This is a genomic window from Rhodopseudomonas infernalis, from assembly GCF_022271405.1.
GTDB classification, from domain to species: domain Bacteria; phylum Pseudomonadota; class Alphaproteobacteria; order Rhizobiales; family Xanthobacteraceae; genus Rhodopseudomonas; species Rhodopseudomonas infernalis.
Genome location: NZ_JAJNAL010000016.1, coordinates 1 through 56709, shown reverse-complemented (window position 1 = coordinate 56709; position 56709 = coordinate 1). Strand labels below are relative to the sequence as shown.

The 56709-nt window shown below is 65.1% G+C and carries 52 protein-coding genes, 1 tRNA gene and 1 pseudogene (1 of these 54 only partly in view); 32 read left to right on the top strand and 22 right to left on the bottom strand.

Annotated features, from left to right (window positions below; all coding sequences use genetic code 11):
- From LPW26_RS12925 to LPW26_RS12895, 7 genes are all read left to right on the top strand, one after another.
- Window positions 1-105 carry the end of an amino acid synthesis family protein gene (locus LPW26_RS12925; protein WP_238735743.1) on the top strand. 480 nt of this gene lie to the left of the window's left edge, so 105 of the gene's 585 nt are visible here — the last part of the coding sequence; the start codon falls outside the window, past its left edge; the stop codon is at window positions 103-105.
- Window positions 102-686: an amino acid synthesis family protein gene (locus tag LPW26_RS12920; protein ID WP_238735742.1), complete on the top strand. Its 585-nt coding sequence runs from the start codon at window positions 102-104 to the stop codon at window positions 684-686. Before LPW26_RS12925 ends, LPW26_RS12920 begins: the two co-directional genes overlap by 4 nt.
- A 94-nt stretch (window positions 687-780) precedes the next feature.
- Window positions 781-1977, top strand: a complete 1197-nt coding sequence (locus LPW26_RS12915; RefSeq protein WP_238735741.1) for an ABC transporter substrate-binding protein — start codon at window positions 781-783, stop codon at window positions 1975-1977.
- A 92-nt stretch (window positions 1978-2069) separates the two neighbouring features.
- Entirely contained in the window at window positions 2070-3962 is a 1893-nt protein-coding gene (locus LPW26_RS12910; RefSeq protein ID WP_238735740.1) for an ABC transporter permease, read from the top strand.
- Window positions 3959-4741 (top strand): ABC transporter ATP-binding protein, encoded by a 783-nt coding sequence (locus LPW26_RS12905; protein WP_238735739.1) that lies wholly within the window; start codon window positions 3959-3961, stop codon window positions 4739-4741. The genes LPW26_RS12910 and LPW26_RS12905 overlap by 4 nt, the downstream gene beginning before the upstream one ends.
- Window positions 4738-5442 (top strand): ABC transporter ATP-binding protein, encoded by a 705-nt coding sequence (locus LPW26_RS12900; RefSeq protein ID WP_238735738.1) that lies wholly within the window; start codon window positions 4738-4740, stop codon window positions 5440-5442. The genes LPW26_RS12905 and LPW26_RS12900 overlap by 4 nt, the downstream gene beginning before the upstream one ends.
- A 36-nt stretch (window positions 5443-5478) precedes the next feature.
- Complete coding sequence (locus LPW26_RS12895) at window positions 5479-5922, top strand: MarR family winged helix-turn-helix transcriptional regulator (RefSeq protein ID WP_238735737.1); 444 nt, start codon at window positions 5479-5481, stop codon at window positions 5920-5922.
- Between the two features lie 17 nt (window positions 5923-5939).
- Here LPW26_RS12895 and LPW26_RS12890 read toward each other — a convergent pair whose 3' ends face one another.
- From LPW26_RS12890 to LPW26_RS12865, 6 genes are all read right to left on the bottom strand, one after another.
- Window positions 5940-6743, bottom strand: coding sequence for an ABC transporter ATP-binding protein (locus LPW26_RS12890; protein WP_238735816.1), 804 nt, complete (start codon window positions 6741-6743; stop codon window positions 5940-5942).
- On the bottom strand, window positions 6731-7786 hold the full coding sequence (locus LPW26_RS12885) for a dihydrodipicolinate synthase family protein (RefSeq protein ID WP_238735736.1): 1056 nt from the start codon (window positions 7784-7786) through the stop codon (window positions 6731-6733). The genes LPW26_RS12890 and LPW26_RS12885 overlap by 13 nt, the downstream gene beginning before the upstream one ends.
- 9 nt (window positions 7787-7795) lie before the next feature.
- Window positions 7796-8620, bottom strand: coding sequence for a GNAT family N-acetyltransferase (locus tag LPW26_RS12880; protein WP_238735735.1), 825 nt, complete (start codon window positions 8618-8620; stop codon window positions 7796-7798).
- The gene (locus tag LPW26_RS12875; RefSeq protein WP_238735734.1) at window positions 8607-9644 is read right to left on the bottom strand and encodes an NAD-dependent epimerase/dehydratase family protein; all 1038 of its coding nucleotides are present in this window, start codon (window positions 9642-9644) and stop codon (window positions 8607-8609) included. Before LPW26_RS12875 ends, LPW26_RS12880 begins: the two co-directional genes overlap by 14 nt.
- 17 nt (window positions 9645-9661) lie before the next feature.
- A complete protein-coding gene (locus LPW26_RS12870; RefSeq protein ID WP_238735733.1) occupies window positions 9662-10432 on the bottom strand; it encodes an ABC transporter permease in 771 nt (256 codons plus the stop codon).
- Window positions 10433-10515: 83 nt separating this feature from the next.
- Window positions 10516-11160: a TetR/AcrR family transcriptional regulator gene (locus LPW26_RS12865; RefSeq protein ID WP_238735731.1), complete on the bottom strand. Its 645-nt coding sequence runs from the start codon at window positions 11158-11160 to the stop codon at window positions 10516-10518.
- Window positions 11161-11267: 107 nt separating this feature from the next.
- Here LPW26_RS12865 and LPW26_RS12860 point away from each other — a divergent pair, with 107 nt between their 5' ends.
- Complete coding sequence (locus LPW26_RS12860; protein ID WP_238735729.1) at window positions 11268-12284, top strand: ABC transporter substrate-binding protein; 1017 nt, start codon at window positions 11268-11270, stop codon at window positions 12282-12284.
- 212 nt (window positions 12285-12496) lie between these two features.
- Here LPW26_RS12860 and LPW26_RS12855 read toward each other — a convergent pair.
- Together LPW26_RS12855 and LPW26_RS12850 are read right to left on the bottom strand one after the other, a co-directional pair.
- Window positions 12497-12661, bottom strand: a pseudogene (locus LPW26_RS12855) (sugar phosphate isomerase/epimerase); the annotation flags it as partial.
- Between the two features lie 120 nt (window positions 12662-12781).
- Window positions 12782-13570 carry an IclR family transcriptional regulator gene (locus tag LPW26_RS12850; RefSeq protein ID WP_238735727.1) on the bottom strand — a complete coding sequence of 263 codons (789 nt, stop codon included), beginning with the start codon at window positions 13568-13570 and terminating at the stop codon, window positions 12782-12784.
- Window positions 13571-13668: 98 nt separating this feature from the next.
- Here LPW26_RS12850 and LPW26_RS12845 point away from each other — a divergent pair, with 98 nt between their 5' ends.
- The 9 genes from LPW26_RS12845 (at window position 13669) to LPW26_RS12805 (ending at window position 21638) form a co-directional block, all read left to right on the top strand.
- On the top strand, window positions 13669-14898 hold the full coding sequence (locus tag LPW26_RS12845) for an ABC transporter substrate-binding protein (RefSeq protein WP_238735726.1): 1230 nt from the start codon (window positions 13669-13671) through the stop codon (window positions 14896-14898).
- Complete coding sequence (locus LPW26_RS12840) at window positions 14895-15383, top strand: MaoC family dehydratase (protein WP_238735725.1); 489 nt, start codon at window positions 14895-14897, stop codon at window positions 15381-15383. Before LPW26_RS12845 ends, LPW26_RS12840 begins: the two co-directional genes overlap by 4 nt.
- A complete protein-coding gene (locus LPW26_RS12835) occupies window positions 15373-16995 on the top strand; it encodes an acyl-CoA synthetase (RefSeq protein WP_238735723.1) in 1623 nt (540 codons plus the stop codon). Before LPW26_RS12840 ends, LPW26_RS12835 begins: the two co-directional genes overlap by 11 nt.
- A gap of 14 nt (window positions 16996-17009) precedes the next feature.
- Window positions 17010-17399, top strand: coding sequence for a RidA family protein (locus LPW26_RS12830; protein ID WP_238735721.1), 390 nt, complete (start codon window positions 17010-17012; stop codon window positions 17397-17399).
- A gap of 4 nt (window positions 17400-17403) precedes the next feature.
- Window positions 17404-18270 (top strand): branched-chain amino acid ABC transporter permease, encoded by an 867-nt coding sequence (locus LPW26_RS12825; RefSeq protein WP_238735720.1) that lies wholly within the window; start codon window positions 17404-17406, stop codon window positions 18268-18270.
- 1 nt (window position 18271) lies between these two features.
- Window positions 18272-19225, top strand: coding sequence for a branched-chain amino acid ABC transporter permease (locus LPW26_RS12820; protein WP_238735718.1), 954 nt, complete (start codon window positions 18272-18274; stop codon window positions 19223-19225).
- Window positions 19222-20007, top strand: coding sequence for an ABC transporter ATP-binding protein (locus LPW26_RS12815; RefSeq protein WP_238735716.1), 786 nt, complete (start codon window positions 19222-19224; stop codon window positions 20005-20007). Before LPW26_RS12820 ends, LPW26_RS12815 begins: the two co-directional genes overlap by 4 nt.
- A complete protein-coding gene (locus tag LPW26_RS12810; protein ID WP_238735714.1) occupies window positions 19991-20689 on the top strand; it encodes an ABC transporter ATP-binding protein in 699 nt (232 codons plus the stop codon). Before LPW26_RS12815 ends, LPW26_RS12810 begins: the two co-directional genes overlap by 17 nt.
- Window positions 20690-21077: 388 nt before the next feature.
- On the top strand, window positions 21078-21638 hold the full coding sequence (locus tag LPW26_RS12805) for a hypothetical protein (RefSeq protein ID WP_238735712.1): 561 nt from the start codon (window positions 21078-21080) through the stop codon (window positions 21636-21638).
- Window positions 21639-21790: 152 nt separating this feature from the next.
- On the opposite strand, the gene LPW26_RS12800 is transcribed toward LPW26_RS12805, so the two are convergent.
- The 5 genes from LPW26_RS12800 to LPW26_RS12780 form a co-directional block, all read right to left on the bottom strand.
- Window positions 21791-22786 carry a hypothetical protein gene (locus LPW26_RS12800; protein ID WP_238735710.1) on the bottom strand — a complete coding sequence of 332 codons (996 nt, stop codon included), beginning with the start codon at window positions 22784-22786 and terminating at the stop codon, window positions 21791-21793.
- 113 nt (window positions 22787-22899) lie between these two features.
- Complete coding sequence (locus tag LPW26_RS12795; RefSeq protein ID WP_238735709.1) at window positions 22900-23865, bottom strand: glycosyltransferase family 2 protein; 966 nt, start codon at window positions 23863-23865, stop codon at window positions 22900-22902.
- 336 nt (window positions 23866-24201) lie between these two features.
- Entirely contained in the window at window positions 24202-24396 is a 195-nt protein-coding gene (locus LPW26_RS12790; RefSeq protein ID WP_238735708.1) for a hypothetical protein, read from the bottom strand.
- 159 nt (window positions 24397-24555) lie between these two features.
- The gene (locus LPW26_RS12785; protein WP_238735706.1) at window positions 24556-28467 is read right to left on the bottom strand and encodes a glycoside hydrolase family 99-like domain-containing protein; all 3912 of its coding nucleotides are present in this window, start codon (window positions 28465-28467) and stop codon (window positions 24556-24558) included.
- 1488 nt (window positions 28468-29955) lie between these two features.
- Window positions 29956-30032: transfer RNA gene (locus LPW26_RS12780), tRNA-Pro, on the bottom strand.
- A 68-nt stretch (window positions 30033-30100) separates the two neighbouring features.
- On the opposite strand from LPW26_RS12780, the gene LPW26_RS12775 reads away from it, so the two are divergent.
- Together LPW26_RS12775 and LPW26_RS12770 are read left to right on the top strand one after the other, a co-directional pair.
- Window positions 30101-31084, top strand: a complete 984-nt coding sequence (locus LPW26_RS12775; RefSeq protein ID WP_238735704.1) for an L-threonylcarbamoyladenylate synthase — start codon at window positions 30101-30103, stop codon at window positions 31082-31084.
- Between the two features lie 115 nt (window positions 31085-31199).
- Window positions 31200-32624, top strand: a complete 1425-nt coding sequence (locus LPW26_RS12770) for an FAD-binding oxidoreductase (RefSeq protein ID WP_238735702.1) — start codon at window positions 31200-31202, stop codon at window positions 32622-32624.
- 112 nt (window positions 32625-32736) lie between these two features.
- Here LPW26_RS12770 and LPW26_RS12765 read toward each other — a convergent pair whose 3' ends face one another.
- Complete coding sequence (locus LPW26_RS12765; protein ID WP_238735700.1) at window positions 32737-33504, bottom strand: SOS response-associated peptidase; 768 nt, start codon at window positions 33502-33504, stop codon at window positions 32737-32739.
- A 64-nt stretch (window positions 33505-33568) separates the two neighbouring features.
- Between LPW26_RS12765 and LPW26_RS12760 the strand changes: the two genes are divergently transcribed.
- From LPW26_RS12760 to LPW26_RS12745, 4 genes are all read left to right on the top strand, one after another.
- Window positions 33569-34075 carry a hypothetical protein gene (locus LPW26_RS12760; RefSeq protein WP_238735698.1) on the top strand — a complete coding sequence of 169 codons (507 nt, stop codon included), beginning with the start codon at window positions 33569-33571 and terminating at the stop codon, window positions 34073-34075.
- 6 nt (window positions 34076-34081) lie between these two features.
- Window positions 34082-34504: an NUDIX hydrolase gene (locus LPW26_RS12755; RefSeq protein WP_238735696.1), complete on the top strand. Its 423-nt coding sequence runs from the start codon at window positions 34082-34084 to the stop codon at window positions 34502-34504.
- A 59-nt stretch (window positions 34505-34563) separates the two neighbouring features.
- On the top strand, window positions 34564-34941 hold the full coding sequence (locus LPW26_RS12750; RefSeq protein ID WP_238735695.1) for a TIGR02301 family protein: 378 nt from the start codon (window positions 34564-34566) through the stop codon (window positions 34939-34941).
- A 129-nt stretch (window positions 34942-35070) separates the two neighbouring features.
- Window positions 35071-35334: a hypothetical protein gene (locus LPW26_RS12745; protein WP_238735694.1), complete on the top strand. Its 264-nt coding sequence runs from the start codon at window positions 35071-35073 to the stop codon at window positions 35332-35334.
- Between the two features lie 49 nt (window positions 35335-35383).
- Here the strand turns inward: LPW26_RS12745 and LPW26_RS12740 are convergent, their stop codons facing one another.
- Window positions 35384-35539, bottom strand: a complete 156-nt coding sequence (locus LPW26_RS12740) for a hypothetical protein (protein WP_238735693.1) — start codon at window positions 35537-35539, stop codon at window positions 35384-35386.
- Window positions 35540-35817: 278 nt separating this feature from the next.
- Window positions 35818-37152: a dihydroorotase gene (locus tag LPW26_RS12735; protein ID WP_238735692.1), complete on the bottom strand. Its 1335-nt coding sequence runs from the start codon at window positions 37150-37152 to the stop codon at window positions 35818-35820.
- 161 nt (window positions 37153-37313) lie between these two features.
- On the opposite strand from LPW26_RS12735, the gene ygfZ reads away from it, so the two are divergent.
- A complete protein-coding gene (gene ygfZ, locus LPW26_RS12730) occupies window positions 37314-38195 on the top strand; it encodes a CAF17-like 4Fe-4S cluster assembly/insertion protein YgfZ (protein ID WP_238735691.1) in 882 nt (293 codons plus the stop codon).
- Window positions 38192-38863, top strand: coding sequence for a DNA-3-methyladenine glycosylase I (locus LPW26_RS12725; RefSeq protein WP_238735690.1), 672 nt, complete (start codon window positions 38192-38194; stop codon window positions 38861-38863). The genes ygfZ and LPW26_RS12725 overlap by 4 nt, the downstream gene beginning before the upstream one ends.
- Here the strand turns inward: LPW26_RS12725 and LPW26_RS12720 are convergent.
- On the bottom strand, window positions 38838-39038 hold the full coding sequence (locus tag LPW26_RS12720) for a hypothetical protein (RefSeq protein WP_238735689.1): 201 nt from the start codon (window positions 39036-39038) through the stop codon (window positions 38838-38840). The two genes, LPW26_RS12725 and LPW26_RS12720, sit on opposite strands and share 26 nt — an antisense overlap.
- 178 nt (window positions 39039-39216) lie before the next feature.
- On the opposite strand from LPW26_RS12720, the gene LPW26_RS12715 reads away from it, so the two are divergent.
- From LPW26_RS12715 to LPW26_RS12700, 4 genes are all read left to right on the top strand, one after another.
- Window positions 39217-39843 (top strand): HD family hydrolase, encoded by a 627-nt coding sequence (locus LPW26_RS12715; RefSeq protein WP_238735688.1) that lies wholly within the window; start codon window positions 39217-39219, stop codon window positions 39841-39843.
- Window positions 39844-39971: 128 nt separating this feature from the next.
- Complete coding sequence (locus tag LPW26_RS12710; RefSeq protein WP_238735687.1) at window positions 39972-40478, top strand: tyrosine phosphatase family protein; 507 nt, start codon at window positions 39972-39974, stop codon at window positions 40476-40478.
- A 7-nt stretch (window positions 40479-40485) separates the two neighbouring features.
- The gene (locus tag LPW26_RS12705; RefSeq protein WP_238735685.1) at window positions 40486-41490 is read left to right on the top strand and encodes an NUDIX hydrolase; all 1005 of its coding nucleotides are present in this window, start codon (window positions 40486-40488) and stop codon (window positions 41488-41490) included.
- Window positions 41491-41544: 54 nt separating this feature from the next.
- Window positions 41545-44271 (top strand): DUF2339 domain-containing protein, encoded by a 2727-nt coding sequence (locus LPW26_RS12700; protein WP_238735683.1) that lies wholly within the window; start codon window positions 41545-41547, stop codon window positions 44269-44271.
- Window positions 44272-44458: 187 nt separating this feature from the next.
- Here LPW26_RS12700 and LPW26_RS12695 read toward each other — a convergent pair whose 3' ends face one another.
- Together LPW26_RS12695 and acuI are read right to left on the bottom strand one after the other, a co-directional pair.
- The gene (locus LPW26_RS12695; protein WP_238735682.1) at window positions 44459-45037 is read right to left on the bottom strand and encodes a hypothetical protein; all 579 of its coding nucleotides are present in this window, start codon (window positions 45035-45037) and stop codon (window positions 44459-44461) included.
- Window positions 45038-45135: 98 nt separating this feature from the next.
- Window positions 45136-46122 (bottom strand): acrylyl-CoA reductase (NADPH), encoded by a 987-nt coding sequence (acuI, locus tag LPW26_RS12690; protein WP_238735681.1) that lies wholly within the window; start codon window positions 46120-46122, stop codon window positions 45136-45138.
- 315 nt (window positions 46123-46437) lie between these two features.
- Between acuI and nadA the strand changes: the two genes are divergently transcribed.
- The 3 genes from nadA (at window position 46438) to nadC (ending at window position 50183) form a co-directional block, all read left to right on the top strand.
- Window positions 46438-47550, top strand: coding sequence for a quinolinate synthase NadA (nadA, locus tag LPW26_RS12685; RefSeq protein WP_238735679.1), 1113 nt, complete (start codon window positions 46438-46440; stop codon window positions 47548-47550).
- Window positions 47551-47641: 91 nt separating this feature from the next.
- The gene (locus LPW26_RS12680) at window positions 47642-49270 is read left to right on the top strand and encodes an L-aspartate oxidase (protein ID WP_238735677.1); all 1629 of its coding nucleotides are present in this window, start codon (window positions 47642-47644) and stop codon (window positions 49268-49270) included.
- 37 nt (window positions 49271-49307) lie between these two features.
- Entirely contained in the window at window positions 49308-50183 is an 876-nt protein-coding gene (nadC, locus tag LPW26_RS12675; protein ID WP_238735675.1) for a carboxylating nicotinate-nucleotide diphosphorylase, read from the top strand.
- A gap of 196 nt (window positions 50184-50379) precedes the next feature.
- Here the strand turns inward: nadC and LPW26_RS12670 are convergent, their stop codons facing one another.
- The 3 genes from LPW26_RS12670 to LPW26_RS12660 all read right to left on the bottom strand — a co-directional run bounded on the left by LPW26_RS12670 (window position 50380) and on the right by LPW26_RS12660 (window position 56586).
- On the bottom strand, window positions 50380-51759 hold the full coding sequence (locus LPW26_RS12670) for a cell wall hydrolase (RefSeq protein ID WP_238735674.1): 1380 nt from the start codon (window positions 51757-51759) through the stop codon (window positions 50380-50382).
- 352 nt (window positions 51760-52111) lie between these two features.
- Window positions 52112-55255 (bottom strand): efflux RND transporter permease subunit, encoded by a 3144-nt coding sequence (locus LPW26_RS12665; RefSeq protein ID WP_238735673.1) that lies wholly within the window; start codon window positions 55253-55255, stop codon window positions 52112-52114.
- Window positions 55252-56586: an efflux RND transporter periplasmic adaptor subunit gene (locus tag LPW26_RS12660; RefSeq protein ID WP_238735672.1), complete on the bottom strand. Its 1335-nt coding sequence runs from the start codon at window positions 56584-56586 to the stop codon at window positions 55252-55254. The genes LPW26_RS12665 and LPW26_RS12660 overlap by 4 nt, the downstream gene beginning before the upstream one ends.
- Between the last annotated feature and the right edge of the window lie 123 nt (window positions 56587-56709).

Sequence of the window (56709 nt, the reverse complement as noted above, 5' to 3'; positions counted from 1 at the left end):
AATGAAATCGCACTGGTGCTGGTGATGAGCAGCGGCCCGCGCGTGCACGCCCGCGTCGGCGGACTCGCAGCGGCGGACATCAAGGGCGAGGACGGTCTGCGATGAGCGCAAAAATCCGCAAGATCGTTGTCGTCGTCGAAGAAACGCTGACCGAGATGGGCCGGCCGGTCGCCCCGGCCACCCGCCGCGCCGCGGCGATCGCGGTGATCGAAAATCCGTTCGCCGGTCGCTATGTCGAGGATCTGTCCGAGCTGATCGCGATCGGCGAGGAGCTCGGCGGGCTGCTGACCGAGAAGGCCGTGGCGGCGCTCGGCATCGAGGGCAGCAAGGCCGAGAGCTACGGCAAGGCCGCGCTGGTCGGTGAGAACGGCGAACTCGAACACGCCGCCGCGCTGCTGCATCCCAAGATGGGCGCGCCGGTGCGCAAGGTGCTGGGCAAGGGCGCGGCGCTGATCCCGTCGTCGAAACGTCGCGGCGGCCTCGGCGCCGAACTCGACATTCCGCTCGGCCACAAGGACGCCGCCTTCGTGCGCAGCCATTTCGACGGCATGCAGGTGAGCGTCGGCGATGCGCCGCGCGCGGGCGAAATCGTGGTGGCGGTGGCGGTGACCGATTCCGGCCGCCCGCTGCCACGGGTCGGCGGTTTGACCACCGCCGAAATCAAGGGTGAGGATGGGCTACGCTGAAAGACGGCGTTTTCGAACGAACTGACAATCGGCTCGCTCGAAGACGTTGGAGAAGAAAACTGGCTGAGTTTCTTTCACAAGAGGGCAAGAGCGTATGAAGCAGGTAGCACGACTGGCACTGGCCGCATTGTTGTTGGCGTCCGGAGCGGCGCACGCCCAGCAGGGCGAAATCAAGGTGGGCGAGATCAACTCCTACTCCGCTTTGCCCGGCTTCACCGAGCCGTATCGCAAGGGCATGGAGCTGGCGCTCAAGCAGATCAACGATGCCGGCGGCATCAAGGGCAAGAAGCTGGTCGTCATCACCAAGGACGACGGCGGCAAGCCGGGCGACGCGCTGACCGCCGCCAACGAACTCGTGTCGCGCGACGGCGTAGTGATGATCGCCGGCGGCTTCCTCTCCAATATCGGCCTGGCGCTGTCGGATTTTGCCAAGCAGAAGAAGGTGCTGTACATCGCCGCCGAGCCGCTGACCGACGCGATCGTCTGGTCGAAGGGCAACGACTACACCTACCGGCTGCGCACCTCGAACTACATGCAGGCCTCGATGCTGGCGGAGGAAGCCGCCAAGCTGCCGGCCAAGAAGTGGGCGACGATCGCGCCGAACTATGAATTCGGCCAGTCCTTCGTCGCCGCCTTCAAGGAAATCCTCAGCAAGAAGCGGCCCGACGTCGAATTCGTCGCCGAGCAGTGGCCGCCGCTGAACAAGATCGACGCCGGCCCGGTGCTGCAGGCGATCGACGCTGCCAAGCCCGACGCGATCCTCAACGCCACCTTCGCCGGCGACCTGGTGAAGCTGGTGCGTGAGGGCAATACCCGCGGCGTGTTCAAAGACCGCGTCGTGGTGTCCTACCTCACGGGCGAGCCGGAATATCTCGATCCGCTGAAGACCGAGACGCCGGAAGGCTGGATCGTCACCGGCTATCCCTGGTACGCGATCGACACCCCGGAGCACAAAGCCTTCCTCGATGCCTATCAGGCGGCGAACAAGGACTATCCGCGGCTCGGCTCGGTGGTCGGCTATTCGACCGTCAAAAGCATCGCCGCGGTGCTGACCGCCGCCGACGATACGTCGACCGAGAGCCTGATGAAGGCAATGAAGAACCTCAAGGTCGACACCCCGTTCGGTCCTGTCGTGTACCGCGCCGGTGATCATCAGTCGACGATGGGCGCCTTCGTCGGCAAGACCACCCAGAAGGACGGCAAAGGCATCATGACCGACATCAAGTTCAAGAAGGGCGCGGACTATCTGCCGCCCGAGGCCGAAGCCGCCAAGCTTCGTCCGGCGAACTGAGCCGACTTTCTTTCGACCATCGCCGCCGCTGATCTCAGCGGCGGCTTCTTCCCAAAGCTCCGACGACCCCAACCCGAACGAAAGGCGCCGCCGTGGAACTGATCTTGGTCCAGGCTCTCAGTGGTCTCGCCAGCGCGGCGTCGCTGTTCCTGGTGGCGTCGGGGCTGTCGATCATCTTCGGCGTCACCCGTATCGTGAACTTCGCGCACGGCGCGTTCTACATGCTGGGCGCCTATATGGCGTTCACCCTGACCGACCGCTTCAGCGGCCCACTCGGGTTCTGGGGCGGCCTGCTGGTGGCGAGCCTGATCGTCGCGGTGCTCGGCGCGCTGATGGAGATGGTGCTGCTGCGCCGGATCTATCAGGCGCCGGAGCTATTCCAGCTGCTCGCCACCTTCGGCGTGACGCTGATGGTGCAGGATCTCGTGGTGCTGATCTGGGGCGCCGACGATCTGATGGGCCCGCGCGCCCCCGGCTTCACCGGCGCCTTCAGCCTGTTCGGCCGGCTGGTGCCGACCTACGATCTGCTGCTGATCTTGCTCGGCCCGGCGGTGCTCGGCGCTTTGTGGCTGCTATTCCACCGCACCCGCTGGGGCGTGCTGGTGCGCGCCGCGACGCAGGACCGCGACATGGTCGCCTGCCTCGGCGTCAATCAGAAATGGCTGTTTACCAGCGTGTTCGCGCTCGGCGTGTTCCTCGCCGCACTCGGCGGCGCGCTGCAGATCCCGCGCACCACGGTGACGCACTACATGGACCTGTCGATCATCGTCGAGGTGTTCGTCGTGGTGGTGATCGGCGGGCTCGGCTCGGTCACCGGCGCGTTCATCGCGGCGGTGCTGGTGTCCGAGCTCAACGCGCTCGGCATTTTGGTGCTGCCGAAAATCTCGCTGATCGCGGTGTTCCTGGTGATGGCGGTGGTGCTCGTAGTGCGGCCCTATGGGTTGCTCGGCAAGGCGGAGCGCGGCGTCCGCTCCAGCACCGGCATCTCGTTCCGGCCGTGGAAGCCGATGTCGATGCTGGAGCGCGCCGGCGTCGCGGCGGTGATCGTGATCGCGGCGCTGCTGCCGCTGTTCGCCGGCAACTATCTGCTCAGCGTCGGCGCCGAGATCCTGGTGTTCGTGCTGTTCGCCGCCAGCCTGCATTTCATGATGACGGTCGGCGGTCTCGCCTCGTTCGGCCACGCCGCCTATTTCGGCCTCGGCGCTTATGGTGCGGCGTTCGCGGTGAAATTCCTCGGCGCACCGATGGAGCTGGCATTGTTGGTCGGGCCGGTGTTCGGGCTGCTCGGCGCGGTCGTGGCCGGCTGGTTCTGCGTGCGGCTGTCGGGCGTGTACTTCGCGATGCTGACGCTGGCGTTCGCGCAGATCATCTGGTCGGTGGCGTTCCAGTGGGTCGAAGTCACCGGCGGCGACAACGGCATCCTCGGCATCTGGCCGTCGGCCTGGGCGTCGAGCCCGCAAGGCTTCTTCTGGCTGACGCTCGGCGTCGCGGTCGTCGGCGTTGCGCTGCTGCGCATGCTGGTGTTCTCGCCTTACGGCTTCGGCCTGCGCGCCACGCGCGACAACACGCTGCGTGCCGACGCGATCGGCATCGACCGCAAGTCCACGCAGTGGGTCGCGCTGATCGTCGCCGGCACCTTCGCGGGCGTCGCCGGCGCGCTGTTCGCTTTCCTCAAGGGCTCGGTGTTTCCGGAATCGCTGGCCATCCCCATCTCGGTCGACGGCCTGGTGATGGTGCTACTCGGCGGCATCGAGACGGTGTCGGGCGCGGTGATCGGCGCCATCGTCTACAAGGCGCTGGCGATCTGGCTGATGAGCCAGACCGACTGGTCCAAGCTGGTGCTCGGCGCGATCATCGTGCTGCTCGTCGTCGCTGCGCCGAAGGGCATCGTCGGCTTCATCGACGATTGGCGCCACCGCGGGCCGAGGCCGAAGAACGGCAAGCCCGATGCGCTGGCCGTCGCCAAGATGGAGGCTGCGGAATGACCGTGCTGCTCGATGTCAAAGGGCTGGTGAAGTCCTATGCGGGCGTCCACGCGGTGCGCGACGTCAGTTTTACTGTCAACGCCGGCGAGATCCTGGCGCTGATCGGCCCGAACGGCGCAGGCAAGAGCACGTGCTTCAACATGCTCAATGGCCAGATCCCTCCCGATGCCGGCTCGATCAGGCTTGCGGGTGAGGAAGTGGTCGGGCTGCCGCCGCGCACGGTGTGGCGACGCGGCGTCGGCCGTACCTTCCAGATCACCGCGACCTTCGCGTCGATGACGGTGCGCGAGAACGTGCAGGTGGCGCTGCTGTCGTTTCATCACCGGCTGTGGTCCATGATCGGCTACGCCGGCGCGCGGCACCGGGCCGAGGCCGATGAATTGCTGGCGCTGGTCGGCATGAGCGAACAGGTCGAGCGGCCGTGCGGCGAGCTGGCTTATGGCGACCTCAAGCGGCTCGAACTGGCGATCGCGCTCGCCAACCAGCCGCGGCTGCTGCTGATGGACGAGCCGACCGCCGGCATGGCGCCGAAGGAGCGCGTCGAGCTGATGCGGCTCACCGCCGGCATTGCGCGGGCCAAGAACATCGGCGTGCTGTTCACCGAGCACGACATGGACGTGGTGTTTGAACACGCCGACGAGGTGATGGTGCTGAACCGCGGACAGCTGATCGCGCGCGGCACTCCGCAGCAGGTCCGCCAGGACCGGCAGGTGCAGGCGATCTATCTCGGCGACGGCCTGCTCTACGATGCCAAGCACCGCGCGGAGGCGCTGTCATGAAGCTCGAAGTCTCCGACCTCAACAGTCACTACGGCCCGGCGCATATCCTGTTCGACGTCGGCTTCGCGGTCGGCGAAGGTGAAGTCGTTGCGATGCTGGGCCGCAACGGCGCCGGCAAAAGCACCAGCTTCCGCTCGGTGGTCGGGCTGGTGCAGCGGCGCAGCGGCAAGGTGACGTTCGAAGGCGAGGACATCTCGCGGCTGCCGTCCTACGAAATCGTGCGCCGCGGCCTCGGCTACGTGCCGGAAGACCGGCGCATCTTCACCGAGCTGACGGTCGAGGAGAACTTCGAGGTCGGCAAGCAGAAGCCACGCCCCGGCGTCGCCGAATGGACGCCTGAGCGGATCTACAAGCTGTTTCCCAATCTCGGCGAGATGCGCAAGCGGCTCGGCGGCGACATGAGCGGCGGCGAGCAGCAGATGCTCAGCATCGGCCGCACGCTGATGGGCAACCCGTCGCTGGTGCTGCTCGACGAGCCGTCCGAAGGGCTCGCGCCGAAGATCGTCGAGCAGATGGCCGACGCCATTTTGGCGATGAAGCGCGAGGGGCTGGGCATCATCATCTCGGAGCAGAATCTGCATTTCGCCAAGCTGATCTGCGACCGCGCCTATATCATCGAGAAGGGGCGGATTCGTTTTTCCGGCACCATCGACGAACTCGAGGCGCATCCGGAAATTCGCGACGCTTATTTGGCGGTGTGACGCAAATTGGCTTCAGGTTCGGGTAAGAGCAAAGTGTTGGACAAGCCGCGCCGCAAGGCCAAAAGCGCAACGTCCTATCTGCTGGACGCACAGGTCGGCTTCACGCTGCGCCAGGTGCTGCAGCGTCATGCGACGATTTTCGTCAGCCGCATGGGCGAAGATCTGACGATGACCCAATGGGCGGCGCTGGCGAAGCTGTTCGAGAAAGGCCCGTGCTCGCAAAATCTGCTCGGCCGCGCCACCGCGATGGACGCAGCGACCATCAAGGGCGTGGTGGAGCGACTGGTGAAGCGCGGGCTGGTCGAGACCGGCTCCGATCCGGAAGACGGCCGCCGCCTGGTCGTATCGTTGACGCCGGAAGGCAAGGCCCTGACCGAGCGATCGATCCCGATCGCCCACGAGGTCACCAAAGAAACTCTGTCGCCGCTGGCGAAAGACGAACGGGCGCAATTTCTGGCGCTGCTCGAGCGGCTGAAGTAAGCGCCGGCGCAGCCCTGCTATTCCCGCGCCGCGGCGCCCGGCCCGGCCATGCCGAGGCCGGCATAGATCCGCCGCACATAGGCGCCGAACGCATCGTCGGTCTTGATCGCCAGATCGCGCGGCATCGGCAGGTCGATCGGGAAGTACTCGGCCATCCGGGCGGGACGCGCCGTCAGCACCGCGCAATGCGAGCCGAGGAACACGGCTTCCTGGATGCTGTGGGTGACGAACAGGATGGTCTTGGCGCTCTCGCGCCAGATCCGCAGCATTTCCAGGTTCATCTGCTCTCGCGTCAGCGCGTCGAGCGCGCCGAACGGCTCGTCCATCAGGATCAGCTTGGGATCATGCACGAAGGCGCGTGCGATCGCGGCGCGCTGCTGCATGCCGCCGGAGAGCTGCTGCGGATACTTGTCCTCGTAGCCGGCAAGGCCGACCAGCGCCAGCAGATCGCGCGCGCGCGACCGCGCCGCCTTCATCGGCAGGCCGACGATCTCCGCCGGCAGCAAGACGTTCTCCAGGATGTTGCGCCATTTCAGCAGCAGCGCCTGCTGGAACACCATGCCGACGTCGCGCGCCGGATCGAACGGCGTCGTCGCATTGCCGATGCTGACTGTGCCGCCATCGGCGCCGTGCAGGCCGGCGAGGATCTTCAGCACGGTGGTCTTGCCGCAGCCGGACGGGCCGACCAGCGCCACCAGTTCACCTTCCTGCACGTCCATCGTGACGTCCGACACGGCAAGAAACTCGTTGCCGCCGCTGCGATACACCTTGCGGACATTGCGCAGGCTGATGAACGGCGCCGCGTCGGTCATGCCAGCCAGCGCTCCAGATTGGCGGCCACGAAAGCGTCGTCGCTGAGGTCGACATGCTCGCGGCAGACGCGGTCGATCTGCGCGGCTTGGCCTTCGCTGAGCCCTTCGTTCGGATCGAGGCACCAGATGCCCTGCAGCAGCCCCTGCCGCCGCAGCACTTCGTGGCAGCCGGCGATACAGCCGTGGAAATCGTTGGCGACGTCGAAGAACGCGCTGTTGCAATCGGTGACCCGGGCATCGAGCGCGAGCAGATCCGCCGGCAGGCTGTCCTTGCCGCGCGCGGCCTTGCAGGCCTCGAACTGCTTGATCGCCGCCTGCGTCCACACCGACCAGTGGCCCAGCAAGCCGCCCTTGAAGTAAGCGCGGGTGGTGACGCCCTGGTCGCGCAGATCGAACGGCAGCATCAGGTCGAGCAGGATGTGGTCGTCGTTGCCGGTGTAGAGCGCGACCCGATCGAGCGCGCCTGCGGCGGCGACGCCGCGCAGCACGTCGAGCGTCCGATAGCGATTGAACGGCGCGACCTTGATGGCGACGACATTCTCGATCGACGCGAACTCGCGCCAAAAGTTCGAGCTGAGCGCCAGACCGCCGACCGCCGGCTGCAGATAGAAGCCGACCAGCGGGATCTCCTGCGCGACGGCGCGGCAGTGGTCCAGGATCTCCGCCTCGGACGATGACTTCATCGCCGCGAGGCTGAGCAGCCCGGCGTGGTAGCCGATCGCCCGCGCGGTCTGCGCCTCCTGCACGGCCTGCTGCGTGGGCCCGGCCAGACCCGCGACCAGGACGAGCGGACGCTTCGTCCACGCCGCGGCGGTCTCGGCCGCCGATTCCAGCACCGGTCTGTACAGTCCGGTTTCGCGGATTGCGAACTGCGTGGTGTGGACGCCGACCGCGAGGCCACCGGCGCCGGCGTCGATGTAGTAGCGGGTCAGTGCGCGCTGATGACGCCGGTCGAGCTTGCGCCCGGCATCGAGCGCCAGCGGATGCGCCGGAATGACGGTGCCGTCCGCGATCAGGCGGCGGACGTCGGAGTTCATGTCGCTGTGGTGCATGGCGTGGTCCTAACCGTATTCCGGGCCGGCAACGGCGAATGGCAGTTCGCCGGGCGCCGTCGTCCCGGCGCCGTGGCGCATCCGCAGAAACGGCCGTTCGACCGCCCAGCCGCGCTGCTGCAGCGCGTCGACAAAGCCCGAGGATCCGGCGACGGCATCGAGCAAGACCGGCCCCGTCTCGCTGGCGACGATGACATCGATCAGCGTCAGCGCGGACGACAGGTCCGGCGCGTACAGCGGCCCGATGTGCCGCGCGACGCGGCCGTCCCGGACCAGTGAGATGGCGCCGTTCAGTTCGAGCAGCCGCGAACCGTCGCGTGCGCTGAGTTCGGTGAGCAACGCGGTGCGATCGAAGCCCAGCGCTCCGCGATCATGTGCGATCATGTCGGACAGCTTGCCCGCGCCGAGCGCTGCGGCTTCCGCGAGCGGCGGGCGTTGAGTCAGCCGCAGCCGGCGCAGCTCCAGCACGCCCGAAAATCCAAGCGGCTCGTACACCGTCGCGCCGGCCGGCGTCGCGTCGAGCCATGTCGTCAGCTTCAGCCTGTCCGCCTCGGCGACGCAGCGGTCGACCAGCCGCGTCGCCAGCCCGCGCCGGCGGCAGCGCTGCGTCACCAGCACCATGCTGATCCACGCGTCGGTCGCATTGTGCGGCAGAAGCGCCGCGGTCGCCACGAGCTCGCCGTCCTCGCGCACGCCGAAGGTCAGCCCGCGGCGGACGAAGAACCGCCAGTCGGCCTCGGTCTGGTTCCAATGCGTTTCGGTGGACAACACCAGGCCGGCGGCGGCATCGCTATCGCCGAGCCGGACGACGGTGTCGGCCTCAGTAACGGCCATCGCGCACCTCGTATTTGGTCGGCTTGCCGATATTCGGCATTTCACGCGCGACCCAATCGGCGGTCCAGGCCACCAGCTGATCGGTATCGACCACGGCGTGGCCGAACAGCTTCACGGCCAGCGAGGTGTCGGTCAACCATGCGGTCGGCTGCTCCTCGCCGACGATCACCGGATCGCGGCCGAACAGCTTGCCGAACTTGGCGGCGAGATCGCGCACCAGCAGCGTCTCGTGACCGCTGACATTGATCGGCGTGGTCGGCGTCGTGCAATGCGCCAGGCAGCGCAGCGCCTGCGCCGAGGCATCGCCCTGCCAGAGGAAATTGACGTGACCGATGCCGACGTCGATCGGCTTGCCCTGCCAGACCTTGCTGGCGATATCGTAGAGCACGCCGTAGCGCATATCGATGGCGTAGTTGAGCCGGAACAGCCGGCCGGGCGTCTGGTACTTGTCCGAGAAATACTCGAACATCCGCTCGCGGCCGACGCAGGACTGGGCGTATTCGCCGGGCGGGTTCGGCGGCATCGACTCCGTCGAGCCGCCGCTGTCCACCGGCACGAACGGATAGACACAGCCGGTCGAGAACGCCACGATCCGCGACTGCCGGAACGCCTGCGCGATCAGCGCCGGGACATGGGAATTCATCGCCCAGGTCAGCGCCAGATCGCCCTCGGCGCCGAACTTGCGGCCTGCCATGAACACCACGTTGGGCGACTTCGGCAGCTTGGCGATCTCCGCCTCGTCGAGCAGATCACAGGCGATCGTCTCGACCCCGCGGGCTTCCAGCGCGGCCTTGGAGTCCGGATCGCTGAACCGCGCGACGCCGATGACGCGCCGGTTCGGCGACGCGGCCTTCGCGAGCCCGGCCAGCGTCGGCCCCATCTTGCCGGCAACGCCGAGCACCATCAGATCGCCGTCGACCTTGGCGAGATCGTCGATCAGCGCCTGGGTCGGCCGGCACAACAGGTCGTCGAGCGCGGCAATGTCGGGGATCGTCTTGGGCAGAGTGTCGCGGCTGAGCAGCATCATGGATCCTTGATTGATTAGTGCAGCCTGACGTCGCGCACCACGACGAGGCGTTCGAGCAGCAGCACGAGGCCGTACAGCACCACGCCGAGCAGCGTGAGCAGCACCACCGCCATCAGCATCGCTGGCGTATCCAGCGCGGATTGCACCTGGATCATCAGATAGCCGAGCCCCCGCTCCGAGGCGATGAATTCGCCGACGATCGCGCCGGCCACGGCCAGAATGGCGCCGACCTTCATGCCGGAGAAAACGTAAGGCAGCGAACCCGGCAGCTGGATCTTGCGGAACAGCGTCCAGCGCGAGCCGCGCAGCGATTTGACGAGATCGAGCAGATCCGGTTCGACTTCGCGCAGACCGCGCGCCGTCGTCAGCAGGATCGGGAAGAAGCAGATGCTGAAGGCGATCAGGATGTTCGGCACGATGCCGTAGGAAAACCAGACGATGATCAGCGGCCCGAGCGCCACCTTGGGGATCATGTTGAGCGTGACGAACAGCGGCAGCAGGATCGCGCTGACCAGCGGCGACCAGGTGAACACCACCGCCATCGCGACACCGACGATCGAGCCCAGCGCGAAGCCGCCGAGGATCTCCGCGGAGGTGACCAGCGAGTTGGAGAACCAGGCATATTGCGACGATCCCAGCGTCCTGATGGTGTCGAGCGGCGACGGCAGCACGAATTTCGGCACCTGGAACACGTCGACCAGCACCTGCCACAGCACGATCACGGCGGCGTGCACCAGCACGATGATCGCGGCCGACCGCACAGATTGGCGTCCTGCTTCAGTCACGAAATTTCCTGGAACCCGGGTTGACGTAGCCACAACCTAGACCGGGCCGAGCTATGTTTCAACCATCTGGTTGATTACAGAATTCACGGACGCAGCGAGCGGAGCACCAGATCGACCACGTGGCGCCGGCGCGCCGCGCGTTCGCGGGACGTGTTGAGGTCGCGACCGAAGATCGCCGACAGCGTCGGATTGTTGGAGAAATAGAAATAGCTGAGCCCGGCGATCGAAATGTAGAGCTGCACCGGATTGACGCCCTTGCGGAACACGCCTTGCGCTATCCCCTCTTTGAGGATCTTCGACACCAGGCTGACCAGTGGCGAATGCATCGCTTCGAGCCGTCCGGAGCCGCGAACATGCCGGGCCCCGCCGCGGTTCTCGTCGTTGAGCAGCACGATGAAATCCGGGTGGCCGGCGAGATGATCGAACGAGAATTCGATCAGCTTGCGGATCGCCCGCTCCGGCGCCAGGCCGTCGAGCTTCAGGCTACGCTCGTGGCTGCGCAGCTCCTCATAGACCCACTCGAGCACGCCGAGATACAGCGCGTCCTTGTCGCCGAAATAGTGATAGACCAACTGCTTGTTGACGCCGGCGCGGGCCGCGATCTCGTCGACCCGCGCGCCGGCGAGGCCGCGCGCCGCGAATTCGTGGCGCGCCGCGGTCAGCAGCTTCAGCCGGGTCGCCGCCGGGTCGCGGCGCTGCTTGGTCTCGTCGGTCTTGGCTTTGCTCATTTTCAACCAGATGGTTGACAATTCGGATGCCGATCTGTTGCATGGCGGGGGCCGGAATTGCAAGCGTGCGAGCGACCGACGCCTCGCGACAACAGGAGAGCTCTTCGATGAAGTACTTCCGTATCGCCGCGGCGGGTGTGGCGCTGGCGCTGTCGAGCCCATCGCTGCCGGCTGGGGCCGCGGAGGCGGTGAATCTGATCCTGAACTGGACCCCGACCGCCGACCACTCGCCGTTCTACTACGCCAAGGCCCAGGGCTGGTACGAGAAGGCCGGCATCGACCTCACCATCGAGTCCGGCAAGGGCTCCGGCGTGTCGTCCCTCAAGGTCGGCTCCGGCGGCTCGGCGTTCGGCATCGCCGATCTCGGCACCATGCTGGTGGCCAAGAGCAAGGGCGCCGACGTCGTGGCGCTGATGAGCATCTACGCCAACACCGGACAGACGTTCTACTGGCTGAAGAGCTACGGCGTGAACGGCCCGAAGGATTTCCCGAACCACAAGATCGGCAATCCGCCCGGCGACGCGTCGCGGGTGATGTGGCCGGCCTTCGCCAAGGCGGCCGGCATCGCCGCCGACTCCGTGAACTTCGTCAATGTCGGTCCGACCGCCAAGGTCGCGGCGCTCAAGGGCCACAGCGTCGACATCATCAGCGATTTCTACAACGAGCACGACCGCAAGGTGATCGAGTTCGGCGACGACCTAGGCTACGTCAACTGGAAGGACATCGGCCTCAACCCCTACGGCAATTCGCTGATCGTCAACGGCGCCTATCTGGCCAAGAGCCCGAAGGTGGTGCACGACTTTGTCACCGTCAGCCAGAAGGCGTTCGCCGCCTGCGTTGAAAACGTCGACCCCTGCCTGAAGGCGCTGCTCGACAGCGCCTCGGGCCTCGACAAGGAAAATCAGCAGCGCCAGTGGGAACGCATCAAGTACCTGATGACCGACGAATTCACCACCACCAAGGCGCTCGGCTGGATCGACGGCGAACGGATGAAGAAGGACTACGAGCTGGTCCAGACCTATCTGGGCATGGAGAAACCGTTCGAAGTCGAAACCTCATTCTCGACCAAGATGCTGGACCCTTCGATCAAGATGGACGCCAGCAAGGTCACGGTGAAGAAGTAAGCCGCGAGGCGGCGGCACGTTCACCTCGCCCCAAGCACAGCGAGCTCCCTCGCCCCGCTCTTGCGGGGAGAGGGTTGGGGTGAGGGGCGACGCGCGTCTCTGACTCTCGGCTTCGCGGAGACGCCCCCTCACCCGGATTGCTGCGCAATCCGACCTCTGCCCGCGCGCGGGGAGAGGTTAGGCAGCGCCCTGGGGATAGGTCAGGTCGTGTCTCACACCACGCTGCGGTGCCGTTCGATACACGTCGTCAGCACCTCGTCCATCGAGCGTCCCCACCAATCCTCGGAGAAGATTTCGATCTCGGAGTAGCCGGCGAAGCCTTCCGCCTCGACGGCGGCGCGGACGGCGCGGATATCGATGACGCCGTCGCCCATCATGATTGCGGTTGACGATGTCGACCGCGACGTCCATCGCGGCGTCGATGCCCGCGTCCCAGAACGACCAGACGCGAGTCGCGCCGGCCGGCGTCTCAGGACAAATGCCGACCGCATGTCGCGTTATCTCGGCGCCGACGGCTCGCGCAGCGCGCGGGCGAGCGGCTCGACGGCTTTCTGAAGTTGGTCGACGAAGTCGGCGACCGGCCTCCGGCCCAGCCTCTCGGTGAAGCCCGCCGTGCCGACGCTGTAGATGACGCCGATATCCGGGATCGGGATCGGCACCGCGATGGCGCCGAAGCCGACCTCCATCTCGTTCCAGCACGTCGCGAACTGATGATCGCGGACCTGCGCGTAGTCTCGTTCGACATCGTCGCGCGCCACCTTGGTATCCGGCGTCAGCTTTGGCAGCGGCTCCGACAGGATCCGATCGAGCAGCGCATCCGATTGAAACGCCAGAATCGCCTTGGCCGATGCAGCAACGTGCGGCGCGAGGATGTGGCCGGGCACGACGTGGCCGCGCAGCCCGCCGTTCGGCGCCGCCCACGCCACTGACACGACCTGATGGCCGACCAAACGGGCGAGATAACAGGTTTCATCGAACTGATTGGCGAGCTGATCGAGGATCGGCTGCACCGCGATCGCCAGCCGCGCCGAGTCGGTGCCGGCGTGAAGCAGCCGCAGCAGCCGTTCGCCGAGTTGATAGTCCTTGCGGCGGCCATCCTTGTTGGTGAGCAGCCCGGTGCGTAGCAGGTTCTGCAACAGCCGATGGGCGCTGCCGAGCGGCAAGTTACAGTTCGCCGCGATCTCCGTGACGCTGGCGCCATCGCCGGCAATCGCAACCGCTTCGAGCACTTTGAAGTAGCGCTCCAATGGCGAGTTGTCCGCCGACTCTGCCGAAGTTTTGGTCATTTGTTGCCTGCCTTGTCGCATTGACTTTGAAATTTCCTACACATAGCCTTTTCGATAATCAAGATTTCTTTCCGATATTCGGAAATATGGAGGAGTTGATGAACGTCACCAGCAACCGCCGCCGCGTCCTGAAGAGCGCTGTCTTTGCCGCCTGCAGCCTTGCGCTGCTGGCCATCGCCGGCCCGGTCCAGGCCGCGGAGCCCGGCGTCGCGGAGAAGTCGATCAAGATCGGCGTGCTCGGTAGCCTCACCGGCCCGCTCGCCGTGTTCGGCACCGGCAATCTGGCGGGCGCCACAATGGCATTCGAAGAGGCGAATGCTGCCGGCGGCATCAATGGCCGCAAGATCGAGTGGGTGTCGCTCGACGACGAGTCCTCGCCGCCCAAGGGCATCGCCGCCTACAAGAAGCTGATCGATCAGGAGCAGGTGTTCGCCGTGTTCGGCCCCGCCGCCAGCGCCGTCGGCCAGGCGCTGGTGCCGACCTTCAAGCAGTCGAAGACGCCGACTTTCATCTCGGTGTTCTCCACGCCCGCCGTCACCGAACCGCCGATCCCCGTGGTGTTTCGCACCGGGCCGATGAACGACCGGCAGCAAGGCACGGCGATCGCCAACTACGTCGTCGACCATCTCAAGGCCAAGAAGATCGCGCTGATCCGGCAGTCGGACGAATACGGCAAACGCGGCGGCGAGAGCGTCAGCGCGCGGCTGACCGAACGCAAGATCGGGCTGGTGGCCGACGAGAACTTCAACATCGCCGACACCGACTTCACCGCGCAGCTGTCGCGTATCAATCAGGCGGCGCCGGACGTGCTGATCGTGTACGGCTATCCCAATCCGTCGGCGATCATCACCCGCCAGGCCAAGCAGCTAGGGCTCAAAGCCACGGTGATGGGCGCCAACTCGGCCGGCAGCCGCAAGTATCCGGAGATCGTCGGCGAAGCCGCCGCCGGCACGCAGAACATCGTCACCCTCAAGGTGCTGCCGGAAGGCGACGATCCTGCCGCTGTGAAATTCCGCGCCGCATTCGAAAAGCGTTTCCCCGATCTCGCCCGCCAGGGCCGGCCGGATCTCGGCGACGTGCTCGGCTATGGCGGCGCGCAGGTGTTCATCGAAGGCTTGAAGCGCACCGAAGCTGCCCCCACCCAGGCCGGCTTCATCAAGGCGCTGGAGTCGCTGAAGGGCTTCGAGACCGAGCTGACGCTGCCGACGACGTTCAGCCCCACCGAGCGCGAGGGCAATCAGGCCGCCAAGATCGTCGAGATCCAGTCCGACCTCAGCCGCAAGCTGCTGCCGCTGGTGGTGCGCGCAGAGGGTGAGACTGCCAAGTGAGCCAGGACTCGAATACGCAACTGTTCGCCGATGATCTGACCGTCGGTCAGAGCTTCGGCGGCGAGCCGCGCGAGATCGGCGACGCCACCTTCAAGGCGTTCGCCGACCTCACCGGCGATCACCATCCGATTCACTATGACGACGCCTATGCGGCGAAGACGCGGTTCGGTAAGCGGCTCGCGCACGGCCTGCTGCTGATGGCGATGACGGCGTTCGGCGCCACCGCGATGTCGCGCCGTTTCGCCGATTGTATGGTCGCGTTCCTCGGCCAGGACGCCAGGTTTCTCAAGCCGGTGTTCGTCGGCGACGTGCTGACCAGCCGCTTCACGGTCTCGTCGATCGAACCGAAGGCTGGCGGCAACTCGGCCGTAGTGCAGTTCGACGTCGACCTGCTCAACAGCGCCGGCGACACCGTGCTGAGCGGTCACCATCGCTATCTGCTGCTGTGCAAAGCCGGCGCCAAAGGAATGTCCGATGCCGTCTGAGACCTATCAGGACGCCGTCGCAGACTTCGATTGGGGCAAGGTTCGTGCAGCGCTCGGCTGGAGCGAAAACGGGCCGGTGTCGCTCGGCCACTCCATTGTCGATCGCCACATCGACAGCGAACGCGTCGCGCTGATCGCCGTCGATGCCGCCGGTCACGAGCGCCGCTTCGGCTATCGCGAGTTGTCGGAAGTCAGCAACCGCTTCGCCAATCTGCTGCAGAAACTCGGCGTCGTCCCTGGCGACCGGGTCGCCGGCCTGATGCCGCGCGGTCCCGACGTGGTGATCGCGATCCTCGGCGCGTTGAAGGTCGGCGCGATCTATGTGCCGGTGTTCACCGGCTTCGGGCCCGACGCCGTCAAGTTTCGCCTCGACCATTGCGGCGCCAAGGTGCTGGTGACTCACGCGGCCGTCGCCGCGCAGGTGCCGGCCGAGACCACGGCGATCGTGCTGTGCGTGACACAGCCGGGCCACGTCTTGCGCACGGGCTGGATCGATTTGGCACCCGAACTGGCGCAGCATCCGGCGTCATTCACGTCAGTGATGCGCGGCCGCGACGATGCGGCGGCGCTGATCTACACGTCGGGCTCGACCGGCCAGCCGAAGGGCGGCGCGATCGCGGTGAACTTTCTGGCGGCGATCTCGCCTTACATCAGCTACGGCCTCGACCTGCTGCCGGACGATGTGCTGTGGCCGACCGGCGATCCAGGCTGGGGCTACGGCTTCGTCTGCTATCTCGGCGCGCTGGCCATCGGCGGCACCGTGGTGACGGTGGAGTCCAATCCGACGCCCGAGGTGTTTCTGTCGATTCTCGAGCGCTACGGCGTCACCAATCTGGCGACCACGCCCACCCTGCTCCGCGGCGTGCTGGTGATGGACGAGGCCGAGCTGAAAGCCCGGCATATCCGGCTGCATGCGATCTCGAGCTGCGGCGAGCCGCTCAACTCCAAAGTCGTCGAATCCTTTCAGCGGATCTGGGGGCTGACGCCGATGGACCATTTCGGCGCCACCGAATATGCGCTGCCGATCGGCAACCACAACGCCATCGCGATGGCGGTGAAGCCGGGCTCGATGGGCCTGCCGGCGCCGGGTTATCGGATGGCGATTGTGGATGACGACGGCCGCGAGCTGGCCGCCGGCGAGACCGGACTGATCGCCAAGCAGGCCAATCCGGATTGCCGCTACTGGCTCGAATACTGGAACGATCCCGACGCCACCCGCGGCCTGCTGCGCAACGGCTGGATCGTGACCGGCGATCTCGGCCGCCGCGACGACGACGGTTACTTCTGGTTCGAAGGCCGCGCCGACGACATGATCAAGAGCGCCGGCTATCGGATCGGTCCGTTCGAGGTCGAGAGCGCGCTGCTCAAGCATCCCGCGGTCGCCGAGGCCGCCGTGGTCGGCACGCCCGACGAGATGCGCGGCCAGATCGTCAAGGCCTTCGTGGTGCTGCGCCCCGGCTTCACCGGCAGCGACGAGCTGTCGGGCGAACTGGTGACGGCCGTCAAGTCCACCGTCGGCCGGCATCAATATCCGCGGCTGTTCGAATACGTCGCCGCGCTCCCGAAAACCGAGACCGGCAAGATCCAACGTTTCGCCTTGCGGCAACGCTGACGACAGGAGCCCCTATGTCGAGCTATCAACCCATCATCCCGAACAGCAACTGGCCCGAGCGGTTCACGTTCTCGCCTGCCGTGCGCGTCGGCAACCTTGTGTTCCTGTCGGGCACCACCGCGACCGACGACAAGGGCAAGATCGTCGGCCCCGGCGATATCGTCGCCCAGACCCGCCGGATTTTCGAGAAGTTCGAGATCATCCTCAAGAGCGTCGGCGGCGACCTCAGCAACATCATCGAGACGACCGACTACTTCCTGTCGCTCGAGGACTACAACAAGACCGCCGACCTGCGCCGCGAGTTGTTCAAGGGGCCGCCCTGGCCGGCCGCCACCGGCGTCGTCGTCAGCGGGCTGATCCGCCCGGACGCGCTGATTGAAATCAAGGGCATCGCGGCACTCTGATCCCATGTTGGCACAAGTCCTCGTCAGTTCGATCACGGCCGGCGCGGTTTACGCGCTGATCGCGCTCGGCTTCGTTCTGATCCACAAAGGCACCGGCGTCGTCCATTTCGGATACGGCGATCAGGTCACCTTCGGGGCCTATCTTGTGCTGATCTCGCAGATGACCGTCGGGCTGCCGTTCTGGCCCGCCGTCGCCTGCGCGCTGCTGCTGTCGGGGCTGCTCGGCGCGCTGATCTATGGCGGCTTCATGTGGCCGCTGCGGCGCGCTTCGCTGCTTGCCCAGATCATCGCCAGTCTTGCGCTCGGCACCGTGCTGCGCGAATTCGTCCGGGCCTATATGGGGCCGAACGCCTGGCCGTTTCCGTTTCTGCTGTCGCAGAACGCCATCCCGGTCGGCGGCGTGCTGGTGGTGCCGGCCAATCTGGCGATCGTCGGCATCTCGCTCGGTCTGCTAGCTCTGCTGTTCGTGCTGTTCGAGAAGACGCTGTACGGCAAGGCCATCATGGCGGCGTGCGACAACCGGATCGGCGCCAGCCTGATCGGCGTACGGACGTCCACCGTGTTCCTGATGATCTGGATCCTGGCCTCGGTTCTGGCCACCATCGCCGGCGTGCTGGTCGCGCCGCTGCTGACGCTGTCGCCCGACATGGGGCTGATCGGCATCAAGGGCTTCACCGCGGCGGTGCTCGGTGGATTTAACAGCCTGCCCGGCGCCGTGATCGGCGGCATCATGCTCGGCGTGGTGGAAGCGCTGGTCGGGACGTACATCTCCAGCGCGCTGAAGGATATGATCAGCTACGGCATCCTGATCGCCGTCATCCTCATTCGCCCGCAGGGTCTGCTCGGCGGCCTGCTGGTCAAGAAGGTGTAGCATGTCGCTTCGCTTGATCCTGTGGGCCGTCGCCGTCGCGTTGTTCTTCATCGCGCCGCACGTGCTCGCCGAATTTCATCTGTTCGAACTCTGCCTGATCGCCGGCACCTCGCTGGCGGTGCTGGGGCTGGTGGTGGTGACCGGCATGGCCGGGCAGATCTCACTGGCGCAATCGGCATTCGTGGCGCTCGGCGGCTATGGCGCGTCGATCCTGGCGACGTCGTGGGGCGTGCCGCTGTGGGCCGGCATTCCGCTGGTGGCGATCCTGGTGGCGGCTTTCGGCTTCGTGCTCGGCCAGATGACGCTGCGGGTCGCGGGCCATTATCTGGCGCTTGCCACGCTGGCGGTGACGGCGATCGTGCAATTGGCGCTGACCCATTGGGACCAGCTCACCGGCGGCGCGGCCGGCATGGCGGTGCCGCCGTTCGAGATCATGGGCCGCGCCCTCGGCAGTGGCCGCGAGCTGTACTACGTCATCCTGCCGGTGACGGCCCTGTTCATCCTGATCACCCAGAACCTGGCGACCTCGCGATATGGCCGCGCCCTCACGGCGATCCGGCAGAGCGAGACCGCCGCGCAGGCGATGGGTCTCGATGTGCTGCGCTACAAGGCGGCGGCCTTCGCCGCCAGCGCCTTTCTCGGCGCGGTCAGCGGCGGACTGCTGGCGCCGCTGTCGACCTATCTGGATCCCGCCCAGTTCGGCATCACCTACGCGGTTTACTTCCTGGCGATCGCCGTCGTCGGCGGCATGCTGTCGCCGATCGGCGCGGTGATCGGCAGCGCGGTGTTCGTGTTGCTGCCGAACTATCTGCAGGCGTTCCAGTCCTATCTCGGTCTGGTGTTCGCGCTGCTGCTGCTCGGCTTCATCGTGCTGCGGCCGAACGGGCTCGCCAGCCTGCCCTGGCTCCGCCAGCTCGGCAACGCGCTGCAAGGCGCCTCGAGGCCCCGGCCATGACCGCGCTGCTGCAGATTCAGAACGTCAGCGTCCGGTTCGGCGGGCTCGTGGCGCTGGATTCCGTCACGCTCGATCTGGCGCCCGGAGCGATCCAGGCCGTGATCGGTCCGAACGGCGCCGGCAAAAGCACGCTGCTCAATGTGGTCACTGGCATCTACACGGCGTCCAACGGCGGCATCCTGTTCGAAGGCGAGCGTCTCGACGGCCGGTCGCCGCACGCCATCAACCGCCGCGGCGTCGCCCGCACCTTCCAGAACACCGAGCTGTTCGGCGAAATGACCGCGCTCGAGAACGTGCTGATCGGCCTCGACCGCTACCATGCCTATGGCGGCGTCACGGCCGCCTGGCAGGGCCGCCGTTACCGCGACATCGAATCGACGGCGCGTGACGAAGCTCAGCAATTGCTGACGTTGGTCGGGCTGGCAGGCGACGAGCACACCGAGGCAGCGGCGCTGCCGTTCGGCAAGCAGCGCCGGCTCGAGATCGCCCGCGCGCTCGCCACCCGCCCCCGGCTGTTGCTGCTCGACGAGCCCGCCGCCGGACTACGCGCCGCGGAGATCGACGCCCTCAATCGCATCCTGCTCGATTTACGTTCGCAACGTGGGATCTCGATCCTGCTGATCGATCACGTGATGCCGCTGGTCATGGCGGTGTCGGACTGGATTACGGTGCTGAATTTCGGCCGCAAGATCGCAGAAGGCACACCGCAGACGGTGCGCGGCTCGCCGGAAGTGATCGCGGCCTATTTGGGAGAAAAGGCGGCTCATGCTTTCGGTGCGTGACATACATGCCGGCTACGGCGCCAAATCGGTGCTGCGCGGTGTCAGCCTGGATGTGCCGCGCGGCGCAGTGGTGACGCTGCTGGGCGCCAACGGCGCCGGCAAGTCGACGCTGCTCAAATCGATCGTCGGCCTGCTGCAGCCGACCTCCGGCACCATCACGATCGACGACAAGCCGCTCCCGAACAAGACACCCGACCGCGCGCTCAAGGCCGGCGTATCGCTGGTGCCCGAACAGCGCGAGCTGTTTCTCAGCCTCAGCGTCGCCGACAATCTGCGCCTCGGCAGCTTCCTGCGTCGGCAGACCCGCGAGATCGACGCCGATTACGAACGGCTGCTGACGATCTTCCCGCGCCTGCGCGAACGCGCCGGGCAGCCCGCCAGGACGCTGTCGGGCGGCGAGCAGCAGATGCTGGCGATCGCCCGCGCCCTGATGGGCAAACCGTCGGTCCTGCTGCTCGACGAACCTTCGCTCGGTCTTGCGCCCAAGATCGTCGAAGAAATTTTTGAAATCATCCGCCAGATCAGCAGCGACGGCACGGCCGTCCTCCTGGTCGAACAGAACGCCGCCATGGCGATCGACGTCGCCGAATACGGCTACGTCCTGGATCTCGGCGAAATCACCCTGAAAGGCAGCGCCGAGACCTTGAGGGGCTCCCCGATCATTCAGAACAGCTATCTTTAAGGCGCCGATTGAGGCGTGCTGAGAGGACAAAACCACCGACGAGCGAGACTCTTCCCCGATCATGATTTGTCGACATCGGCGATCGGCGTGCTGTGCGGGCGAGGGAGCGCGGGTACGAGGTGATGAGATGTCTCTCCGCCCGTCTCGCCAGCAGCTCGACGTTGCTTGGGTGATCCTCGTTAAGAGACGGGGCTGTTCCAATCTGCTAACCCCTGCACTCGACATTCCCGTTTCGGGCTTTCCACCGTCGCCGAGCTGAGCAGCCAGACGGTTGCAAATCAGCTATCCAGGCTCATAATCTTTCCATTCTGGAACTTTGATGCGGGCTCAAGGCACGTCGCCATCAAACACGCCACAACTCAATACATCCCGCCAGGTGGAGCGATCAGTGCAGATCAGGATGTTCCCGGAAGAAACGGCCCTTTTCACCTCTTTCATCAGGAACGCCACCTCGTACGTCGAGTTCGGCACTGGCGGAAGCACCGTCCTGGCCTCAAACTATGTTCGGGACCGCATCATATCGGTCGATTCCTCTCAGGAATGGCTCGACCTGGTGAAGGTCGCCTGCGCCGATAGCAAAGTGATCCCGGAATTATTGTTCATGGACATCGGCACAACGGGCGAGTGGGGATCCCCGACAGACAACACGACACGCCATCGATGGCCGTCCTATCATTCTGACGTGTGGAATGTTGAAGGAAGCGCCAACGCAGACTTGTACCTCGTGGACGGGCGATTTCGGGTGGCTTGTTTTGCCCAAGTGGTGCTCCACTGCAAACCCTCTGCCATCATTGCCATTCACGACTTTTCGTCGCGTCCCGCTTATCATCGGGTCAACGAAATTGCGCGAGAGATCGCTACAGCTGGAGACCTTTCGTTTTTCCTGCCGCTTCCTGAGAGAGAGAAGGCGCACCTACTGCTGCGCGACTTTTCATTTGAGCCCTTTTAGTCAGGAGCTTGAACGCGTCAGCGCTTCTATCCCTCAAGTCGGCAGCAACAAGCGACCTGAACTAGCGGCGCGGACGATGCCTGAGCACCCGCGGAAGATCATGTCTGTCGGCGGGGCAGTTCGATGTACACCGCGACAACTCGGTCATGGCGCTAATTCTGGGGCAGCTGGACCTTCACGGTCGTTCTAACAAGCGCCCTATCCGTCCCGACCCTGCAAGCACTCCGAACAAGGTAAAGCGTGGCTGTCGAGCCGACCTCGTCGAAATTGGCGGTCGAAGAGCTCTCGTCCACGAGGCTTGGATATGAGTAACGATAATCGGAGGCGCACGCTTTCGACCAAAAAAGAGAGACGTGCAAAAGCACTTGCCGATTTCTCCAATGCACCAGATCGGATGAGACGTAGGTGACGATACTTCCGCCTTCGGAGTCATCTTCCGCAACTGTAGCGAGGAACAAGTCCCTGCCAGACACCTTCGCAATTGAACCCACAAATCCGCCCAGGCCTTCGGCGTAGCGGCAACGCAGCTTGGCCTTGTCCAGGAAAGGACTGCCATTCGGCCTTACGAACCCATCACTTGTCAGGATCTGCCATGACTCTGCGTTGATCGGCAGAGACGATCGCAACACGCAACGTCCCCGATCCTTCGGATCGAGCCCAGCATACGCCACAAGCGAGTAAACGAAGTTTCCCGACTTAACCATATTGGTCGGGCTGGTGTAGCCCCGCGAATGACCTTGCCCGAGCGTGTCAACGAAATCGGGAGCTAGCAACAAACCACCTTGGTTTCCATAACGGCGGAATGTTCGTCCCGAGTCCCTGCTGTGGAGCAATACAATGCTGTTGTACCAGCACGATTCATAGTCCCGAAAGGAACAACGACCGGGCACTTCCTGTGCCTGATACTCATTGTGGCCAAGAGCAAACACCGAACCGTCCTCGGAAAGCCAAGTGGACGCGATCCAAGTCTTATAGTCGAAATGAGAGGGATCCGGATCGAGCCTTCCTTCATAGGCGATCGAGCAACTCTCTCTCAGGTCTGCAAAATTCGACCCGATTAGCGCGCGATTTCGGTAGTGGGTGGCAAAGGCGCGGATCGAGCCATCCGCTAATCTGAACGCCCTGAGCGGCGCGTCCGGCAAATCCAACGCATCGCACTTTCGCTCGGTAGACACGACCTTGAAGCTGTCTGCACGACACTCACGGGGTGAGAGCGAGGCGGCGATGAGGCCTAACGTAACAAGGACAAGGGCGAGACGCCTCATGCAAAAATTGTCTCGGCTACGCTGGGCGCGTCTTCGACGAACTTGGAGAAAGCCATCCGAGCCTCGTCATTCGAATAGTTTACTGCTCCATTCTTGGTCAGATTCAGATACTCAGTCTCTTTGGCTTCAATGGTTCGATCGCCATTCTTGTACGCCAGCATTTCGACGATCTCATTTTGAAAGCGGAGCACCGTCTTGTCTGGATACGAACTAAAGTCCATCGAAGAAATGACTTGAGGATCAATGGAGCGTTCAACCAGCCCCCGATTGGCCAACTTCTTCACATTGGCGTCGATCCGCTGATCAGGAAATTGCGTCAGATGAAGCAGGAAGAGCTGCCCCGCACAGGCGCTTGAATACTTGTTACCTGCATACTGGATATTGTGTATTCCGGCCTGCGCACCAATCAATTTTGACGTCAGAATTGGTTTCCCGTATTTGAGATTATTCGTCAGGATTGGTCGGCGCTCGGTATCCAGCAGATTAAACTTGTCGGATGAACCGATCGCGTTGATCAGCCAAGTCGCCGGGTAGATCGAGTCGAATTCGCGTATCGCTTCCAGAATATTCGAGTTCGCAGACCAATTTCCGCCCTCGATCCAGATCAGCCGCTCGTCGACGTCGAAAAAAGCGAAATGATCTGACGAAGCCTTCAGCGCTTCGAACAGCGGCCCGAACCTCGGGTGCCAATGGATATCGTTGTGATTCCCGGAGAACTGGAAAATCGTGACCTTGTCCGCAAATCGACTGTAGGTTTCGAGCGCTCCGAAATCATCGGAGCCATTATCGGCAATGATCAGATTCTCCAACCCGACAATCGCTCCATGATGCTCTAACCAGCCGAGCACAAGCTCAGGCTCGTTGACGGTCTTGCAGCAGATCTTGAGTTTGGATCGGTGCCCTAGCCGACCCAGGATTTGAGGTTGGTCCCTTTCCCAACAAAGCATTGGAATACCAGACATTTGGTCTCGGAGCGCTCCAGCAGAATCTCAAAAACGGCCTGATGGCAATAATCGGTCTTTTAATCAATACTTTCTGACACAACAAGCATAAGCAGCCCTTCTGAACAGGGCTTGAATACCGCTCCTCAGATGACCAATCTAGCTCAGTGGAGGACTTTGAAATTCAAACGACCCGCAGCGCTCTTTTCCATTGCGCTGCACCATCCTCTTGGCCCGCGCTCGGACTCCGACCTTCAGCCGCTCCTACCTGATGAAAATGCTCTTCGGGCGACCGGACCCTCACCTGCTTGATGGCCGCAGCGACGTCCAGGTACTGGCGCAAATACCAGCTCGCATCTAGCTCTGGCCCGCCACCTTCGCGGCCCTCAAAATGGCCAAACCCAATATATGGCCAAACCCAATATAATGATGATGAGCGCTCTCAACGCCGCCGATTTCCACGGCCTTTGCAACATCAGGGTTGGAACGCAAATAATTGCCCTCATCGAAGTCACCTGAAGCGCGGGCGATCTGGATCAGCAGCTTCAGCAATTCGACAGGAACCTCTATCTTGCTGTCTTTCTGAAAGGTCGTCTTATCCGCTTTGAGAGCACTCAGGAGCGCGAAACAGCGGAAGGCACGTACATGATAACCTCGGCTGTCTAAAGATAATCCAGCAGAAACCCAGCTCTTGACAGCCGAATAAATCGATTAGATCCGCATTCGGCTTTCCGTCGAAGGCGCCGGTCCCAATAGTTGCGCAGCAACTTCCTTGATGTACACTTCCTGCGCTCGTACTTCACCGTTTCGGAGTCCAAACAGTTCCCGCGCGACGCGGTGCATTCTCTCGATCTCCTCGATATGCTTCTGTGCGTTCATTGAATGGGTGACGCTCGCCGCATGGCGGCGGTGCACGTTGAGCGGATCGGCCACGTAGGCAATCTTCGCGTCAGGCGCGGAAAGGCATTCGAGATAGATGCGCCAGTCTCCTGCCATCCGTAGGCCGTCGAGGTCTTCGTGACAGGCATCGAGCGCGCGGAGCAAAGCCTCGCGCCGCCATAACACGGACGACACGTTCAGAATCGTGTTCTTCACCCCGAGGAAGCGCCCGACGAAATCGCCTGCGTCAAACACTTCGGTTCTCGATAGAGCGTCAGGCTCAATGCTCGCATAATAGGGCTTGTAGCTTTCGTAGAGGTGCTGTCCCTCTCCATCGATGGCCTTCGAGTCGGTGAACCCGAGCGCGATGTCCGCGTCGTTCCGCATCAGTTCCAGGAGACTCGACAGGAAGTTCGGCTCGGAAAGGTCGTCGGCTTCGGCGATCCACAAGAACTCTCCCTTGGCCATCTCGGCAGCCTTACTCCACTGCGCGAATACCGAGCCGGAGTTCTGCTCGTTGACCACGAGCGTGAGATCTCGCTGGCGCTCCTCTGCGATCTTCACGATGACCGAAATGCTGTCATCCTTCGAACAGTCATCCAGCACGATGATCTCTTCGACCGAATGGTTTTGGTCGAAGATCGTGCAGAGCCGTTCCGGCAGACAATGCGCGTAGTTGTAATTGGGCACGACGACCGAGACCGCCGGCAGCGCCGGCAGTGCCAAATGGAGAAGTTCACGCACATAGTCGGAGAACAAGAATCTGGCCTCGATCAGCCCCGTCATGCGCGCGCGCTCCGCCTCCGACGGCGGACGGGACAGGAGACGCTCTACGGCCTTCGCCATCGCAGGGACGTCGCAATACGGGACAACTGCACCAACCTCTTCCTCGAGGAGAAATCCTGGGATGCCCCCGGCGTCGGCAAAGGCCACGACAGGCACTCCGACGCTCAGCGCCTCGAGGGCGACGGTAGGGAATGGATCCTCCCGCGAAGTCAGCGCGTAGACATTGGAAGCCGAATACAGCCCCTGCATGTCCGACCGGAAGCCGGTGAAGTGAAAGCGGCCGCTCATCCTCGCGCGTTGGATCTCGGGGCCAAGCCATTCGGCCACAGAAGGATCAATTCCACCTGCCCAGCAGAAATGGATCGAGCGATTGTTTTGTCCGACAAGGTTCCAGAGCTGGAGGAACATGTCGATGCCCTTGCGGAGATCGGCATATCCGACGCCTAGCACCAGCTTGTCCGACTGAGCGAGACCGAACTCACTGCGGATCGCGGCTGCCTCATCCGGGGCCGGGAAGATCTGCTTGTAGCTCCCCTGTGGACGGATCAGAAAGCGCTCGTCGTCCCGACCGAACTCGAGCGCATCGGCGAGCTTGTCGAGGACGAACTCGGACGCGAAGACAACGCTGTCTGCAATGGAAATTGCAGCGCGAGCCTGGTCCTCCAGTCGCTTCTCCCGAAGGATCCGCGGTAACTCATGGACCAGCGAGACAGTCCGAAAGCCCATATCCGCAAGCAGCTTCACCGCGTGGCCACTGGCGGTGGTATTTACGATCGCAGCGGTGAAGCCCATTTCTCGAAAACGCTGCAATGCCGACGGGAGTTCACTGGGCTTGCTCAAGACCGTAAGCGGCGCAGAGGCGGAATACTCGTCCACCATGGTGCCGCCGTCGAGCAGAAGGTATTCGGTTTCGATGTTGAAGGCGCTCAGGAGCGTCCTGCCGATGTTGAGCAAGAGATGCTGCGCGCCCCCCGGGAACGCGTCATGCCCGACCAGCAGAACCTTGGGCTGCGAGCGGTCGCGCGTGAGACCCGCAGCGGCGCGCCCCGTCGCATTCAGGTAAGCCGAGCCGAAGTGCAGATCCGGTTCGAGATAAGCTCCCTCACACCACTCGTTCCAGGCGTTGATGCAAACAAAGGACTCGCCGAAGAACGGGTGCCTCTGCGCATCGTCCACCAGCTTCGAGAGCCAGGCCTCGTACTTCTGCGGCGTCGAGCCGTGGATGACGAGGCCGGAGCCCTGCCGGCGCGCATCATTGTCCCAGCTCGGAACCGCCGTTTTGATCAGCGGAAACTTCGGGCGCGGCTCCTTGATCGAATATTTGGCGACGTCGTCGTAGCTGAAGATCTGGCCCGAAAAAGTGTCGTCCAGCACTTTCACTTCGGAGTTCAAGAGCGGGATATATTTCGTGACTTTGTGGGGCGGAAATTCGATCGCGCCGTCGAGACCCATTACCGTGGGATCGAAATCGTCAAAGCTCTGCCCCATGATGATGATCGGATCTTCGCCGAACCTGGTCTTGAAGATCGTGCGCCAGCGGGCAATGACGGTGGCGGCAGCCGGGATCAACCGCGGACGATAAATCATCAGCAGCGGCCGGCCCTGGATGCGAATGTAACGAGGATCCTCGAAGTGGCGGCAGAAGTCGCCGAGCAACCGCTCATCGTCGTCGTCGGCATAATCCTGCGAGATCAGAACCTCGCTCTCCAACCCATCCCAGCGCCGCGTCCAGTTTTCATTCGCCCACATCAGGCAGAACGGCATGTCGATGTCGCGCGCTTTCAGAAACTGCTCCAGCGGCTTCTCCATGAGCCGCTTGCCGTTGAACCAATAGTAGTAATAGACGAACCCGTGGATGCCTGAGGCCTTCGCAAATTCGACCTGCCGGCGCATGTTCTCGATATCGAGGAGCGAATAGAACCCGAGGTCGCGAGGAACACGCGGTTGGTAGTGATCTTTGAATCGCGGCAAGCCGCGGCTGATGTTGGCCCATTCGGTAAAGCCTGCGCCCCACCATTTGTCGTTTTCGGGAAAGGCATGGAACTGCGTGAGATAGTACGCCAGCACTTTCGCTCTCGGCTTCGCGGTCGGCGGCAGAGGCCGCAACTCCTCGAACAACACACTCGGCTTGGTGAAACGTCGGACCTCAGCCGGGATGGTCGCCTCGTTCTCTGGCGGGATCGGGTAGATGCCCTCCTCGTGACGGTGTTCGAGATAGTGCAGCAGGGGATTTTGATCAATCCTGCCTTTGAAGTAGCGCTGAATGTAGAATTTTGTATCGAAATCGGGAGATGGATTTCGACCTTCCTTGTAGCCATGAAAAATGAAATGCTCGAATGGATCGACCTTCGCGGCCGCGACGTCTTGATAGCTATCGAGATAGTATTGAGCGTCGAACTCCTGGATCGGACTGAACGGCCCCGCACGGTTCTTCATATAGTGGGCGAGCGGGCTTTGGCCTTCCGGGATGCCGTATTTGTCACGATACCAATTCGGCTGAAAATAAGGACTGGGTCGACGCCCCTCACGTTCACCAAAGATCGCATAATGGAGTAGCGGCTGAATGCCCGCCTCGTGCACATCAGGATACGTCGTGACGTACCAGATCGGATCGAAGATCGCGTTGGGCTTACGACCTTCCTTGAAGCCACGCAGAAAGAAATGCTCGAACGGATCATCGCCCGTCAAGGCCACATCAGAGTAGTTACTTACATAAAAATCCACGTCAAACAATCCGAGAGCAGTCAGATAGGTCCTGACCGCGGCGAGATCACGAGACGGGCTTTCGTTGGAAAGAATTGACTCTCCTAGGGTGTTTGCGACGACATCGACAGCCTGTTCATCGGCAGCCACCATATCATGCAAACCTTTTTGGTTCGCCTTGCTGCCGAGCTTTCTCTTTGCCCTGGGTTTCTTCTGACCCGCATCGGAATCGATCTTCGAGAGGAAATCAGCCATCTTCACATACTCGTTTGACGAACTACATTAATGCTTCGCACTGAAGAGATAGCAGCACAGCCTCGCCTTCGAGCTGACTACAATTCTGCAAGAAGAGCGACCATGTACCATTCGACCTCGCGATCCTCGACTTAAGCATCCAATCGCCGCGCAAGAGGTCGCTCGACGCTGTGGAGTCTGCAGAAGGCAATTTCCGCATAAATCGCATCAAGATGTCGTCGCGCCCTCGAATTCGGGCCGCCTGAGTGATCAACGCTTGTGCTTCCCGTCGACTGCCCGAGCAGACACGTCTTGTCCAAACTATCCAAGCCTCCTCATTTGGGCTGCAATATGTGGAGCACTGCGGACCAGGCGTCGCCGACAGGAACTGCATTGTGTCACTTCAGAACGATGTAGTTGGTGAGGATGAATCGATGTGGCGATACGAAGAACATAGTCATCATCAGGATTCCCAGCTCAGTTTCGTGCTTCCAACCTGTTTCAATGTCATCTCACATTGAAAACCAGGACATCGGCTGCATGACCCGTCTCTGTTTGGAATCGATTTCGATCCTTTGGTGACTGCTAAGAACGCGCGCCGAAGCTATCCGCCTGCGCCTCGACTTGAAGCGGGCCGCCAGTGGTCCCTCTCCATGCTGCAACTGGGCGGTCAGGAGCCAGCCGCCTGCGCCGCACCATAGCACCGTAAACGGCAACGGTCATCGACCGAATCGAGGAAGGCGGCGCTTCGGCAATTCCGGCCAAAGCTGATCGGCGAACAGTGCCGTTTGCCCGCGCGGTTCGGTCTGGCTTTATGCACGACATAGCAATGAACGGGCGCGGCGCGGCGCGGCGTCCGCGGCAGCCGACATCATGGCTGGACTGGCTCACTTTGACGGTCCATCCGTCCCGGTCGTGGGCCAGCAGCGAAGTGCCTTCAGCTTAGCGTCCTCGGCATCATGCACGGCGCTGAGGCCGTCCTGCTGTGACCGGCTGTCGGCATCGGGATCGATGGTGATCATGATCACCGCGACGACCAGTCCTGCGTCTGAACGAGAATACGCGCGATGCTGGACGCGTGCAGGCTCAGCATCGCCAGCGCAAAGACGCGCGGGCCGCCTGCACCGCCGCCCCTGATCGTTTGCCTCAACCGAACCTCGTCCGCCGGCCCAATCATCACGATAAGCCGTGGCTTCGCCGTCAACATCCCGGCCGCCGGCCTTGACGGGCGCGTTCGCCTGCATCGTGCGGAGCACTAAGCACGGCTCGCCGGACGAGCCGTGCTTACCAGCTCAAGAATCGCTCATGTTTCGTCGCCATCCCTCTCCACCCCGAAGCATGGGACCCCCGCGTCGCGCTCCACCTGAGGCCGCGAAGCCATAGCCAAAGCGCCGTGGGAGCCACGGCAATCAACCAAAGCGCGTTGTTGTGTTTCGGGGGGGGGGGGGGTGGTTTGAAAGATGGACAACTCGGGAAGGACCAACGATCAGAAGGGAAAACCTAATGATCTGGTCGGAGTGGCAGGATTCGAACCTGCGACCCCTGCGTCCCGAACGCAGTGCTCTACCGGGCTGAGCCACACTCCGACAAGTGGGCGGCTTATAGCGTCGACCTTCGCGCTCCGCAAGCACGCGAATTGGGTTATGAACGAAGGATGACCCTTGATTTCACAACCCAGACCCTGCCGGGAGGCGCCGACGCGTCCAAACGGGCCGCCGAATGCCTGCGGGACGGCGGTTTGATCGGATTTCCGACCGAAACCGTGTACGGGCTCGGCGCCGATGCGGCCAATGCAGCCGCCGTAGCCCGGCTCTATGCCGCCAAGGGGCGTCCGTCGTTCAATCCATTGATCGCCCACGTCGCCGATTTTGCAGCGGCCCGACGAATCGCGGTCTTCGACGCCATCGCCGAACGGCTTGCGTCGGCCTTTTGGCCGGGGCCGCTGACGCTGGTGCTGCCGAAGGCGGCGGGGTGTGCGGTGGCAGATCTGGCGACTGCGGGACTGGAGACGGTGGCGATTCGGGTGCCGGCACATCCGGTGGCGCAGACGATTCTGCGGGCGTTCGGCGGCGCCGTGGTGGCGCCTTCGGCCAATCGCTCCGGTCACGTGTCGCCGACCACCGCGGCCCACGTGCTGGCGGACCTCGGCGGCCGTATCGATCTGATCATCGACGGCGGCCCGGTCACGGTCGGGGTCGAATCGACCATCGTCGGCTGCGTCGGGTCGCCGATGCTGCTGCGACCGGGCGGCGTGCCGCGCGAGGCGATCGAGCGGGTGCTCGGCCGGCCGCTCGGCACATCCAGCCCCTCCCCTACGGCCGCCCCCGTGGCCCCAGGCATGCTGGCGTCGCATTATGCGCCGCGGGCGACGGTGCGGCTCACAGCCGCTGTGGTGAAGCCCGGCGAGGCGCTGCTGGCGTTCGGGCCGGACCTGCCGCCGGGCGCCGAAGCGGCAATCGCGCTTCGCAATCTCTCGCCGCGCGGCGATCTCGCCGAGGCCGCCGCGAATCTGTTCGGATATCTGCGCGAGCTGGACGGCTGCGGCGCCTCCGCGATCGCCGTGATGCCGATCCCGAACGAGGGACTCGGCGAAGCCATCAACGACCGCCTGCGGCGCGCCGCCGCGCCGCGGGATTGAAATCAATGCTGTCGCATCGGCCTTTGCGAACAGGACGCCATTCAGAAGCGACGCGGTTCTCGCCAGGATCGCTTCGCCGCTTGCTCCGCCCGATATCGGGAAACAGGAAACACCCATGAACATCGCTAGCCCCCTGGTGGCGCCGCTGTCTCCCGAACTGATCGCGCGCTTCACGGCGATCGTCGGCGCCAGGCATGCGCTGACCGATCCGGCCGAGCTCGAGGCCTACGTCACCGAGGAGCGCAATCTGTATCGTGGCCACTCGCCGCTGGTGCTGCGGCCCGGCTCGACCGCCGAGGTCGCGGCGATCTGCAAGCTCGCGCATGAAGCCCGCGTCGCCCTGGTGCCGCAGGGCGGCAACACCGGGCTGGTCGGCGGACAGACGCCGCTCAACGGCGAAGTGGTGATCTCACTGAAGCGGATGGATGCGATTCGCGAGGTCGATCTGGCGTCTAACACCATGACGGCCGAAGCCGGCGTCATTCTGCAGACCGCGCAGGAAAAGGCCGCGAGCGTCGACCGGCTGTTTCCGCTGTCGCTCGGCGCGCAGGGAAGCTGCACGATCGGCGGCAATCTCTCGACCAATGCCGGTGGCACCGCCGCGCTCGCCTACGGGCTGGCGCGCGACATGGCGCTCGGCGTCGAAGTCGTACTCGCCGACGGCCGCGTAATGAATCTGCTGTCGAAGCTGAAGAAGGACAACACCGGCTACGATCTGCGCGATCTGTTCATCGGCGCCGAGGGCACGCTCGGCATCATCACAGCCGCGACGCTGAAGCTGTTTCCCAAGCCGCGCGCGGTCGAGACTGCGTTCGTCGGGCTGCAATCGCCCGACGCCGCGCTGAAGCTGCTCGGCATCGCCCGCGCTGAAGCCGCCGGCAGCCTCACCAGCTTCGAACTGATCGCCGAGATCGCGCTCGATTTCTCGGTGCGCCACGCCCACAACCGCGATCCGCTGCAGGCGCGCTATCCGTGGTACGTGCTGATCGAGCTGTCGTCGATGCGCGACGACGCGCGCGGCGCGCTGGAGGCGATTCTCGAACGCGGGCTGGAAGACGGCATCGTCGACGACGCCGCGATCGCCGCATCGCTGCAGCAGCAGGAAGCGTTCTGGAAGCTGCGCGAGGAGATTTCGCCGGCGCAGAAGCCGGAGGGCGGCTCGATCAAGCACGACGTGTCGGTGCCGGTCGCGGCCGTGCCGGCCTTCATCGACGAAGCCAACGCCGCGGTGACCCGGCTGATGCCCGGCATTCGCCCGGTGCCGTTCGGCCATCTCGGCGACGGCAACATCCACTACAATGTCAGCCAGCCGGTCGGCGCCGACAAGGCGGAGTTCCTGGCGCGCTGGCACGAGGTCAACAGCGTCGTGTTCGCGATCGTGCTGCGTCATGGCGGCTCGATCTCGGCCGAGCACGGCATCGGCGTGATGAAGCGCGACGAGCTCCCCGGCGTGAAGGATCCGACCGCAATGGCGCTGATGCGTTCGATCAAGCAGATGCTCGATCCGCACGGCATCATGAACCCCGGCAAGGTCGTGTAAGCGCCACGATCATCGTCATGGCGAGGCGCCGAAGGCGACGACGCGATCCAGCCATCGCGGTGCGCGGAGCTGGATTGCTTCGCTTCGCTCGCAATGACGGCGAAGGTTGATCTTAGAACAACGATCCCTGCCCACTGTCTTCGTCCGGTCTCGGTGCCCGCGCGGCGCGCTTGGGCGGCGTGGCTTTCGGCGCTGGAGCTGCGGCGGCCTCCTCGTCCGAGATCGGCAGGATCAGTTGCGGGTTGTCATTGGCGACGCGATTGACGGCGGTGGATACCGGATACCAGACGAACAGGCCGTCCGGCGGCGGCCGCAGCAAGACCGTGGCCGCATCGACATCGGTCTCGCTGCTGTCGAGCCAACGCGCATAGTCCTGCGGGGCGATCGTGACCGGGACGCGGTCGTGCAGTTCGGTCATCGCTCCAGTGGCCGCCGTGGTGACGATCGCGAGCGTGTCGAGCTCCTCGCCGTTCGGCCCCACCCAGGTTTCCCACACGCCCGCAAATCCGATCGGGCTGTCGTCTCGCGGATGAATGAAATACGGCTGCTTGCGAGCGCCGACCGGCTTCCACTCGTAGTAGCCGTCGCTCGGCACCAGGCAGCGCCGCCGGCGGATGGCGTTGCGGAACGCCGGCTTCTCCAGCACGGTCTCGGCGCGGGCATTGATCACCAGCGCGAACGTTTTCGGGTCCTTCACCCAGGACGGCAGAAAGCCCCACCGCATCAGTCGGAAACGACGCACACCGCCGTCGACGATCACGACGGGAACCGGCTGCGTCGGCGCAATGTTGAAGCGCGCAGGGAAGTTCGGCTGGTCCTCATAGGCGAATGCCGCACGGATCGCAGCAGGCGCCGAAGTAATGACAAAGCGTCCGCACATTGAGCATTTATCCCAGGGGCCGTCTTCAGGGCCTATTAACTCCGGGACCCGAAGAATGCCAATGATGGCATCGATGCAAACCAGTCCCTCATCGCGCCCGGGCTCATCGGGTGGCGCAGATGCCGCAGCACGTGCGGCACAGCTGTCGGCTGCCAACATCAACCCCAAGACAGGGCTCGCCACCGACTACCTGAATCATTTCAACGAAGCCATCATGCTGCTCGAGATGATTCCGGACATGCCCGAGTGCTCGGACGATTTCCTCGGCTGGCAGCCGCTGTCCTATGCCGAACACTTCAAGCTTTCCAACTTCAAGGCGCGCGATCTCGCGATCGAAGCCTACGAGACTGCCGATCCCGGCATCCGCCAGGACTTCGACGAAGTCACCAACAACATGACCGCGATCCTCTCCGCGATCGGCGATGCGATGCGCGGCGCCAGGCAGGATTCGACGCGGACCAAGCTGGCCGAGGAAGCTGTCGGATGGATCAAGCCCTTGATCGGCCGCGCCGGCGGCATCATCAACGGTCAGGGCAGCGCCGCCGACGTCGACTTCATCATGTCGCACTGAACGGCCGTGACTTCCGTCCCCCCGCATCACCCGCAACTCGCAGTCAGCGCCTCGATTTTCCGCGACGGCAACGTGCTGTTGGTCCGCCGCGCACGATCGCCAGGCAAGGGCTTCTATTCGCTGCCCGGCGGCCGGGTCGAATACGGCGAACCGCTCGAACTGGCCCTGAGCCGCGAAATCGCCGAGGAGACCGCGCTGTCGGTGTCCATCGCCGGTCTGGCGGGCTGGCGCGAGGTAGTGCCGGGTCCGCTCAATGCCGGCCATTACGTCATCCTGTCGTTTGCGGCGCATTGGATCTCCGGCGAGCCGGTGCTGAACGACGAACTCGACGACGCAGTCTGGGTTGCGCCGGAGGCGGTCGGCACGTTCAAGGTCACCGAGGGCCTGCCGGACATCGTCGCGGCCGCACGCGCCCTGATCGGAACGTAGGTCGGGCTCGCTTGCCGCTGCGGCCGAAACGGCCTATCAGGCCGCAACGGGATCCCCTCATGCTGAAGCGCCTGCTCGCCATAGCTCTCGTGGCCGCGACCTGCGGCCTTGCCCCGGCGCGCGCGCAGGATGGCGCCGCGCCGTTCGATGCAGATCTGCAACGCTTCGCCGAAATCCTCGGCACCCTGCATTATCTGCGGGGCGTCTGCGGCAGCAACGAAGGCGCCAAATGGCGCAACGAGATGCAGGCCCTGATCGATGCCGAAACGCCCTCGGGCGAACGAAGGACCCGGCTGATCGCCGGATTCAACCGGGGCTACAACGGGTTCCAGCAGACCTATCGGACTTGCACACCGGCCGCGAAGGTAGCCATCCGCCGCTATCTCGAAGAGGGTTCCAGGATCTCCCGCGATCTCACCGCCCGCTACGCCAACTGAGTCCCACCTCGGGTTTATCCCAGGCCGTTAACCTTTCCTAAAGAACCTCCCTAGCCGACGCCGGTGCCCGTGATAACACTTCCACATCGCCGATCCGCAGTGGGTCGCGCCTTACCCTTGTTGAGATTCATGAGCGTCACGACTTATCAGCATGATCAAGACCTGCAGGCTGACCGCGAGCAGAAGCAGACGGCGCTCGGTTATCTCAGTGAAGCCTGGGCCGAGGCTTTGCACGACGGCGTCGACGGTGACTGCCTGGCGCAGGCAAGCCTGTTCACCGCTTTTGCCGAACTGGTCGGCACCTACGGCGAGGATGCGGTCGCAAAATTCGTCGAGGGCCTGCCCGGCCGGGTGCGCAACGGCGAGTTCTCGGTAGCGGTCGCCAAGCAATAGCCGGCAAAGCTCGCGAGAGCCTGGTGACGAGGTTGAAGTCAGCGTTCGCTTAGTTTCGCGCGAACGCCTGCAGGCCTTTGAAGGTCAGCCGCTTCGGGTCCTTCACGCCGGCCAGATAGAACCGGCGGATGGATTCGGTCACGGCAGCGGGATCACATCCGGTCAAGGCGACGATGGCTTCGACCGCGGTCTTCTGAGCTTCCATCTGGAATCTCCCTCAAGCGTATCGGTCACTCGACGACCCGGCGATCGTTGCGACTTCAGAAGGCTGCACCTCATTCGTTGATTTGCTGTTAACCAACGGCTCCCAGCCCGCTTCGGCGTGCGCATTCCGAATCGTGCTGCGATCATCGTTGAAGATGCTCGCGGCGGGGATACGCAGAATCCCGGACTGCGGTTCCACGTCGCAGGCAAAAAGGCATGCGACATCTGGTCCGCAGGGGGCAGACAGGCGGCGTCGCACCCTCGCTCGAACGTTTCGGCTTAGGGTTTCAGCGTCTCGAGGAAGCGCACCGGCTCACCGGTCGAGAGCGTGGTCAGTTCGTTCTCCCACATCACCTTGGCACCGCGCACGAACGTGCCGACGGGCCAGCCCGTGACGCGCGTGCCGTGATACGGCGTCCAGCCGGCGCGGGAGGCGACCCACTCGTCGGTGATGGTTTCGCTGCGCTTGAGATCGACCACGGTGAAGTCGCCGTCGTAGCCGGCAGCGATGCGGCCCTTGCAGGCGATGTTGAACAACCGCGCCGGTCCGGCGCTGGTGAGATCGACGAAGCGGGCCAGCGACAGCCGCCCTGCATTGACGTGGTCCAGCATGGTCGGCACCAGCGTCTGCACGCCGGTCATGCCCGAGGGTGACGCCGGATAGGTCTTGGCCTTCTCTTCCAGCGTATGCGGCGCGTGGTCGGAGCCGAGCACGTCGACAACGCCCTGCGCCAGGCCGTGCCACAGCCCCTGCTGATGCCATGCGTCGCGCACCGGCGGATTCATCTGCGCCTTGGTACCGAGCCGTTCGTAGCACTCCGGACCAACCAGCGTCAGGTGATGCGGCGTGACTTCCACCGACGCGACGTCCTTGTGGTCGCGTAGAAACTCCATTTCCTGGCGCGTCGAGATGTGCAGCACGTGGATGCGCTTGCCGGTCTCGCGCGCAATCGCCACCAGTCGCTGCGTCGCGGTCAGTGCGGCGACGTCGTCGCGCCACATCGGATGCGAGCGCGGATCGCCTTCGATGCGTTCGCCCTTGCGGTCGTTGAGGCGGTACTCGTCCTCGGCGTGGAACGCGGCGCGGCGCTGGATCACCGACAGGATGCGGCGCAGGCTCGGATCGTCCTCGACCAGCAGGCTGCCGGTCGACGAACCGATGAACACCTTGACGCCGGCGCAGCCGCGGGCGCGCTCCAGCTTCGGCAATTCCTCGACATTGTCGCGGGTGCCGCCGATGAAGAACGCGAAGTCGCAATGCATGCGATGCTCGGCGCGCGCGACCTTGTCGGTGAAGGTCTCCTCGGTGACCGTCAGCGGATTGGTGTTCGGCATTTCGAACACCGCGGTGACGCCGCCCATCACGGCGCTGCGCGAGCCGGTCTCCAGATCTTCCTTGTGGGTCAGGCCCGGCTCGCGAAAATGCACCTGAGTGTCGATCACGCCCGGCAGAACGTGGAGGCCGCGGCAATCGATCGTCTCGCCGGCCTGCCCCGCATCGAACGACCCCAGCGCGGCGATGCGGCCGCCCTTGATGCCAACGTCGCCAACGCTTGCGCCGTCCTGGTTGACGATCGTGCCGCCCTTGAGAATGGTGTCGAACGTGCCGGTCATGGTTCCTCGAAGTGTCTCGGCGGGACGCTTGTGCACGGCTTGTTGCATAAGCCTTGTTGCGCCAAGCTTGGCCGCTTACCTTGGGCAGTCATAGCCGGAGCGGACGCCTGCGCAAAGCTCGTTCCTGACCGGCTAAACGAGCAAATCCGACCGGAATTTCAATGAAGGCGACATTTCTCCCCGATCGCGGCGTGATCAAGATCAGCGGTCCCGACGCGCGGCACCTGCTCAACGGCCTGGTCACCACCGATCTGACCAAGCTCGTTCCCGGGCAGGGACGATTCGGCGCACTGCTGACGCCGCAGGGCAAGATCGTCGCCGACTTCTTCATCACCGAAATGGCGGCCGAGGACGACGGCGGCTTCCTGCTGGACTGCCCGAAGGCGCTGGCCGAGCCGCTGGCCACCAAGCTGAAATTCTACAAGCTGCGCGCCAAGGCGTTGATCGAGAACCTGTCCGACCGGCTCGGCGTGCTGGCGCTGTGGGACGGCGCGCCAGCGCAGCCGCCGGAGATGGGCTTTGCCGATCCCCGCGCCGATCAGCTAGGCTGGCGGATCATCGTGCCGGAACTGCTGGCGCCGGCAACCGCGGAAGCGCTCGGTGCGACGGTGGTGGCCACGGAGCAGTACGACGCTCATCGAATCGCCTGCGGCGTGCCGACCGGCGGCATCGATTTCGGCTATGCGGACGCTTTTCCGCATGAGGCCAATATGGACCGGCTGCACGGCGTCGATTTCACCAAGGGTTGCTATATCGGCCAGGAGGTGGTGTCGCGGATGCACCATCGCGGAACCGCGCGGACCCGGATCGTGCGCGTCACCTTCGAGGGCGCCGCGCCGCAGCCCGGCAGCGACATCATGGCCGGTGAGAAGAGTGTTGGCATCATGGGCTCGTCGGCGGAAGGCCGCGGGCTTGCGCTGCTACGAATCGACCGCGTTGCCGAAGCGCGCGCTGCCGGGTTGCCGCTCGGCGCACCCGGCGTGGCGCTGACCATCGCCGATCCGGACGACCTCATTCCGACGCAGCGCAGGACCGGCACATGAGCCGCGGACCGCACACCGGCGCCGATGGCGTCGTTCGCTGCCCGTGGCCGGGCGACGATCCGCTCTACGTGGCCTATCACGACACCGAATGGGGGGTGCCCGAATACGATGATCGTGCGCTGTTCGAGAAGCTGATCCTCGACGGGTTTCAGGCCGGTCTGTCGTGGATCACCATTCTGCGCAAACGCGATAACTTCCGCCGCGCGTTCGACGATTTCGATCCGGCCAAGATCGCCCGCTACGACGCCGACAAGATTGCAGAGCTGATGAACGACGTCGGCATCGTACGCAACCGCGCGAAAATCGAAGGCGCGATCGGCAGCGCCAAAGCCTGGCTGAAAATTCAGGACGAAGGCCCCGGCTTCTCGAAGCTGCTGTGGGACTTCGTCGGCGGCGCGCCGAAGGTCAACAGCTTCAAGACCACCGCGGGCGTGCCCGCCTCGACGCCGCTGTCGGTGAAGATTTCGAAGGACTTAGCCGCGCGCGGATTCAAATTCGTCGGACCGACGATCGTATACGCCTTCATGCAGGCGGTCGGCATGGTCAACGATCATCTGGTCGACTGTCACTGCCACGCGCGGTGCGGGCAGATGACCAAGCCGGCGCGGCGTTCTGCGGCGCCGACACGTTCAACGAGCCGCCTCAGCGCCGCTCGGCGACCCGCTTGATCACCAGCTCCGACAGGCTGACGATCAGTTCCCGCAGCGATTCGTTTTCCTGCTGCAGATCCTGCACGTGCGAATCATACTGCTCCGCATGGTGCACCGATGCTTCGGTGACAGCCTGACGGGACCCGTCCTCGGCCCGTGATCGTTCCGCCTCGCGGCGACCGGTCATTTCCATGGCTTCCCCCTATCGTACGCTTAACGCCCACCAGCACGGCGCGAGCGTAGTCACGGGATCGTGCAGAACTGGGCCGAGACGGTGGCTTAGTTCGGGCAAGGCTGCCTATATGGCAGTCAACGTGTTGTCGCCTCGCAGCCCGTGCGCACCACAGCCGGATCTTCGCCATCGCATCGCCATGACTGCTAACAAATCCTTAAAAGAACGGGTCTGGCAGCGGATGCTGTCGGGCCGCCGGCTCGATCTGCTCGACCCCTCGCCGCTCGATGTCGAGGTCGCCGACATTGCCCACGGGCTCGCCCGCGTCGCGCGGTGGAACGGCCAGACCAGCGGCACGCATATCTTCTCTGTGGCGCAGCACACGCTGCTGGTCGAGGCGGTGATGCGCGAAAAGAATCCGCGGGTCGACGGACGGCTGCGCCTTGCCGCACTGCTGCACGACGCGCCCGAATACGTCATCGGCGACATGATCTCGCCCTTCAAGGCGGTGATCGGCGCGTCCTACAAGAGCGTCGAGAAGCGATTGCTGGGCGCGATCCATGTTCGCTTCGGGCTGCCGGCCGAACTCGACGAAAAGCTCGAACGCCAGATCAAGGCCGCAGATCGCGGCGCGGCCTATCTCGAGGCAACTTGCCTCGCCGGTTTCACCAAAGCGGAGGCGAAGCGATTGTTCGGCAGCGACCCAGGGCTGCCGGCCACCATGCAGGACGATTACCTGACGCCGTGGTCGGCCGGAAAGGCCGAAAAGCGGTTCCTGGCGCGGTTCGAGGCGCTATGTAACAAAGCCGGGGCAGCCCCCGGGTGACGCCGAACCGGCGCGGCCCGGCCGGGTTGCCTCCGCCGCGGTGTTCCACAGAGGACAACCGCTCGCGTCATCGCGCTTTCACCACCCCCGGCGCAGGATTAAGATCGGCCGCAACTTCGGAAGGCTCCATGATTCACGTCTGCTCGCTTGCAGCCCTGCACCCGACCGTCGCGGCGACCGGCGCCAGCCATATCCTGTCGGTGATGGCCAACGTCGACCAGGTGCAGCGCCCCGCTTCGGTACTCGAGGTCAACCACCTGCGCATCTCGATGGATGATATCATCGAGGACATGGATGGCTTCGTTGCACCCAACGAATCCCATGTCGCCGACTTGCTGAACTTCGTGCGCGGCTGGGACCGCGCGGCGCCGCTGGTGGTCCATTGCTATGCGGGCATCAGCCGCTCGACCGCGAGCGCCTTCGCCGCCGCCTGCGCGCTCAATCCGCATCGCGACGAGATGGTGATCGCGCAGCAGATCCGCGACGCTTCGCCGAGCGCCTTCCCGAACCGGCGGATCGTCACGCTCGCCGACCGCGCGCTCGGCCGCGAGGGCCGCATGCTGCGGGCGCTCGACGCGATGGGTCCGGGCAATCTCGGCGTCGAGGGCCAGCCGTTCCGCGTTGACCTCGAATGACGACCGCATGAGCGACGTGATGTCGAGCAGCGGCAAGCCTGCTGGCGACAGCCCACCGATCCCGATCGAGATCGGACTGACCGCCGCGATCGTTGCGCTCGAAAACAACGAGCCGCTGATCCTTACGGCATCCGGCGGCAGCAGCGGCATCGGCCTGCCCTACGGCCCGTTCGACGCGATCTCGCACCGCACGCTGGAGATCGGCCTGCGTGCATGGGTCGAAGAGCAGACCGGGCTGCGGCTCGGCTATGTCGAGCAGCTGTACACCTTCGGCGACCGCGGCCGCCACGCGCGGATCGGCGACACCGACGTCCACGTCGCCTCGATCGGCTATCTGGCGCTGACCCGCGCGGTCGAGAACGCTTCGCGCGCAGCAGGCGCGACCTTCGAGCCCTGGTATCGCTTCTTTCCCTGGGAAGACTGGCGCGAAAGCCGGCCGCAGATCATCGAACGCGACATCATGCCCGAACTCACCGCCTGGGCGGCGCAGACCGAGCAGCCGGACGCGGCGCGTGCGCTCGCCCGCAGGGACCGCGTGCGGCTGTATTTCGGCATCGACGGCGCGCAGTGGGACGAGGAGCGCGTGCTCGACCGCTACGAGCTGCTCTACGAAGCCGGCCTGATCGAGGAGGCGCGGCGCGACGGCCGTCCGGCCGCGCTGGCGCGCGCCAAGCTGCCGCCGCTCGGCGTTGCGATGCGGTTCGATCATCGCCGCATCCTGGCCACCGCGATCGCGCGGCTGCGGGCCAAGTTGAAATACCGTCCGGTGGTGTTCGAACTAATGCCGGCGGATTTCACCCTCACGGAATTGCAGCACACCGTCGAAGCCATCTCCGGCCGGCATCTGCACAAACAGAACTTCCGCCGGCTGGTCGAAGCCGGCGCGCTGGTCGAACCAACCGGGGAGATGTCGACACGAACAGGCGGACGTCCCGCCGCGCTGTTCCGCTTCCGCCGCGAAGTACTGCAGGAACGCCCCGCCCCCGGCCTGCGCGTGCGCGGCCGACGCTGAACCCTGTAACATCGGCGCACAGCCCTCCACCCGGGCCGGTCGCCTGGAGATCCCATGCTCGAACTGCTGTCGATCGTCATCGCCATCGCCGCCTTGGTGCTGGCGCGTAAGGCCAACAACCGCTCGCTGGTCCTGCAGGCGCGGCTCGACGCGTTGCAAGCCACCACCCAGCCGCTGGCGCAGCGTCCGGGTGCTGCCACAGCTACGGCGCCGGCGCAGCGACCTCTCGCCAGCGACGCGCCGCTTGCGCCCGAGTTGCAATCTGACGAGATCGCGGACGCCATGGCGAATTCTGCCGAGCCCGCGCTCGCGGCCAGCGAAGAGCCGGCCGCAAATGCCGTACCACCCGATTTTGCGCGAGCCGAGTCCGTGCCACCCGAGGCTGCTGCAGTGCCGGTGGCCAAACCCGGTTTCGAAGAACGCATCGGCACGCGCTGGGTGGTGTGGGTCGGCGGCCTGACGCTGGCGCTCGGCGGCTTCTTCATGGTGCGCTACTCGATCGAGCAGGGCCTGCTCGGCCCGGGCGTGCGCGTGCTGCTCGGCGGCCTGTTCGCGCTGGCGCTGCTCGCTGCCGGTGAATGGACCCGGCGCAAGGAAGACATCTCCAACATCCGCGCGCTGCCGATCGCCAACATTCCGGCGATCCTCACCGCGGCCGGCACCGCGGTGGCGTTCGCCACCGTCTACGCCGCCTACGCGCTGTACGATTTCCTCGCGCCGGCCAGCGCCTTCATCCTGCTCGGACTGGTCGCGCTCGGCACGCTGGCCGCCGCGCTGCTGCACGGCCCGGCCCTGGCCGGGCTCGGCGTCGTCGCCGGCTTCGTCACGCCGATCCTGGTGTCGTCCGACAAGCCGGACTACTGGGCGCTGTACATCTATCTCGCGGTGATCACCGCGGCCTCGTTCGGCCTGGCGCGGATCCGGCTGTGGCGCTGGCTTGCCGTCACCACGATCGCGCTGGCGTTCTTCTGGACGCTGCCGGGGCTGGACATCGCACCCGGCCAGTTGGCCCCGCCGGCCTTCCACGTCGTCGTCAGCTTCGCGCTCGCGGTACTGCTGGTGGTGTGTAACTTCATGTTCGGCCCGTCGCTGGGCAACGACCGGATCGAGCCGATCTCGTCCGGATCGCTGGCGACCTTCCTGCTCGCGGCGGCGCTGATCGTCGTCGACAGCGCGCATTCCGACGCCGCGATGATCGTGTTCGCGCTGCTGGTTGCGGCGACGCTCGGCGTGGCCTGGCGCGCCAGCGCCGCAACTGCGGCCGTGGCCGGGGCAGCGGTGCTGGCTGCGCTGGTGTTCCTGCTGTGGGTGGTGCGTAGCGCGCCCGATCTGCTTGTGCTGCAAGGCGGGCCGCTGCCCGGCATCGACGCCGATCCGCTCGCCGGCTCGGTGACCACGCATCTGATCGTTGCGGCACTGTTCGCGCTCGGCTTCGGCGGCGCCGGACTACTTGCGCAGGGCCGCGCGGCCAATGCGGCCGTCCCCGTGGTGTGGGCTGCGGCCGGCGTGTTCGCGCCGCTGGCGCTGCTGATCGCGCTGTACGCGCGGATCGCACATCTCGATCGCTCGATCCCGTTCGCGATCGTCGCCGTGCTGATCGCTGCCGCGTTCGGCGCGGCGACCGAGGCGCTGAGTAAACGCGACACGCGGCCCGGAATTCCGATCTCGACCGCGCTGTACGCCACCGGCACGCTCGGCGCGCTGGCGCTGGCGCTGACCTTCGCGTTGGAAAAGGGCTGGCTGACGATCGCGCTGGCGCTGATGGCGGCCAGCACGGCGTGGATCTCGCTGCAGCGGCCGATTCCGTTCCTGCGCTGGCTCGCCGCGATCCTCGCGGCGATCGTAGTGATGCGGATCGGCTGGGAGCCGCGCATCGTCGGCGCCGCGGTCGGGACCACGCCGATCTTCAACTGGCTGCTGTGGGGCTACGGCGTGCCAGCGGCGGCGTTCTGGCTGGGGAGCTTCTGGCTCCGCAAGCGCGGCGACGACGTGCCGCTGCGGATGATGGAATCCGCCGCGATCCTGTTCACGGTGCTGCTCGCGTTCCTGCAGATCCGTCACACGGTGAATGGCGGCGACGTGTATCGCGACAGCGCGGGGCTGACCGAGGTCGCCCTGCAGGTCTGCGTCGCGCTGGCGATGGCGATCGGGCTGGAGCGGCTGCGCCGGCGCAGCGGCAGCATCGTGCACAATGTCGCCGCGGTGCTGCTCGCGGTGTTCGCCGCACTCGCCAGCCTCGGCGGATTGCTGCTGCTCGAGAACCCGCTGTTCGCGTCCGCGCATATCAACGGCGTGGTGCTGAACCAGTTGCTGCTCGCCTACGCCGCCCCGGCGCTGCTGGCCCTGCTGCTGTCCTATGCGGTTGCCGGCCTGCGTCGCCCGTTCTACGCCAACGGCTTCGCCGGCCTCGCGCTGGTGATGGCGCTGGCGTACGTCTCGCTGGAAATCCGCCGCCTGTATCAAGGCCCGGTGCTGTCGATCGGCGACACCAGCGATGCCGAGCAATACACCTACTCGCTGGCCTGGCTCGGCTGCGGCGTGCTGCTGCTCGGCGCCGGCCTGATGTTCGACTCGCAACGCGCGCGTCTTGCGTCCGCGGTGGTGATCGGACTGACCATCTGCAAGGCCTTCCTGATCGACATGTCGACGCTGACCGGCGTGTACCGGGCACTGTCGTTCATGGGATTGGGCCTGGTGCTGGTGGCGATCGGCTGGCTTTATCAGCGCATCCTGTTCCGGTCACGACCGTCGCCGCAGGCACAGCAGATGCAGACGGAGTGAAGGGCCTGCGAAGTAACAAGCCTGCGATATCTCGGCAGCCTCTCCCCGTCATGCCCGGCCTTGCGCCGGGCATCCACGCCTTGCTGAAGGAAACGCAGCAAAGGCGTGGATGGCCGGGACAAGCCCGGCCATGACGGAGTAAGCGTCACTACAGAGATAATGAGGATCGACCAGATAGCCTAGCTGCTCAGTCCGTCGAGCGGCGCAGTTCTGGCGCTGCTTCGACCTTCGCGGATTCCTTCGGCGCCTCGAGGCGGGTGGCTTCGACGCGCGGCGTCGGGACGCTGGCGACGACCTCCTTCGGCGTGGCGTCGGCCGAGCGGGCGGGACGCGGGGCGCGTGGCTGGCGAGCGAGCGCGCGGGCCATCATCATCTGGCCCGTGCCCTGATGGCGGAAGTCGCAATAGGCGAAGCCCATGCCCGACACCGAGCCGCGGAAGCTGCGCTCGCTGGTCTTGTCGAGATTGAAGCAGGGATCGAACGGGATACCCTTGATCGACGCGCAGATCGCCTGGCCGCGCACCTGCAGCGTGTTGCCCGGCAGCCGCAGAAAGCGGTTCGGACCGGAGCCGGAGAACTGCACCGAGCCGGCGGCGCCGCCGTCGTCAAATACGCGCCCGGCGCCGCGGGTGCCGTCGAAGCAGGTGAAGGCGAACACCTTGCCGGAGACAAACTTTCGCGCTTCGTCCGCGTTCATCGATCCTGCCATTGCCGGCAGAACGGTGGCGCCAGCCATCAGGGCTCCGTAGACGAAACGCACGAACATGCCTGAACTCCTACTGGCGCGGGATTCATTCGTTAACCCGCTCCTTACCATACAAACTGCGGCAACATTGGCGCAGCTTGGTTGGTAAAGTCTGAACGCTACGCAATTTTCACCACGATTCGACCGCGGACCTGGCCGGCCAGAACCTTGGCGCCGGTGTCGATCACCTGGTCGAGGCCGATTTCCTGGGTCATCTGTTCGAGTTTTGCGGGATCCAGGTCGGTCGCGAGCCGGCTCCAGGCCTGCTGACGGTTCGGCAGCGGGCACATCACCGAGTCGATGCCGTAAAGACACACTCCGCGCAAAATGAACGGCGCCACCGACGCCGGCAGGTCCATGCCGCCTGCCAGACCGCAGGCCGCGATCGCGCCGCGATACTTGGTCATCGCCAGCAGATTGGCCAGCGTGGTCGAGCCGACGCTGTCGATGCCGCCGGCCCAGCGCTCCTTGCCGAGCGGCTTGCCGGGGGCGGACAGTTCGTTGCGGTCGATGATCTCAGAGGCGCCGAGCTCGCGCAGATAGGCCTCTTCCGAAGTGCGCCCGGTCGAGGCGATCACCTGATAGCCGAGCTTGGACAACAGCGCGATCGCCACCGAGCCGACGCCGCCGGCCGCGCCGGTGACCACCACCGGGCCGTCCTTGGGCGTCAGGCCGTGCTTCTCGAGCGCCAGCACGCTGAGCATCGCGGTGTAGCCGGCGGTGCCGACCGCCATCGCCTGCCGCGCGCTGAGGCCGTCCGGCAGCCGCACCAGCCAGTCGCCTTTCACCCGCGCCTTCTCGGCGTAGGCGCCGAGATGCGTCTCGCCCATGCCCCAGCCGTTGCACACGACCTTGTCGCCGGCCTTCCACGACGGATGGCTGGACTCGAGCACCGTGCCGGCGAAGTCGATGCCGGCGATCATCGGGAAGCGGCGGACCACCGGCGACTTTCCTGTCACCGCGAGACCGTCTTTGTAGTTCACGGTCGACCACTCGACCGCGACGGTGACGTCACCCTCCATCAGCTCGGCTTCGTCGAACTGCGCCAGCGCTGCGGTGGTGCCCTTCTCCGCCTTGTCGATGCGGATCGCCTTGAACGTCGCCATGTCGCTCCCCTTGGATTGTTCTTCCTGCTCGCGGTCAGAGTTAGAGAAAGCAGCGCCCTGCTGTAAAGATCGCGTTGCGGTGCAGCGATGCAGATGCGCGGTTTTTCTCTGCCCAGTTCATCCATTGGGGCACTGGCGGAACCCTAAACCTCATGCTATATTAGATTTGCTCGTAATGAGAATAAGTGGATCAGTGTCCGCGGGTGTGCCGCGGTGTTCTGGTCAACGCTGATTGAAATAGGCCGGCCCTGGAGGCCGGATTTCTCAACGCCAATATATGCTCATATTGAGTATATACGTTTGTAGGAGGCTGAGATGCCGCTTGCTGAATTGTTTGGGCCGGAGAATTTCGGCCAGCCGGCACACGGCCGCGAGGCTCCACTCCCCCGCATTGCGCCAACCCCGTCCGAGAAAGCGCGCGCGCTGCCGATGCCGCCGCTGGACTGGACTCCCGAGGTCGAGGCTGCGACCGCGCAGCTCTACGCGCGCGTGCAGAACGTCATCCCGCCGGTCGAGTGGCCGTTCATGGCGCCCTACGTCAAGGCGATCAACGAGCTCAAGCGCGAGCGCGACGCCGTCATCCTGGCGCACAACTATCAGACGCCGGAGATCTTCCACTGCGTCTCCGACATCGTTGGCGACTCGCTGCAGCTGGCGATCGAGGCCACCAAGGTGAAGGCCTCGACCATCATCCAGTGCGGCGTGCACTTCATGGCCGAGACCTCGAAGATCCTCAGCCCGGAGAAGCGCGTGCTGATCCCGGATTCGCGCGCCGGCTGCTCGCTGGCCTCCAGCATCACCGGCGCCGACATCCGGCTGCTGCGCGAAAAATTCCCCGGCGTGCCGGTGGTGGCCTACGTCAACACGTCCGCCGACGTGAAGGCGGAGGTCGATATCTGCTGCACCTCGTCGAACGCCGTGCAGGTGGTGGAGAGCCTCGGAGCCGATCGCGTCATCATGGTGCCGGATCAATATCTGGCGCGCTACGTGGCGTCGCAGACCAAGGTCAAGATCATCGCCTGGAAGGGCGCCTGCGAAGTGCACGAGCGCTTCACCGGCGACGAGCTGCGCGTCTATCGCGAGGCCGATCCGAGCGTGAAGATCATCGCGCATCCGGAATGCCCGCCCGACGTGCTGGCCGAAGCCGATTTCACCGGCTCGACCGCGCATATGATCAACTGGGTCAAGACCCGGCACCCCAAGCGCGTGGTGATGATCACCGAGTGCTCGATGGCCGACAATGTCCAGGCCGAGCTGCCCGACGTCGAGATGGTGCGGCCGTGCAACCTGTGCCCGCACATGAAGCGGATCACGCTGGCGAAGATTCTCGACAGCCTCGTGTACCTGCGCGAGGAAGTGACGGTCGATCCCGCCATCATCGCGCCGGCCCGCCGCTCCGTCGAGCGGATGATCAACCTGAAGAACTGAGCCGCTGCTGCGGACCGCGTGACGGCGGCCTTGCCCGCCCTCACCGATTTTACGGCGTTCGCGGCCACCGCGTCCGAGTTGGATCGCCAAGATGACTACGCCTGGTAGTACGCCTGATTTCGAAACGCTCGGTCGGCACGGCGATGTCGTGATCGTCGGCGGCGGCCTCGCGGGGCTGTTCTGCGCGCTGAAGCTGGCGCCGCGGCCGGTGACGGTGATCACCGCCGCGCCGCTCGGCGAAGGCGCGTCGACCGCCTGGGCACAGGGCGGCATCGCCGCCGCGGTCGGCGAAGGCGACACCGCGGAGTCGCACGCGGCCGACACCATCGCGGTCGGTGCCGGCATCGTCGATGAGGCGGTCGCGCTCGGGCTGGCACGCGAAGCCGCGCCGCGCATCCACGACCTGCTCGGCTACGGCGTACCGTTCGACCGAGATCTCGAAGGCCGGCTCGCGGTGGCCCGCGAGGCCGCGCATTCGGCGCGGCGCATCGTCCACGTCCGCGGCGACATGGCCGGCCAGGCCATCATCACCGCGCTGACCAGAGCGGTGCGCGAAACGCCGTCGATCCGCGTGCTCGAAGGCTGGTCCGCCGAAGCGCTGCTGACCGAGGACGAGGCCGTCACCGGCCTGCAACTCCGCAAGGTCGGCGCACCATCCGCGCCGGTGTTGATCGCGGCCTCCGCCGTGGTACTCGCCACCGGCGGCATCGGCCATCTCTATGCGGTGACCACCAATCCGGCCGAAGCCTCCGGCCAGGGCCTCGCGATCGCGGCGCGCGCCGGCGCGCTGATCGCCGATCCGGAATTTGTGCAGTTCCATCCGACCGCCATCATGGTCGGCCGCGATCCGGCGCCGCTCGCCACCGAGGCGCTGCGCGGCGAAGGCGCGACGCTGATCAACGGCGCCGGCGAGCGCTTCATGCCGGCGCTGCATCCGCTGGCCGAGTTGGCGCCGCGCGATATCGTCGCCCGCGGCGTGTTCGCCGAAGTCGCCGCCGGCCGCGGCGCGTTCCTCGACGCCACGCAGGCGCTCGGCGCCCGGTTCGCGCACGAATTCCCGACCGTGTATCAGAGCTGCATCTCGGCCGGCATCGATCCGGCGACGCAGCCGATCCCGATCGCCCCGGCGGCGCATTATCACATGGGCGGCATCGCGGTGGACGAGCACGGCCGCAGTTCGCTCGCCGGCCTGTGGGCGGCAGGCGAAGTCTCCTCGACCGGCGCGCACGGCGCCAATCGCCTCGCCTCGAACTCACTGCTCGAAGCCGTCGTCTATGCGGCCCGGGTCGCCGAGGATATCGACGCACGGGAGCTTCGGGCCAGCAACGGCCGCTTCGATCCGGCGCAGCGGCCGCGCAATGGCGCGCACGATGCGGCGCAGGAGCAGAGCTTGCGGACCTTGATGTCCGGCAAGGTCGGCGTCATCCGCGAGCGTTCAGGGCTCAGCGACGCGGTGCGCGCGCTGGCCAAGCTGGAGCGCTGCGCCGCCTCGCCGGTGCTGGCCAACATGGCGATCGCCGCGCTGCTGGTCGCGAGCGCGGCGCTGGCGCGCACCGAGAGCCGCGGCGCGCATTATCGCTCGGACTATCCGGCCGAGGATCCGGCGCAGGCGAAGCGAACCATCACCACGCTGGCGGAAGCCCGCGAGCGCGCGGCCACGCTGCCGGGCGGCGCCGTCATCCTGCCGTTTCCCACCCAGCCGCAGACCGCGCTGGCCTGACTGTCCTCATTCGTCCGTCTGCTCAGGAGCAGCCTTCATGACCCCGACCTCTCTGCTGCATCCCGACGCGTTTCTGTCGCCGCTCGCCATCGCCGATGCGGTGCGCCGCGCGCTCGACGAAGATCTCGGCCGCGCCGGCGACATCACGTCGATCGCCACCATTCCGGAAGCGACGCAGGCGCACGCCATCATGGTGGCGCGGCAGGCGGGCGTGATCGCCGGGCTTCCGCTGGCCGTCGAAGCGCTTCGTCAGCTGTCGGCCGATATCCATATCGCCGCGCATGTTCGCGACGGCGATGCCGTGGCGGCCGGCGTGAATCTGCTGACGCTGTCGGGCCCGGCGCGGGCGATCCTGACCGCCGAGCGCACCGCGCTGAATTTCGTCGGCCGGCTGTCGGGCATCGCGACGCTGACGGCGGACTACGTCCGGCATACGAGCGGCACCAAGCTGCGGATCTGCTGCACCCGCAAGACCACGCCGGGCCTGCGCGCGCTGGAGAAATACGCGGTGCGCTGCGGCGGCGGCTTCAACCACCGCTTCGGGCTCGACGACGCGGTGCTGATCAAGGACAACCACATCGCGGTCGCCGGCGGTATCCGCCCGGTGCTGGAAGCCGCGCGCGCCAAGATCGGCCATCTGGTCAAGGTGGAGATCGAGGTCGACACGCTCGATCAGCTGCAGGACGTGCTCGCCACCGGCCTCGCCGACGTCGTGCTGCTCGACAACATGGACCTCGACACGCTGAAGCAGGCGGTGACGATCAGCGCCGGCCGCGTCGTGCTCGAAGCTTCCGGCGGCGTCACGCTGGATTCGATCCGCGCCATTGCGGAGACCGGCGTCGACTACGTCTCGTCCGGCGCCCTGACCCACTCGGCACCGAACTTCGACGTCGCGCTGGACATCGACGCGTAGTTCGCGGCGCAACCTCTCCCGCTTGCGGGAGAGGCCGACGCGTGAACCGCGGCGGGTGAGGGCACTCCGCTCCGCGAATAGCTGACACACTGCCTGGGGCGCCCTCACCCCAACCCTCTCCCGCAGGCGGGAGAGGGAGCGCGTTGTGCTCGGGGCGCGCTCGCGCGTGCAGCGTGCGCGCTTTTGAGCCGGCGCGTTAGTTCTTCGCGTTGATCTCTGCCGAGCTTTTGGCGGCTTCGGTGAGTTCTTCGGAGATGGCGGCGGTCTGGGCGGCGTCGCCCCAGCTCGGGGCGTCGCTGCCGTCGCCCCAGGCGCGCGGGCGATAGAAGGTGTGCACGCCGGTCTTGTACATCTTCTTCATCTCGTGGACCCAGGACGGGCGCACCCAATAGGCGTGATAGTGCGTCGACTTGGAAACTTCCGGCAGCCACAGCTTGCCGTCGAGCATCGCCGCCGCGATCCGCCTGGCGCGATCCCACATTTCCGGTTCGCGGACGACATCGGCGACGCGGTCGCAGGCAAACGTGAACTGGCAGGCGTAGCGGCGGTGCTTGTTCTGATACACCACGCCGCAGACGTTGCTCGGATAGAAGCCCGAGAAGGCGCGGTTGAGCACCACCTGCGCGACCGCGATCTGGCCGCGCACCTTCTCGCCGCGCGACTCGAAGTACACCGCTTCGGCGAGGCACTTCTCGTGCCTGGCGCGCAGCTTCGGCTCGGTCAGGCCGAGCCGCTCGGCCGGCGTGCGGACGTGATGATCGACATTGACCTCGCCCTTGCCGGCGATGGTTTCACCCGCGGATTCCGGATCGATCGCGGCGGACGTCAGCGGCGACTTCATGTCCGACCCGTCCGGCGTGACGATCATCGGCTCTTCGCCGGGCTGCCACTGCTCGAGCGATTCCTCCGGGCCACCGAGCGAACCGGTGCCAAAGAACAGGCTCGAGGTCTTGAAGGTGAACGGATCGCGGGCCGGCACGTCGGTCGAGGCAGCGCCCACCGCAGCCTTGTCGTGCGACGGATCGAGTTCGCCGCCGTATTGCGGCAGCGGCTCGGAGGTCAGCGCCTCGGCGAGTTCGGGATCGAGCGGCGCGGCGCCCGGCGCCTGCTCGGCGGTCTTGGCGCCGGCGACGTTCGGTGCGTCCGACTCAGCCGGTGTGGCTTCGGCCGGCACATCCTGGCCGGGCTTGAAGATCGCGAGGCGATCGCCCTTCAGCGTGCGGTCGACGGCAGGAAAATCGGATGCCTGATATTGCGACGGCGGCTGGATCAGCCGGTTGCGGCCAAGCGATCCGCCGAGACCAAGCTTGCCGTCGAGGCTGGCGAGTTGATAGGTCGAGCCCTGCGGCGCCCAGGTGCCGATCGGACGGCCGAACGAGAACGTCGCGACCTGAACCGAACCGACCGACGAAGCGAACACACGCTTCTGCCAGCGCTCGGCGACGCCCGGCTGCCGTGCCAGCAGCGACGCGATATCCTGATAGCCGATTTCGGTCGGCATCCCTGCGAACACGCAGAGGCCGAGACCGAAGGACGCAATCCGTGCGCCCTTCGGCCGGTTACGCATGACTGACATCGGTACGCTCACGCAACGCTTACTCAGATCCATTGTCGTTTCAGACAAGTCGATCGTTCCTGGTGATATCCAATTAAAGTTGCTCACGGGTTAATCAGCGATGCGCGCGAGCCACACGCAACACGGCCTCGTCATCGCGCGAGAGCGATCGAAAAGCCTGGTAAACAGCGGCTTCATGAAAAGCGTAAACAGGACGTCAACGAGAAGGCGGTGCTTATGAGAGCTGAAACCCACAAAACATTCGTCATGGCCGGGCTTGTCCCGGCCATCCACGCCTTGTTGCGTCGCCAAGCTGTAAGGCGTGGATGCCCGGGACGAGCCCGGGCATGACGAGTGGTGAGGTTCGTCGCAGCTAACTGGCGACAGGATTCGCGGCTGGCATCGTTCGCCTCAGCGCAAATCCTTTGACCAGCGCGTAGATCGCCGGGATCACGATCAGGGTCAGCAGCGTCGACGACACCATGCCGCCGATCATCGGCACCGCGATGCGCTGCATGATCTCCGAGCCGGTTCCCGTGCTCCACAGGATCGGCAGCAGGCCGGCCATGATCGCCACCACGGTCATGACCTTCGGCCGCACCCGCTCGACCGCGCCGTGCTTGATCGCTTCGGCGAGATCGGCGCGGTCGAGCGCCCTGCCCTCCGCGGCGCGGCGCGCGCGGACATCGGCCAGCGCGTGCTCGAGATAGATCAGCATCACCACGCCGGTCTCGGCCGCAACGCCGGCGAGCGCGATGAAGCCGACCACCACCGCGACCGACAGGTTGAAGCCGAGCGCCCACATCAGCCAGATGCCACCGACCAGCGCGAACGGCAGCGACAGCATCACGATCATCGTATCCGCCACCGAACGGAAGTTGAGATACAGCAGCAGGAAGATGATCAGCAGCGTCACCGGCACCACGATCTTGAGCCGCGCCGCGGCGCGTTCGAGATATTCGTACTGCCCGCTCCAGACGAGATACGCGCCGGGCGGGAACGTGACGTTGGCCTTCACCACGTCGCGCGCCTCGGTGACGTAGCCGCCGAGATCGCGGTCGCGGATGTCGATGTAGATATAGACCGCGAGCTGGCCGTTCTCGGTGCGGATCGAGCTCGGCCCGCGCGCCGGGGTGATAGTTGCGACTTCGCCGAGCGGCACCGCGCCGCCCGCCGGCATCGGCACCAGCACCTCGCGGCCGATCGTCTGCGGGCTGTCGCGCAGGTCGCGCGGGTAGCGCATGTTGACGCCGAAGCGCTGGCGGCCTTCCACCGTGGTGGTGACGGTCTGGCCGCCGAGCGCGGTGGCGATGACGTCCTGCACATCCTGGATCACCAGACCGTAGCGCGCCATCGCGGTGCGGTCCGGCGTGATCTCCAGATAGTAGCCGCCGAGCGCGCGCTCCGCATAGGCCGACGACGTGCCCGGCACTTTCTTCAGCACCTGCTCGATCTGCTTGGCGAGCTTCTCGATCTCGCCCAAATCTGTGCCGATCACCTTGATGCCGAGCGGCGTGCGGATGCCGGTCGACAGCATGTCGATGCGAGACTTGATCGGCATGGTCCAGGCGTTGGAGACGCCAGGGAACTGCAGCGCGCGGTCCATCTCCGCAGTGAGGCTCTGCAGCGTCACGCCGGCGCGCCACTCCTGCTTTGGTTTGAGGTTGATGATGGTCTCGAACATCTCGGACGGCGCCGGGTCGGTCGCGGTCGCGGCGCGGCCGGCCTTGCCGTAGACCGAGGCAACTTCCGGGAACGCGCGGATGATGCGGTCCTGCGTCTGCAGCAGCTCGGCCGCCTTGGTGATCGAGATGCCGGGCAGCGTCGTGGGCATATACAGCAGCGTGCCTTCGTCGAGGTTCGGCATGAACTCGGTACCGAGCTGGCGTGCCGGCCAGATCGTCACCGCGAGGATCGCCACCGCTGCGAGGATGACGAGCAGCTTGGCCTTCAGCACCGCGTCGATCACCGGCCGATAGATCGCGATCAGCACGCGGTTGATCGGGTTCCTGTGCTCGGGGACGATGCGGCCGCGGACGAAGATCACCATCAGGGCCGGCACCAGCGTCACCGACAGCAGCGCTGCGGCCGCCATCGCGAACGTCTTGGTGAACGCCAGCGGACTGAACAGCCGACCCTCCTGCGATTCCAGCGTAAAGATCGGCATGAACGACACGGTGATGATCAGCAGACTGAAGAACAGCGCCGGACCGACTTCGGCGGCGGCCTCGATCAGCACCTCGACGCGCGGCCGCTCGGGCGGCGCGCGCTCCAGATGCTTGTGGGCGTTCTCGATCATCACGATCGCCGCATCGATCATCGCGCCGATCGCAATCGCGATGCCGCCGAGACTCATGATATTGGCGCCAATGCCGAGCAGCTTCATCGCGCCGAATGCGATCAGGATGCCGACCGGCAGCATGATGATCGCCACCAGCGCGCTGCGGACATGCAGCAGGAACACGACACAGACCAGCGCCACCACGATGCTCTCTTCGACCAGCGTGCTCTTCAGCGTGGCGATCGCCGCATCGATCAGTTGGGAGCGGTCGTAGACCGGGACGATCTCGACCGACTTCGGCAGGCTCGATGCGATCTCCGCAAAACGCTTCTTCACATTGTCGATGACGTCGCGCGCGTTGACGCCGAAGCGCTGCAGCACGATGCCGCTGGCGACCTCGCCCTCGCCGTTCAGCTCGGTGAGGCCGCGCCGCTCGTCGGGACCGAGTTCGACGCGGGCGACATCGCGCAGCAGCACGGGCGTGCCGCCGGTTACTTTCAGCACGATGTTGCCGAGATCGTTGATGCCTTTGAGATAGCCCTTGCCGCGAATAACGTATTCGAACTCGGACAGTTCGACGGTGCGGCCGCCGACATCGGCATTGCTGGCGCGGATCGCATCGCGGATCTTCGGCATGGAGATGCCGAGGTCGCGCATCCGCTGCGGATCAAGCACGACGTTGTATTGCCGCACGAAGCCGCCGACGCTGGCGACCTCGGCGACACCTTCGGCGCGGGCCAGCGCGAATTTCAGATTCCAGTCCTGGATGGTGCGGGTGTCGGCGAGGTTCAGTTCCTTCGACATCACCGCATATTGGTACACCCAGCCGACGCCGGTCGCGTCCGGCCCGATCGTCGGCGTTACTCCCGTGGGCAATCGCGACGCTGCCCCGTTGAGGAATTCCAGCACGCGCGAGCGCGCCCAATAGATGTCGGTGCCGTCCTCGAAGATCACATAGACGAACGACACGCCGAAGAACGAGAAACCGCGCACCACCTTCGAGCGCGGCACGGTGAGCATCGCGGTGGTCAGCGGATAGGTGACCTGATCCTCGATCACCTGCGGCGCCTGCCCGGGATACTCGGTGTAGACGATCACCTGCGTATCGGAGAGATCCGGAATGGCATCGAGCGGCAGGTGCTTGAGCGCATAGAGGCCGGCCGCGGCTGCGAAGCCGGCGCCGAACAGCACCAGCAGCAGATTGCGCGCCGACCATGTAATCAGGCGGGCGATCATGGCTGCGCTCCTTCGGCCGAGAATGTCTTCAGCGCCGCGTTGAGATTGCTCTCGGCGTCGATCAGGAAGTTGGCCGAAATCACCACAGACTCGCCTTCGGCCAGCCCGTCGCGGATTTCGACGGCGCCGCTGCCGCGCTGCCCGAGCTTCACTGCGCGCGGCTCGTAGCGGCCATCGCCCTTGTCGACGAACACGACTTGCTTACTCCCGGAATCCAGCACTGCGCTGTCCGGGACCGCCAGTACCGGCGCGGCGCCGCCGGTGTCGATCTCGGCGTCGACATACATCTCGGGGAGCAGCGTCAGATCCGGATTGTCGAGTTCGATCCGCACCCGTGCGGTGCGCGCCTCCTTGTTGAGCTGCGGGTAGATCAGCTTGACCTCGCCGTGGAAGCTGCGGCCGGGAAACGCGCGCGCGTGGACCATCACCATCTGCCCAGGCGCCAACGCGCCGAGATCGCGCTCGGCGATCTCGATCGTCGCCCACAGCTTGGAGATATCGGCGATGCGGAACAGCACGTCGCCGGGCTGCGCTCGCATGCCTTCAATCGCGCTGCGCTCCAGCACGACGCCGTCGCGCGGCGCCTGCCATTCGATCGTCACCGGCGCCACGCCGGTTTTGTCCATCGCAGCGATCGCCGCTTCCGGCACGTCGAGATTGATCAGCCGCTGCCGCGAGCCGCGACCGAATTGCGGCACGCTGCTGGTGGCTCTCGAGCCGATCGTGGAGACGTAGTCGGCCGCGGCAGACGAGATCGCCGAGCTGTAGATCTGCATCAACGGCTGGCCCTTGCGGACGCGGCTGCCGGTGGTGACGTCGGCGACGCTCTGCACGAAACTCTCCGAGCGCATCGCGATCACCGAGACGCGGCGCTCGTCGAGCTGGATCACGCCGGGCGCGCGGATCACGGCGCGGAGCTGCCGGCGCATCGCCGGCTCGGACTTGACGCCGCTGCGCTGGATCTTGCCGGGCGAGAGCTTCACCGCGCCGTCATCGCTGTCGTCGCCCTCATAGACCGGGATGTAGTCCATCCCCATCGAGTCCTTCTTGGGGACCGGCGAGGTATCGGCGAGGCCCATCGGGTTGCGATAGAACTTGATTTTTCGCGTCGTCGACACCGGCGGTGGTGGCGGCATTTGCGGAGCGTCGTCGTCGAAGTTGAGATCGGCGCTGGCCGGCACCGCGCGGAAGGCGCGGCCGTCGGCGGCCTTGCGCGGCGTCAGCGAATACACCGGCTTGCCGTCGGGGTCCTGGTAATAGATCGGCTCGTCGCTGCTCTGCGCCGACGCGGGCGCGATCAGCGATGTCGTCAGGGTCAGGTGCTCGCGCACACCCGGCAGGCTGCCGGGGGGGCCCCCCCCCGGGGGGGGGGGGGGGGGGGGGGGGGGGGCGGGGGGGGGGGGGGGCGGGGGGGCGGGGGGGGGGGGGGCGGGGGGGGGGGGGGGGGGCGGGGG

What these genes read in the sequence shown, in the direction of transcription:
- LPW26_RS12915 (WP_238735741.1), top strand. Translation starts at nt 781, where the DNA reads ATGAAGCAGGTAGCACGACTGGCACTGGCCGCATTGTTGTTGGCGTCC.
- LPW26_RS12920 (WP_238735742.1), top strand. Translation starts at nt 102, where the DNA reads ATGAGCGCAAAAATCCGCAAGATCGTTGTCGTCGTCGAAGAAACGCTG.
- LPW26_RS12670 (WP_238735674.1), bottom strand. Translation starts at nt 51,759, where the DNA reads ATGTCAGTCATGCGTAACCGGCCGAAGGGCGCACGGATTGCGTCCTTC.
- LPW26_RS12775 (WP_238735704.1), top strand. Translation starts at nt 30,101, where the DNA reads ATGACCCTTGATTTCACAACCCAGACCCTGCCGGGAGGCGCCGACGCG.
- LPW26_RS12865 (WP_238735731.1), bottom strand. Translation starts at nt 11,160, where the DNA reads ATGAGCAAAGCCAAGACCGACGAGACCAAGCAGCGCCGCGACCCGGCG.
- LPW26_RS12850 (WP_238735727.1), bottom strand. Translation starts at nt 13,570, where the DNA reads ATGACCAAAACTTCGGCAGAGTCGGCGGACAACTCGCCATTGGAGCGC.
- LPW26_RS12835 (WP_238735723.1), top strand. Translation starts at nt 15,373, where the DNA reads ATGCCGTCTGAGACCTATCAGGACGCCGTCGCAGACTTCGATTGGGGC.
- LPW26_RS12680 (WP_238735677.1), top strand. Translation starts at nt 47,642, where the DNA reads ATGACTACGCCTGGTAGTACGCCTGATTTCGAAACGCTCGGTCGGCAC.
- LPW26_RS12705 (WP_238735685.1), top strand. Translation starts at nt 40,486, where the DNA reads ATGAGCGACGTGATGTCGAGCAGCGGCAAGCCTGCTGGCGACAGCCCA.
- LPW26_RS12845 (WP_238735726.1), top strand. Translation starts at nt 13,669, where the DNA reads ATGAACGTCACCAGCAACCGCCGCCGCGTCCTGAAGAGCGCTGTCTTT.
- LPW26_RS12735 (WP_238735692.1), bottom strand. Translation starts at nt 37,152, where the DNA reads ATGACCGGCACGTTCGACACCATTCTCAAGGGCGGCACGATCGTCAAC.
- acuI (WP_238735681.1), bottom strand. Translation starts at nt 46,122, where the DNA reads ATGGCGACGTTCAAGGCGATCCGCATCGACAAGGCGGAGAAGGGCACC.
- LPW26_RS12885 (WP_238735736.1), bottom strand. Translation starts at nt 7,786, where the DNA reads ATGCACCACAGCGACATGAACTCCGACGTCCGCCGCCTGATCGCGGAC.
- LPW26_RS12875 (WP_238735734.1), bottom strand. Translation starts at nt 9,644, where the DNA reads ATGCTGCTCAGCCGCGACACTCTGCCCAAGACGATCCCCGACATTGCC.
- LPW26_RS12810 (WP_238735714.1), top strand. Translation starts at nt 19,991, where the DNA reads ATGCTTTCGGTGCGTGACATACATGCCGGCTACGGCGCCAAATCGGTG.
- LPW26_RS12715 (WP_238735688.1), top strand. Translation starts at nt 39,217, where the DNA reads ATGACTGCTAACAAATCCTTAAAAGAACGGGTCTGGCAGCGGATGCTG.
- LPW26_RS12745 (WP_238735694.1), top strand. Translation starts at nt 35,071, where the DNA reads ATGAGCGTCACGACTTATCAGCATGATCAAGACCTGCAGGCTGACCGC.
- LPW26_RS12770 (WP_238735702.1), top strand. Translation starts at nt 31,200, where the DNA reads ATGAACATCGCTAGCCCCCTGGTGGCGCCGCTGTCTCCCGAACTGATC.
- LPW26_RS12820 (WP_238735718.1), top strand. Translation starts at nt 18,272, where the DNA reads ATGTCGCTTCGCTTGATCCTGTGGGCCGTCGCCGTCGCGTTGTTCTTC.
- LPW26_RS12700 (WP_238735683.1), top strand. Translation starts at nt 41,545, where the DNA reads ATGCTCGAACTGCTGTCGATCGTCATCGCCATCGCCGCCTTGGTGCTG.
- LPW26_RS12720 (WP_238735689.1), bottom strand. Translation starts at nt 39,038, where the DNA reads ATGGAAATGACCGGTCGCCGCGAGGCGGAACGATCACGGGCCGAGGAC.
- LPW26_RS12665 (WP_238735673.1), bottom strand. Translation starts at nt 55,255, where the DNA reads ATGATCGCCCGCCTGATTACATGGTCGGCGCGCAATCTGCTGCTGGTG.
- nadC (WP_238735675.1), top strand. Translation starts at nt 49,308, where the DNA reads ATGACCCCGACCTCTCTGCTGCATCCCGACGCGTTTCTGTCGCCGCTC.
- LPW26_RS12725 (WP_238735690.1), top strand. Translation starts at nt 38,192, where the DNA reads ATGAGCCGCGGACCGCACACCGGCGCCGATGGCGTCGTTCGCTGCCCG.
- LPW26_RS12830 (WP_238735721.1), top strand. Translation starts at nt 17,010, where the DNA reads ATGTCGAGCTATCAACCCATCATCCCGAACAGCAACTGGCCCGAGCGG.
- ygfZ (WP_238735691.1), top strand. Translation starts at nt 37,314, where the DNA reads ATGAAGGCGACATTTCTCCCCGATCGCGGCGTGATCAAGATCAGCGGT.
- LPW26_RS12880 (WP_238735735.1), bottom strand. Translation starts at nt 8,620, where the DNA reads ATGGCCGTTACTGAGGCCGACACCGTCGTCCGGCTCGGCGATAGCGAT.
- LPW26_RS12795 (WP_238735709.1), bottom strand. Translation starts at nt 23,865, where the DNA reads ATGTCTGGTATTCCAATGCTTTGTTGGGAAAGGGACCAACCTCAAATC.
- LPW26_RS12815 (WP_238735716.1), top strand. Translation starts at nt 19,222, where the DNA reads ATGACCGCGCTGCTGCAGATTCAGAACGTCAGCGTCCGGTTCGGCGGG.
- LPW26_RS12905 (WP_238735739.1), top strand. Translation starts at nt 3,959, where the DNA reads ATGACCGTGCTGCTCGATGTCAAAGGGCTGGTGAAGTCCTATGCGGGC.
- nadA (WP_238735679.1), top strand. Translation starts at nt 46,438, where the DNA reads ATGCCGCTTGCTGAATTGTTTGGGCCGGAGAATTTCGGCCAGCCGGCA.
- LPW26_RS12900 (WP_238735738.1), top strand. Translation starts at nt 4,738, where the DNA reads ATGAAGCTCGAAGTCTCCGACCTCAACAGTCACTACGGCCCGGCGCAT.
- LPW26_RS12860 (WP_238735729.1), top strand. Translation starts at nt 11,268, where the DNA reads ATGAAGTACTTCCGTATCGCCGCGGCGGGTGTGGCGCTGGCGCTGTCG.
- LPW26_RS12760 (WP_238735698.1), top strand. Translation starts at nt 33,569, where the DNA reads ATGGCATCGATGCAAACCAGTCCCTCATCGCGCCCGGGCTCATCGGGT.
- LPW26_RS12710 (WP_238735687.1), top strand. Translation starts at nt 39,972, where the DNA reads ATGATTCACGTCTGCTCGCTTGCAGCCCTGCACCCGACCGTCGCGGCG.
- LPW26_RS12765 (WP_238735700.1), bottom strand. Translation starts at nt 33,504, where the DNA reads ATGTGCGGACGCTTTGTCATTACTTCGGCGCCTGCTGCGATCCGTGCG.
- LPW26_RS12695 (WP_238735682.1), bottom strand. Translation starts at nt 45,037, where the DNA reads ATGTTCGTGCGTTTCGTCTACGGAGCCCTGATGGCTGGCGCCACCGTT.
- LPW26_RS12750 (WP_238735695.1), top strand. Translation starts at nt 34,564, where the DNA reads ATGCTGAAGCGCCTGCTCGCCATAGCTCTCGTGGCCGCGACCTGCGGC.
- LPW26_RS12825 (WP_238735720.1), top strand. Translation starts at nt 17,404, where the DNA reads ATGTTGGCACAAGTCCTCGTCAGTTCGATCACGGCCGGCGCGGTTTAC.
- LPW26_RS12740 (WP_238735693.1), bottom strand. Translation starts at nt 35,539, where the DNA reads ATGGAAGCTCAGAAGACCGCGGTCGAAGCCATCGTCGCCTTGACCGGA.
- LPW26_RS12785 (WP_238735706.1), bottom strand. Translation starts at nt 28,467, where the DNA reads ATGGCTGATTTCCTCTCGAAGATCGATTCCGATGCGGGTCAGAAGAAA.